The organism is Salmonella sp. SAL04202 (assembly GCF_046550775.1).
GTDB lineage: Bacteria > Pseudomonadota > Gammaproteobacteria > Enterobacterales > Enterobacteriaceae > Salmonella > Salmonella enterica.
This window is the reverse complement of sequence record NZ_JBGDXK010000005.1, coordinates 1-57,671: the sequence shown is the minus strand read 5'-3', so window position 1 is coordinate 57,671 and position 57,671 is coordinate 1. Positions and strand designations below refer to the sequence as shown.

Sequence of the window (57,671 nt, the reverse complement as noted above, 5' to 3'; positions counted from 1 at the left end):
GCGGTTTACAGCATTGACGGCGGGTTTGAGGCCTGGCATCGCCGTTTCCCTGCCAATGTCGCGAATGGCGCGTAATCCCATAAAGATGCAGCCTCCGACGAGAAGGGTATATATACTGTCTTCTTTTGTATGGACTAAGCGACAGCAATAATGTTGATGATTACTTCCTTTGCGAATCCTCGCGTGGCGCAGGCATTTGTTGATTACATGGCCACCCAGGGCGTCATTCTTACTATTCAGCAACATAATCAAAGCGATATCTGGCTGGCAGATGAATCGCAGGCCGAACGTGTGCGGGTCGAGCTGGCGCGGTTTATAGAAAATCCCGGCGATCCGCGTTATCTGGCGGCTAGCTGGCAGTCCGGGCAGACTAACAGCGGGCTACGCTACCGCCGTTTTCCCTTTCTCGCCACGCTGCGTGAACGAGCCGGCCCTGTTACCTGGATCGTGATGCTCGCCTGCGTGCTGGTCTATATCGCGATGAGTCTCATCGGCGATCAGACGGTGATGGTGTGGCTGGCGTGGCCGTTCGATCCGGTTTTAAAATTTGAATTCTGGCGCTACTTCACCCATATCTTTATGCACTTCTCACTGATGCATATTCTTTTTAACCTGCTGTGGTGGTGGTATCTCGGCGGGGCGGTAGAGAAGCGCCTGGGCAGCGGTAAATTAATCGTCATTACGGTGATAAGCGCGCTGCTAAGCGGCTATGTACAGCAGAAATTTAGCGGCCCGTGGTTTGGCGGGCTGTCTGGAGTCGTCTATGCGCTGATGGGGTACGTGTGGCTGCGCGGAGAGCGCGATCCGCAAAGCGGAATTTACCTCCAGCGCGGCTTAATTATTTTTGCATTATTGTGGATAGTCGCTGGTTGGTTTGACTGGTTTGGCATGTCTATGGCGAACGGCGCGCACATCGCCGGGCTTATCGTCGGTTTAGCGATGGCCTTTGTTGATACGCTGAATGCGCGAAAACGAACGTGAGGCGTATCCGGCCTGTGGTCGAGATATTTTTCCAGGCCGGGTAGGGCGAATGCCGCTATCCGGCGCAAGGTTGGTTACTTTCAGAGATTATTCATGAAACAAACACAACGGCATGACGCGATCATTGAACTGGTGAAAAAACAGGGGTACGTCAGTACGGAAGAGCTGGTGGAGCATTTTTCTGTCAGCCCGCAAACCATTCGTCGGGATCTTAACGATCTGGCGGAACAGAATATGATTTTGCGCCACCACGGCGGCGCGGCGTTGCCCTCCAGCTCGGTGAACACGCCGTGGCACGATCGTAAGGCGACGCAAACGGAAGAAAAAGAGCGCATCGCTCGCAAAGTCGCGGCCCAGATCCCCAATGGTTCAACGCTGTTTATTGATATCGGCACGACGCCGGAAGCCGTAGCGCACGCCCTGTTAGGGCACAGTAATTTGCGGATCGTGACCAACAATTTGAACGTAGCGAACACGCTAATGGCGAAAGAGGATTTTCGTATTATCCTCGCCGGCGGCGAACTCCGCAGCCGCGACGGCGGCATTATTGGCGAGGCGACGCAGGATTTCATCTCCCAGTTCCGTCTCGATTTCGGTATTCTGGGGATTAGCGGCATCGACAGCGATGGTTCGCTGCTGGAGTTTGATTATCACGAGGTGCGTACCAAGCGCGCGATTATCGAAAATTCGCGCCACGTGATGCTGGTGGTGGATCACTCTAAATTTGGTCGTAACGCGATGGTAAACATGGGCAGCATTAGTATGGTCGATGCGGTCTACACCGATACCCTGCCGCCGCCGGGCGTGATGCAGGTGTTGACGGAGAACCATATCCAACTGGAGCTGTGTTAATTCTGTAAAACTTCCCACGTCAGACCAAAACGCGCCAGGTATTTACGCAGCCGGTCAGCGTCATTCACCGTGGCTTTCCCCTGACGGGAAACGTTGAATAGCTGCCGCCCGGCGTCGGAAAGGGTTTTCGCCTGGCGGCAGACGGCAACGACGTTTTCCAGTTGCATACGGTCAAACAGATCCAGCGCCGTTGCGTCAATGCCCGGCAGTCCGTCGAGCGCGGAGGGGCGATGGTCATTCCAGCTATAGCGCAAACGCGCGATTTCATCGTCTACCGTTTCGACCGTGATTCGCCCGTTGTCCGCCAGCGTCGCCATGCGGGTGACGCTGGCGGAGAGTTCGCGGAAGTTACCGCGCCAGGCGGCCTGCGGCGAGGTGGCGAAGCTCAGCCAGGCGCGGCGCGCTTCGGTATTAAAACGCACGCTGTCGCCGGTTAGCGCCGCGTGGCGCTCCAGTTCGTAGTCAAGGTTTGGCTCAATATCTTCCTGGCGCTGACGCAGGCCCGGTAGTTCGAAGGTCCAGAGATTAATGCGCGCGTACAGGTCTTCGCGGAATGTCCCCTCCGCCACCCGCTGGCGCAGGTCGCGCACCGTGCCGGCAATCAACTGGAAATCGCTGCTGACCTGCTGGTCGCTGCCGAAAGGGTAAAAGCGTTTCTCTTCAATGGCTTTCAGCAACATGGCCTGTTCATCCGCGCCCAGCTCTCCCACTTCGTCAAGAAACAACATGCCGCCGTCGGCGCTGCGCAGCAGCCCTGCACGCTCCTCTCTCGCGCCGGTAAACGCCCCCTTAACGTGGCCGAACAGCGCCGACATCGCCGTGTCGCCGCGCAGGGTGGCGCAGTTCACTTCGACAAACGGGCCGCTGAACTGGTGGCGGGCCAGTTTTAGTTCATAGATGCGACGGGCGAGAAACGACTTGCCCGCGCCGGTCGGGCCGTTGAGCAGGATTGGCGAACGGGAGCGTATCGCGACGCGCTCAATTTGCTCAATCATCCGGTTGAAACACGGGTTGCGGGTTGCAATGCCGGACTTCAGGAAGTTGAGCGTCTCCTCCCGCTCCTGGGCGAAGCGGGTGGCGATGTCATTGTAGCGGCTGAGGTCGAGGTCAATAATCGTCACGTCGCCCGTGCTATGCGGTTTATCTTTTTTGCGCGGTGGCGAGGTCTGCGCTAATCGCGCCGGTAGATAGCGCGCCTCCGCCAGCAGGAACCAGCAGATCTGCGCGACGTGGGTGCCGGTGGTGATATGAATCAGATAGTCTTCATCTTCGGGATGAAAGGTATGGCTGCGGGCGAAATCGTGCAGGCAGGCGTAAACCTCTTCGAAGTCCCACGGGTTGCGGATCGCGATTTCTACGCCGACGACTTCCGTTTCCGGCGAGACGCTGGCGATATCCTTCTTTAATCCTTCAAACAGCGAGCGAGAGCGGGCATCGTACAGCAGTTCCAGGCGGTGAACGACCAGCGTCTCCTGCTGGCACAGACACAAAGTAGGGCGCCATTTTTCCCAACGCTGACTGCCGCGTCCTGCATAGTCGAGCACCGTACCGACAAAACCAAAGGCCACCGTTTTTCGCATCTTAGATTTCCTTCTAAAAGACGAGATAATTTTATCGCTTTTTAATGGCTGCCGTGCAGGCATTTTTCTTTCATCTGAACGTTAAATAAATAAAGTATTTAAAAATCAATAAATTACAAAATAATTTATTTTCTGGCACGCTGGTTGCAATAACCATGGCATGGAGAATAACGGAAATGGGAAAAACAAATGGCTAATCCACTTTTGTTCCGTTCGCTGTTAAGGGACGTGCCGCTGGCCAACGCCAGCAATCAGCAAGGCGCAGCGGCCTTTGCCTTCACCCCGCGCCATAAACTGGCGCAAATGGTGATGACCGGCTGCATGAACGAGACTTTTTATGCCAGCGGCCAGGCGCAGCTAAATGATGTTCTGGCGACGGCGAAAGATCTCGACGATCTGTTTTTAGCGCAACTGGCGATTTATGGCCGCGAACGCGGGATGATGAAGGATATGCCCGCGCTGTTGACCGCTATTCTGGCGGCGCGTGGTTCGGCGCTGCTGCCGGTAGTATTTGCGCGGGTGATCAACAATGGCCGGATGCTGCGTAACTTTGTGCAAATTTTGCGCAGCGGCGTGACCGGGCGGCGCTCGCTGGGGACGCGGCCAAAGAAGCTGGTGCAGCGTTGGTTACAGAACGCCAGCGAAGAGCGTTTATTGCAGGCATCGGTGGGCAATGCGCCGTCGCTGGCGGATATCGTCAAAATGGTGCACCCACGGCCGCAGGCGGCGTGGCAGGAAGCCTTCTTCGCCTGGCTGATTGGTAAGCCGTGCGATAAGACGCAACTGCCGGAAAAAACGCGCGCGCTGCTGGCGTTTCGTGAAGGCGACATGGGCGCGGCCTTACCCGATGTGCCGTTTTTACTGCTGACCAACGCGCCGCTGAGTCGCGAACAGTGGGCACAGCTGGCGCAGCGGATGAGTTGGCAAACGTTGCGGATGAATTTGAATACGCTGGCGCGTCATGACGTGTTTGAGAATGCAACGCTTGCCGCCAGCGTGGCGCAGCGGCTGGCGGACAGGGCGCAGGTGCGCCAGTCCTGGGTCTATCCTTATCAGCTGTTGTCGGCGTGGAGCAATCTGCAAAGCAGCGTGCCGCAGGTTATTCGCGAGGCTTTAGCGCAGGCGATGGAGTACGCGCTGGAGAACATTCCGCCGTTTCGCGGCAATGTGGTGGTCTGCCCGGACGTGTCGGGGTCGATGAAGTCGTCGATAACCGGCTATCGCAAGGGGGCGACCAGTAAGATCCGCTGCGTGGACGTTGCCGGGCTGATCGCCGCCGCCGTGCTGCGTAATCATCCGCAGGCCCGCGTGCTGCCGTTTGAATGCGATGTGGTCGACGTGCAGCTTGATGCGCGCCAGTCGGTTATGCACAACGCGCAAAAGCTGGCGGCGGTTGGCGGCGGCGGCACCAACTGCTCCGCGCCGCTGCGTAGGTTGTTGAACGAGCGGGCGCGGGTGGATCTGGTGATTATGGTGTCGGATAACGAATCGTGGGTTGATAAATCGCGCCATGGCTCAACGGCCACCATGGAATGCTGGATAGAACTGAAAAAGCGCAACCCGCAGGCGCGCCTGGTGTGTATCGATCTGCTGCCTTACGGCACCACGCAGGCGGCGGAACGAAGCGATATTTTGAACGTCGGCGGCTTCAGCGACGAGGTGTTTACGGTGATAGATAACTTTGTTAACGGTCGCTATGGCAGCGCGCACTGGCTGGAAGAGATTGAAGCCGTGACGCTGTAAAGAGTATTCAGCGCGGCGCGAATGCTGGCCGGGATTACATCTTTCCCGATGCGTATCATCCCGGCTATGAATTTGTCGCGCAACGCTGAAGGCACGAATGCTGGTGGATCTACACCTTGTATGGCCAGACGCAGGTTCGAACCCTGCCGGGGCTTAGCCCTGTAGCTCAACGGTAGAGCGGGTGATTCACCTTAACTTGTCGTGCCACCCTATTTTGGCGAATGCCTGTGGATCTACATTTGTTGCGGGTTCGAGACCCGTCAGAGCCCGGCTCTGTAGCTCAATGGTAGAGCGGTGTATTCACATAAACTTGTCGCCACCCTAATGATTAAAACGAGAAAAAAATGATGAATTACGAATTGATGACCACCCAGAACGCACCGGTAAAAATGTGGACCAAAGGCGTACCGGTAGAAGACGATGCCCGTCAGCAGCTGATCAATACGGCGAAAATGCCGTTTATTTTCAAACATATTGCCGTTATGCCGGATGTGCATTTGGGGAAAGGATCGACCATCGGTAGCGTGATCCCGACGAAAGGGGCGATTATTCCGGCGGCGGTGGGCGTGGATATCGGTTGTGGAATGAACGCGCTGCGTACCAGCTTAACGGCGGCCGATCTGCCGGAAAATCTGGCAGAACTGCGTAACGCCATAGAGGCCGCTGTGCCTCACGGGCGTACCACCGGACGCGGGCGTCGCGATGTGGGCGCATGGGGAAACCCGCCCGCCAACGTTGATGAAAAATGGGCGCAACTGGAAGCGGGATATCAGTGGTTAACGCAAAAATATCCGCGCTTTTTGAATACCAATAGCTATAAGCACCTGGGAACGTTGGGAACCGGTAACCACTTTATTGAGATCTGTCTGGATGAAACCGATCGGGTTTGGATCATGCTGCACTCCGGTTCGCGCGGGATCGGTAACGCCATCGGCACCTATTTTATCGGCCTGGCGCAGCAAGAAATGCAGGAGCAGTTAGAAACGCTGCCGTCCCGCGATCTGGCGTATTTTAATGAAGGAAGCGAATATTTTGATGATTACCTGAAAGCGGTACACTGGGCGCAGCAATTCGCCAGCCTGAACCGCGAGGCGATGATGGAAAACGCGCTGGCGGCGCTCCAGCGCTGCGTGGAAAAACCGATCGCCCTCGATATGGACGAGATCAACTGCCACCATAACTATGTGCAAAAAGAGCAGCACTTTGGCGAAGAGATCTATGTGACGCGTAAAGGGGCGGTTTCGGCGCGGCGCGGTGAGTTCGGTATCATTCCCGGTTCGATGGGGGCGAAAAGCTTTATCGTGCGCGGGCTGGGTAACGAAGAGTCGTTCTGTTCGTGCAGCCACGGCGCCGGGCGTGTGATGAGCCGAACGAAAGCGAAGAAACTGTTTAGCGTTGACGATCAGATTCGCGCCACCGCGCATGTCGAATGCCGTAAAGATGCAGACGTGATCGACGAGATCCCAATGGCGTATAAAGACATTGATGCGGTGATGGCGGCGCAGTCTGACCTGGTGGAAATCATGTACACCCTGCGGCAGGTGGTGTGCGTTAAAGGATAGAAAATGGCAAGGATCATCGCGCTGGATGGCGCACAGGGAGAGGGCGGCGGGCAGATTTTGCGCTCGGCGCTGAGTTTATCAATGATAACCGGCCAGCCGTTTGAAATGAGCGGCATCCGCGCCGGGCGCGCCAAACCGGGGCTGTTACGCCAGCATTTAACGGCGGTGCGGGCGGCAACGGAAATCTGCGGCGCGCAGGTGAGCGGCGACGAGCTGGGCTCGCAACAGTTGCGTTTTACGCCGGGGCCGATTCGCGGCGGCGAGTACCGTTTCGCGATTGGTAGCGCGGGCAGTTGTATGCTGGTGCTGCAAACCGTCCTGCCCGCGCTGTGGTTTGCCGACGGTTCATCTCGCGTGGAGGTTCACGGCGGGACGCATAATCAGGCCGCGCCCAGCGCCGATTTTATTTGCCGCGTCTGGGAGCCTCTGTTGGCGAGGATGGGTATCAACCAGCGCACCACGCTGATAAAACACGGCTTTTATCCGGCAGGCGGCGGCGCGGCGGCAACGGTCGTCGAACCGGCAGCGTCTTTACGCGGTCTGACGCTGATATCGCGCGGCGAGACGCTGCGCACCACCGCTGAAGCTTTGCTGGCGGCGGTTCCTTACCACGTTGGCGAACGTGAAGTCGCAACGCTGGAAGCCCACTTCCCGCAGGCGGAGAAAAACGTCGTTGCGCTGGAAGGCGGCTGCGGGCCGGGCAACGCGCTGTCGCTGATGATTCAAAGCGAACAACTGACCGAACTGTTCGCCGCGTTCGGCGTTAAAGGCACCAGCGCGGAAGCGGTAGCTAACCAGGTTGCGCATGAAGCGCGGCGCTATCTCGCAAGCCCGGCGGCGGTGGGAGAGCATCTGGCCGACCAGCTGATTTTACCGCTGGCGCTGGCGGGCGAAGGCGCGTTTACCGTGGCACGGGCTTCCGCTCACTTGCTTACCAATATTGTGGTGGTGGAACGGTTTTTGCCGGTAACGTTCAACCTGGAGGAGGCGAGGGGGATGGTGCAGGTTATGGTAAGTAAAAAGGATAGCGGATCATGACATACCACGCTGATTTCCTTGATGCTGAACAATGCGTTGCTGACGCCATCCCGGAGAGGGATGTTAATCCCTTTTCCGGCCCTTCAACGATGCGGCGAAGAGTGCTGGTGAGTCAGGACGGCGAGCCGGTTATCGTGCTGTGTCTTTTTGTCGCGCTGGAAGAGGGGCGCTGGATCGTTGAGCAGTGCTTCAGCGGCATCATGAATAATGATAAGACTATTGCGATATTATACGGTCAGCACGTTCACTTATTTGATACGGATTCACATCAGGTTAAGAGCCTGTTTCTTGATGATTATGTTGGCCATATTTATTCAATACCCGATGTTTGGGATCATAAGGCCTCGCTGAGCGAGAATTTCCTGGTCACAACCTTTCAGTATACGTTTCTTATCAACGTGAGTTCCGGCATTATCTGGCGATCGGAACCGTGTGGTATTGATGGCGTCATTATTCACGATATCCGGGAGGGTATTATTTATGGCAGTGGCGAATGGGACCCGCCGGATGGATGGGCGCCATTTAACCTGCGGCTGAGCGACGGCCATCGGGCCTGAAGCCAACTCAACGTCTGGATTTACGTTTATGCTCCCGGCCTACAAAACCAGCAATATCAATATGATTTAAAATGACTCTGCAGGCCTGATAAGCGAAGCGTTATCAGGCACACGTTAAACCCCGTACCCCATCATCTTCAGCAACTGCTGCGCGTGCTGTACCGCGTCCTGACGGTGCGCGACGCCGAGTTTCTGGTAGAGGTTGCGGATATGCGTCTTAATGGTGGTTGCGGCTACCGCCAGTTCGCCGGCAATCTGTTCGTTGCTGTAACCGGAATAGATAAGCCCTAACACCTGCCATTCACGCTGGGTGAGCGGGCTGGTGCGAATAAGCTCCGGGACATCCGGATGGTTAAGCAGGCGCTCGACGAAGCCTTCGTCAAAATGGGCGAATTTATGCCGGTGATGTTGGTTAATCTCTCGCAGGATGCGCTGCGCGCGATGCTGCTCCATCTCCGGCAGCGTATTGAGTTGAATCAGCTGACGCAATTGTTGCGCCATGGCTTCGCCTTCAATCACAAAATGGCTGATAAATCCGGTCCGGTTGGCGAGCTGTAAGGCATCAAGCAATACGCGCTGGGCGTCGTTTTTCCGCCCGGATTGCCAGTAAAGCTGATTGAGTAACAGCAGATTGCGGTTTAAATCGCTCATTAAGCGCAGGCTACGGGCATTCTCATTTAACTCTTCCAGCACGATTTCCGCAGGCTCGAATTCGCCCAGCAGGATCTGCGCGCGGGCGATATTCCGCCATTGCCCTTGCAGAAAATGGTTATTGGCAAACGCCGGTTTTGGCGTATGGCGTAACCAGTTGGCGGCGGATTTTTTGTCGCCGGTTAACTGCCAGTAAATGACACGCACCTTATCGGCGTTAGAGATCCAGTCGCAGTGATAACGACCATTGCCTAATAAATTTTCCAGTCGGTTAAGCTGACTACGGGCATTATCCAGATCGCCGCGCGCCAGCGAGCACTGCACCAGTAACGTCAGGCACTGCAACTGTTGTTGCGGCTGGAAGGTGGACAGCACAGCGATACCGCTGCGCGCCGAGGCCTCCGCTTCGTCAAGGCGCGCCCACGCCCACAGCAATTGCGCGCGGATACGTACCAGAAACTCATGCATCGGCAGTTGTTCCAGATGTTGCTCTTTGATCAACTGGAAGGCTCTCTCCTGCGTTTCCCATGCGGCCTGCAGGAATCCCTGGGCGAACTGAATTTCGCTTTGTTGAATTAAGCTCCACAGCGCGTAATGCCAGACGTCATGATGGCGTGCCATTTGTTCGGTTTGCTGCATCAGCGATAAAGACTGGCTAAGATCGCCTTTACAGTGCAGCACTTCGCCGTGAACGGAGGTCGCGACAATGCGGCTATAAAACCAGGCGAGAGGAAGCTCATCCAGCGCCAGTTTCGCCAGCCGCTCTGCCTCTTCCGGATTGCCGTCGTTGATGGCGACCTGGGCGCGCAGCGCGTTAAATTCAGCATGTAGCGTGCCGTCCATGACCCCTTTGATCTCTTGCTCGGCGCGCGCCAGCAGCGTATTCACTTCGCTGTAGCGGTGTTGGCTTTGCATCAGCCAGGCCTGTAACAACACCAGCCGCGGATTTTCCAGCAGGCTTTCCCACGGCAGCGCTTTTAATGACTCTTCCAGCAGCGCCAGTTCACTGTGATTAAACAGCCCCCACGCATGGTTAAGCAGGATATCGCGCAGCATTTGCGCGTCACCCGCGGCCAGCGCATGATGAATAGCTTCGCTGGGAAAACCCTGTTCCATCCAGCTTTCCGCGGCCGCACGGTGGATCTCCGGCAGTTCCGCCGCCAGTTCCCACTGGCAACGCTGGCGCAGAAAGCTACCAAACAACGGGTGATAGCTAAACCATTCGCCCGTGTCGTCCATGCGTTGCAGGAATAACCCCTGGCGCTCAATCTCCTCCAGCCGCATCTGGCCGTTTTCTTCGCCGGTCACGCGCACGATCAACGCGTCATTCATTGAGCGTAAGATCGCGCTTTTAAGTAAGAAATGTCGGGTGCTGACATCCACGTTATCGAGTACTTCGTCCACCAGATAATCAGAAAGGTGGCTGGCATTAATCCCGGCAAGACGGCGGGCGGAGTGATGCGCAGAGGTATGGTTCTGGCGCGCGGAGAGGGCGATCAACTGTAGCGCAGTGGCCCAACCGGCCACATCATCGCACATGCGGCTGCTCTCAGCGGCTTCAATGGGCGACGAAAGACGACGGTCAAAAAATTGCTTTGCTTCCTGATGGTTAAAAGCCAACTGCTGGCTGCCGATTTCCAACAGCTGATCGCGCACGCGCAGGTTAGCGATGCCCAGTTGCGGCAAATTACGCGATAACACCACCAGGGTGAAATTTTCCGGCTGATGCCGTAAGAAAAAGCGCATCGCGTCGTGAATCACCGGATTGGTAATCAAATGGTAGTCGTCAATCACCAGATAAAGCGGGCGATGCCACTGCGCCAGTTCAATAAAGAGCTGTGCGAAGAGAGACGTCAGGCTGGCGTACTGACGTTTTTGCGCCATCGCTTCGCTGGTAGAGCAGTGTCCGCCGGTGGCCTGTTGGATAGCGGCGATTAAGTAACTGGCGAATCGCTCTTGCTGGTTATCGCCTTCGTCGAGAGAGTACCAGCCTAATTCATTTTTGCCCGCCGCCCACTGTGAGACAAGCGTGGTTTTCCCATAGCCAGCAGGACTGGTTACCAGGGCGAGCCTGAAATTGTTCGCGCCGGAAAGTTTAGCCAACAGCCGCTCACGAACCACGGTATGGTCGAGACGAACCGGACGACTTAATTTAGACGGAATCAACATAGCAATCACTTCACTGTGGGAAATGGGGGGAACTGCGATTTTTTTTGCGCTTCGTAATTAATAGATATAAGGTCGGCCAGAAAGCATTTTAATGCAAGCTAAGCAGACTTTTTATGTGTCTGAATTTGCACTCTGTCACAATTCTAAATAACGGTATTAAAAAAGTATTCGGCTCGGTTGAAACGAGCGTCAGAGCTGGGCTGAGGTCATATTTCCGTTATTGTAAATAATGTCCTGGACATCATCCGGATTTAACACAATGGCGATACCAGGCGTTTAATTAATTATGTTTAGTGAGTGAATCTCCCGCCGCTGAATATTTCAGGTAAGAAACTATTTCGGCGTTCATATAATCTTTCGAAAATACCCCTTCGCGATTTACTGTTATTTCTGTTTATTCATTTGATTATGCGTAACACTGGGTGTCGTTGACAGGAATCGGCGCGTTTATACAGGGGTAAGTGGCGGCGATCACACTTTTATGCTCATCCCCGCTCCTCCTCCCTCCCTAATCATTGCCGGGAGGAGGAAGGTCAACATCGAGCCTGGCAAACTAGCGATAACGTTGTTTTATTACCCGAGGACGGATTTCCTATGTCACAGCCAACCTTCAATAAAGATCAATTCCAGGCCGCCCTGACGCGTCAGTGGCAGCGTTTCGGTTTACTGTCGGCGTCTGACATGACGCCTCGTCAGTGGTGGCAGGCCGTTAGCGGCGCGCTGGCGGAATTACTGAGCGCGCAACCGGTAGCGCAGCCGACGAAAGGCCAGCGTCATGTGAACTACATTTCGATGGAATTTTTGATTGGCCGCCTGACGGGAAATAACCTGTTAAATCTGGGGTGGTACCAGGACGTTAGCGATGTGCTGAAAGCGCACGATATTAATCTGACCGATCTGCTGGAAGAGGAAGTCGATCCGGCGCTCGGCAACGGTGGTCTGGGACGTCTGGCCGCCTGCTTCCTCGATTCGATGGCCACCGTCGGGCAGTCCGCTACGGGCTATGGTCTGAACTACCAGTATGGGCTGTTCCGTCAGTCATTTGTTGAAGGCAAGCAGATGGAGGCGCCTGATGACTGGCATCGCGGCAGCTATCCGTGGTTCCGCCACAACGAGGCGCTGGACGTCCAGGTTGGGATCGGCGGTAAAGTCACCAAAGAAGGGCGCTGGGAGCCCGGTTTTGTGATTACAGGCCAGGCCTGGGATCTGCCGGTGTTAGGCTATCGTAACGGCGTCGCGCAACCGCTGCGTTTGTGGAAGGCGACCCACGCGCATCCGTTTGATCTGACCAAATTCAACGACGGCGCTTTCCTGCGGGCGGAACAGCAGGGTATCGATGCGGAAAAACTGACGAAGGTGCTTTATCCCAACGATAACCACACGGCGGGTAAAAAACTGCGTCTGATGCAGCAATACTTCCAGTGCGCCTGCTCGGTAGCGGATATTCTGCGTCGCCATCATCTGGCCGGACGCAAACTGCATGAGCTGGCGGATTACGAGGTCATTCAGTTGAACGATACTCACCCGACCATCGCCATTCCGGAACTGCTGCGCGTGCTGATTGACGAGCACCAGCTGAGCTGGGATGACGCCTGGGCTATCACCAGCAAAACCTTCGCCTACACCAACCACACCCTGATGCCAGAAGCGCTGGAGTGCTGGGACGAGAGGTTAATCAAAGCGCTGTTGCCGCGTCATATGCAGATTATCAAGCAGATTAACGACCGCTTTAAGACGCTGGTCGATAACACCTGGCCTGGCGATAAGCAGGTATGGGCAAAACTGGCGGTGGTGCACGACCGTCAGGTACGCATGGCCAATATGTGCGTGGTCAGCGGCTTTGCGGTCAACGGTGTGGCGGCGCTGCACTCCGATCTGGTGGTGAAAGATCTGTTCCCGGAATATCACCAGCTTTGGCCGAACAAATTCCACAATGTCACCAACGGCATTACGCCGCGTCGCTGGATCAAACAGTGCAATCCGCAGCTTGCGGCGTTGCTGGATAAAACGCTGAAAAAAGAGTGGGCTAACGATCTCGACCAGTTGATCAACCTCGAAAAATACGCTGACGACGCCAAATTCCGTCAGCAATATCGCGACATCAAACGGGCGAACAAAGAGCGCCTGGTGAAATTTATCCAGGCCCGTACCGGGATTGAGATTTCAAGCAACGCGATTTTTGATATTCAAATCAAACGCCTGCACGAGTACAAGCGTCAGCATCTGAATCTGTTGCATATTCTGGCGCTGTACAAAGAGATCCGCGAAAACCCGCAGGCCGACCGCGTACCGCGCGTATTCCTGTTTGGCGCGAAGGCGGCGCCGGGCTATTACCTGGCGAAGAACATCATTTTTGCTATCAATAAGGTTGCGGAGGCCATTAATAACGACCCGGCGGTGGGTGATAAGCTGAAGGTGGTTTTCCTGCCGGATTACTGCGTCTCGGCGGCGGAAATGCTCATTCCGGCGGCGGATATTTCCGAGCAAATTTCCACCGCCGGGAAAGAGGCGTCCGGCACCGGCAACATGAAACTGGCGCTGAACGGGGCGTTGACAGTGGGAACGCTGGACGGCGCTAACGTTGAAATCGCTGAGAAGGTGGGTGAAGAGAATATCTTTATCTTTGGCCATACTGTGGAAGAGGTCAAGGCGCTCAAAGCCAAAGGCTACGATCCGGTGAAATGGCGTAAAAAAGACAAAGTGCTGGATGCGGTGCTAAAAGAGCTGGAAAGCGGTCAATACAGCGATGGCGATAAACATGCCTTTGACCAGATGCTGCATAGCCTCGGCAAACAGGGGGGCGATCCGTACCTGGTCATGGCGGACTTCGCCGCTTATGTCGAGGCGCAAAAGCAGGTGGATGCGCTGTATCGCGACCAGGAAGCGTGGACGCGCGCCGCGATCCTCAATACCGCGCGCTGCGGTATGTTCAGTTCCGATCGCTCTATTCGCGATTATCAGGCCCGTATCTGGCAGGCAAAACGCTAAGGGAGCGCGATGGAAAATAAACGTCTCGATAGTGCCGCGCTGGCGGCGGGGATCAGCCCCAGTTACATCAATGCTCATGGCAAACCGCAGTCTATTGGCGCTGAAACCAAGAGGCGTTTGCTGGCGGCGATGCACGGCACGACAACAGGACCACAGGCGGTCGTGCCGAATGTGAAGGTTTATACCGCGGGTAAAAAAATGGCGTTGCCGGTAGAGGGGCACGGTGAGTTTGCCTGGCTGCTGACTACGGAAGAGGGCGTGCATTACAAAGGGCGCGTGACGGGCGGTAAAAAACTTAACCTTCCGGCTACATTGCCGGAGGGCTACCACACCCTGACGTTGACCCAGGATGAACAGCGTACGCATTGCCGGATTATCGTCGCCCCGCCGCGATGCTATGAGCCGCAGGCGCTGCTGGAGGGGAAAAAACTGTGGGGGGCCTGCGTCCAGCTTTATACTCTGCGTTCAGAAAAAAACTGGGGTATTGGCGATTTCGGCGATTTGAAGTCGATGCTGGTCGATGTGGCGACACGCGGCGGCGCGTTTATCGGCCTGAATCCGATCCACGCGCTTTATCCGGCGAATCCGGAGAGCGCCAGTCCCTACAGCCCCTCGTCTCGTCGCTGGCTGAACGTGATATATATCGACGTCAACGCCGTCGAAGATTTCCGCCTGAGCGAAGAGGCGCAGGCATGGTGGCAAATGCCTGCCACACAGCAAAAGCTGCGACAGGCGCGCGATGCGCAATGGGTGGATTACGCTACCGTTACCGCGCTGAAAATCACGGCGCTGCGGATGGCGTGGACGCGGTTTGCCGCTCGCGACGATGCGCAAATGGCGGAGTTTCGTCACTTTATCGCCCGCGAAGGCGAGAGCCTTTACTGGCAGGCGGCATTCGACGCGCTGCATGCGTATCAGGTAAAAGAGGATGAGCAGCGCTGGGGCTGGCCAGCCTGGCCGGAGGCGTACCAGTCGGTAGAGTCTTCCGCTGTAAAACAATTCTGTGAAGCGCACCGCGAAGAGGTGGAGTTTTATCTCTGGCTTCAGTGGCTGGCCTGGCGCCAATTCGCCGCCTGCTGGGATACCTGCCAGAGTTTTAAACTACCGATTGGTCTGTACCGCGATCTGGCGGTTGGCGTAGCGGAAGGCGGCGCGGAAACCTGGTGCGACCGGGAGCTGTACTGCCTGAAAGCATCTGTCGGCGCGCCGCCGGATATCCTCGGCCCGCTCGGTCAGAACTGGGGGCTGCCGCCAATGGACCCGCATATCATTGTCGCCCGGGCGTATGAGCCCTTTATCGACCTGCTGCGCGCTAATATGCAAAACTGCGGCGCGTTGCGCATTGACCATGTCATGTCGTTGCTGCGTCTGTGGTGGATACCGTATGGCGAAACAGCGGATCAGGGGGCTTACGTCCATTATCCGGTAGATGATTTGCTTTCTATTCTGGCGCTGGAGAGCCAACGTCACCGCTGTATGGTGATAGGCGAAGATCTGGGGACGGTGCCAGTTGAGATTGTCGGCAAGCTGCGCGATAGCGGGGTCTATTCTTATAAAGTGCTGTGGTTTGAAAATGACCTTGAGAAAAACTTCCGCGCGCCAGGCGCGTATCCGCAACAATCGATGGCTGTCGCCTCGACGCACGATCTCCCCACGCTGCGCGGCTATTGGGAATGCGGTGACCTGACGTTGGGTAAAGCTCTGGGGCTTTATCCGGATGAAGTGATTCTGCGCGGGCTGTATGAGGATCGCGAGCGGGCGAAACAGGGGCTATTGGACGCGCTGCATAAATATGGCTGTCTACCAAAACGCGCCGGGCATAAGGCATCGTTAATGTCTATGACGCCAACGCTAAATCGCGGGCTTCAGCGCTACATCGCCGACAGTAACAGCGGTCTGTTGGGGCTTCAGCCGGAGGACTGGCTGGATATGGCCGATCCGGTTAACGTACCGGGCACCAGCGATCAGTATAAAAACTGGCGGCGGAAATTGTCTGCATCTCTTGAGGCCATGTTTGCCGATGAGGGCGTAAACAAGCTGATTAAGGATTTGGATAAGCGCCGAAAAGCGGCCGCGAAGAAGAAGTAATAAAGCCGGGGATTTCCCCGGCTTTATGATGGTGAGAGTACGTAGGTCTGATAAGCGCAGCGCCATCAGGCAATCCTGGCGCACATTGCTACCTTATCCGGCCTACAAGCCGCCTCGCTTAAACCACCATACCCAGTAGCAGACAGCCGATCAGGCCGCAGACGGAGATGATCGTTTCCAGCATCGACCAGGATTTAATGGTCTCGCCGATAGTCAAATTGAAATACTCTTTGAACAGCCAGAAGCCCGGGTCGTTGACGTGAGAGAAAATCACGCTCCCGGAACCGACCGCGATAACCATCAGTTCAGGGCTAACGCCGGTAGTGGCGATCAGCGGCGCCGCAATGCCGCCTGCGGTAATCGCCGCGACAGTCGCAGAGCCCAGCGCGATACGCAGCACCGCCGCGATAGACCACGCCATCAACAGCGGAGAGACATTGGTTTCATGCATCATTGAAGCGATGTATTTATCCACGCCGCTATCGACCAGCACCTGCTTGAACGCGCCGCCGCCGCCGATGATCAGCAGCATCATGGCGATAATTTTGATGGAAGAGACCAGCGTATCGTTAATCTGATCCATTGAACGCCCGCGGTTCAGGCCAAAGGTGAACATCGCAATCAGTACGGCAATTAACGTAGCCATTACCGGGTCGCCCAGGAACTCGGCAACGGGCAGGAAAGCGTGGCCTTTTGGCAGAATCATCTCGGCAACCGCACGCATCGCCATCAGAATCACCGGAACCAGCGACGTCCAGACGCTGACGCCAAAGCCCGGCATCTCTTCTTCCGTAAAAGTTTTCGCGCTGTACAGGCCTTCCGGGATCGGCTTATCGATACCTTTCAGGAAACGGGCGTAAACCGGTCCGGCAAGGATCACGGTCGGGATTGCCAGAATCGTACCAAACAGCAGCGTCTTACCCATATCGGCATGGAAAATCGTGGCGATCGCGGTTGGACCCGGGTGCGGCGGCAGGAAGCCGTGTGTGACGGAGAGCGCCGCGGCCATCGGCACGCCGACGTACAGTAACGGGATATTCGCCGCTGCGGCAATGGTGAATACCAGCGGCAGCATCAGAACGAAGCCCACTTCATAGAACAGAGCGAAGCCGACGGTAAAGCCGGTTAACACTACGGCCCACTGAATATGCTTTTTACCAAATTTCGCGATCAGGGTAGTGGCGATACGTTGAGCGCCGCCGCAGTCGGCAAGCATTTTGCCCAGCATGGCGCCGAACCCCATAATCAGGGCCAGACTGCCAAGCGTACCGCCGACACCGGCTTTGATGGAGCCGATGACTTTATCCAGCGGCATTCCCTGCATCAACCCGACAGCGAGCGCTACCAGGACAAGGGCGATAAATCCGTTCATTTTGAAGCGGATCATCAGAAGAAGTAACAAGATAACACCGATAGCAACGATGACTAATGGCATGATTTACCTGGCCTTTACTTTGTTATGGGTAACGTCATTGTTTCGACGACAAATTCCTGTTGTTCCCGACGGGAACAGAGTCGCAATAGCACCAATACTGATTACCGTTGAAACGAATGAGCGTAGTCAGATGTTATATGGATGTTAGGTGCCCATAAGAATGATACGGGTAACATATGGGTGTTGAAAATGACCCTGGCAGGCAAAATTTAAATTATGAGACACAGGTCATGTTATCGGCGAAAGAAGAAGGGCCATTGTTATGAGATGTGGTTGATAGCGCCGGATGGCGGCGTAGACGCCTTATTCGGCCTACGGTGGGGCAGATAAGGCCCGACAGGCGCAAGCGCCATCGGGCATGGATGCGGGGAAAATCTTAGTAGTATGAGTGCTCGCCGCGCTGGTGTTCGGTCAGATCGCGAACCCCTTTCAGTTCCGGGAATTCATTCAGCAACTGTTTCTCGATTCCTTCTTTCAGCGTGACGTCAACCATCGAGCAACCGTTACAACCGCCGCCAAATTGCAGAATTGCATAGCCTTCATCGGTAATTTCCATCAGCGAGACGCGACCGCCGTGGCCCGCCAACTGCGGGTTAATCTGCGATTGCAGAGCATATTCCACGCGCTCCATCAGCGGCGCGTCATCGGCCACTTTGCGCATCTTCGCGTTTGGCGCTTTCAATGTAAGTTGAGAACCTAGCTGGTCGGTCACGAAATCAATTTCCGCGTCTTCCAGATAGGGCGCGCTCAGTTCATCGACATAAGCGGTCAACAGGTCAAATTTCAGTGCAGTATCGGTGGCTTCTACGGCGTCGGGCGGACAATAAGAAACACCGCACTCTGCGTTAGGAGTGCCGGGATTAATGACAAATACGCGGATTTGCGTCCCTTCTTCCTGATTTGCCAGCAGTTTGGCAAAGTGCGCTTGTGCAGCATCGGAAATACGGATCATAGTAATGGCCTAATAGTTGACTATTTTAGTTGGTTATAATACGCCCATCATCGAGGCTCTACAAGGTTCGACACAGGCACCATACCTGGACAGTCGCTGCGCCGTTGCGCAAAAGCAGTTGCGCGATTTCCGCGACGGTACTTCCGGTAGTGACGACATCATCCACAATAACCATATGGAGACCCTGTACCGGCAATTCAAGGCGAAACGCGTTTTTCAAATTGCGTTTACGTAACCTGGCGCTGAGATGATGTTGTGTTGCGGTCGCCCGTACCCGCGTGATGGTCTGGCTGTCCCATGCGCAGCCAAGCCAGCGCGCTAACGGTTGACATAACAGATCGCTTTGGTTAAATCCCCGCCGCCAGTGTCGGCGCGACCAGAGCGGAACGCTGACGATTCTGTCGGGAAGCTGCAAGCCAGTGCTGCGGCGCGCCATGAGGACTTCCTGCAACAGTAGACGCGCCAGTGCGGCGGCAATTTCGCTGCGGCGGGTAAATTTAAGCTGATGCACCAGTAAACTCAAGGGCGGTGTATAGTCACTGACGCTCACCAGACGCTGCCAGGGCGGAGGTTTTTGCAGGCAGCGACCGCAGGGGAGCGAAGGATGCGCGGCAGGTAATCCGCATTGCGGACACAGGCTGACGCGCTGACGAACAGCGCGCGCGCATACGGAACAAATCCCCCAGTGGCTTAACGCCAACGGCATTCGGCATAGCCAGCATAATCCCGGTACTGTTAGCATAGGTGCATCCTTGTTAGACAAAAGAGAACAGTAACTGATGAATGACATCTGGTGGCAGACCTACGGCGAGGGAAATTGTCATCTTGTGCTGCTGCACGGATGGGGATTGAACGCGGAGGTATGGCATTGCATTCGCGAGGAACTCGGCTCGCATTTTACGCTGCATCTGGTCGACTTGCCGGGCTATGGTCGCAGCTCGGGGTTTGGCGCCATGACGCTTGAAGAGATGACGGCGCAGGTAGCGAAAAACGCGCCGGACCAGGCTATCTGGCTTGGCTGGAGCCTGGGTGGCCTGGTGGCGAGTCAGATGGCGCTCACCCACCCTGAACGCGTCCAGGCGCTGGTGACTGTCGCCTCTTCGCCATGCTTTAGCACGCGTGAGGGGTGGCCGGGAATAAAACCAGAAATCCTCGGCGGATTCCAGCAGCAGCTTAGCGACGATTTTCAGCGCACGGTGGAGCGTTTTCTGGCGCTGCAAACGTTAGGGACGGAGACGGCGCGTCAGGATGCCCGCACCTTAAAAAGCGTGGTGCTGGCGCAGCCTATGCCGGATGTAGAGGTGCTCAATGGCGGACTGGAAATCTTAAAAACGGTCGATCTACGAGAAGCGCTTAAAAATGTGAACATGCCGTTTTTGCGTTTGTATGGTTATCTGGACGGTCTGGTGCCGCGTAAAATCGTGCCTTTGCTCGATACGTTATGGCCGCACAGTACATCACAGATAATGGCGAAGGCGGCCCATGCGCCGTTTATCTCGCATCCGGCGGCGTTTTGTCAGGCGCTGATGACGCTAAAATCATCGCTGTAACCAGGGCGTTGCCGGGCCCGGACCATTCTGCCAGATTAATGGCTTTCAGACGCCAGATCGGCAGGCGCCAGCCCGGTAACCCTAAGCACGGTATCGCGATCGAAACCATCGTTTAGCATGGAGCGGGCAATGCGCAATGCGGCGAGCCGTTGGCCTTCCTGTTTGCCTTGTTGTAGCCCTTTCTGTAACCCGTTACGATGTCCTTCCTGACGTAATCTGTCTGCGATAGTCATGATCTTCTCCTTATGCTGTGGGATACGCATAGCCACCTGGCGGATAAACGTATTGAAGCGCGCGGCGTCGCCAGTGTGCATCATGTAATTAAACAGACTTTGAAGCTGGGTGTCATTAGCGTATCCCTTAACCAGCAGGGCGACCAGCTGTTCGACAAGCCCCATCAGATCACGCTGGCGGATGTGTTTTTGTATGAGTTCCAGCAGCGCGACCCGTCGGTGCCGCATAATCTCGTCGTCCGGCACGACCGTAATATCGACCAGAGGAAAGGCGGTGGCGTATAGCTTACGCGCCATCACCGGGTCGGCAAATTCATCCAGCCAGCATAATGAGAACGGATACGGGCTGCGGTTTCCGTGATAAAACAGCATTGGCACCACTAACGGCAACGTCTTATGCCCGGCCTCCAGGTGCCGTTGCATTGCAGCCATTGCGTAACGCATCAGCCGAAATGCCATATGCGCGTCCGGCGTACTCTGATGTTCAATAACCACGTAAATGTAACCTTCACCTTCACTTGTTTCCAGCGACCAAAGAATATCGGAATAATGGGGGCGTAAATCCTCTTCAATAAAGCTACCGGACTCCAGCCGTAACGTATTCAGATTACAGATTTGACGTAATGTCGTCGGGAGATGAATTTCCAAAAAATCCCGTGCAGTATCGGGGTGGCATAGAAACTGTTTGAATACCGCGTCATGCGGCGTGGATGTTGTTGAGGTCGCCATATCGATCCGTCATCGGTGAAGTTCAATGGCGTGACACTACGCGCAGACCGGGCTGATTGCAGTAGAGGATTAGTGCGCTTGCGAGGTGCGTGGGGAGATAAATGCGCACGGCGGTAACGCTTTCATCTTTGTGGAAGGCATGACGCAAAATTGCCCGGCAGCGTGACGCGTACCGGGCAACATAACGCGGGATAAAGGCCGGATAAGACGCGTTACGTCGCTACCCGGCGAAGGCTAACGCAAGGTCCACCATTCGCGCAGGCAGGCTTTACCTTCCGGACAACTTTTACAGCTGCCTGAAAGGCAGCCGTCCGGTTCTTCCGGGATACGTACCGCTTTACCCATGATCTCCAGTTGATTCAGCATGGCGTCGATCATGGGCTGCGGAGCGTGCAGCGTATGGCTGATCTGCGTTGCCTCCATACGCCCCCGTAGCGCCAGTAGATCGCGAACCTGTATCAATGAAGCCATTTTTTACATCCCTTAGTGACAATTGCCCGCAGTGCCCGAACAACAGGAACTTACGTTTTTGCGGGTTGCCAGCAGTTCAATGTCTACACGGCTGCGGGCGCGGCGTAACAGGCTTAACACCACAACGTTAAAGACGATCACTGCCAGAATACAGATCAGGCTGTACGTCGGGTGCTGACTGAAGCTGGTAACCTGGTAGAACAGCGTGGCGAGCGAATAGGCGATATTCAGCCCCCACAGGATGGAGAAGCCCATCCAGCCGCGGCTGGACTCGCGGGCGATAGCGCCCATTACCGAGATACACGGTACGTAAAGCAGGACGAAAATCAGGTAACTGTACGCCGCCGCGGCGCTGCCGAATTTTTGATCCATCACGCCCATCGCGCCGGTCGCCATTTCGCCGTCGCCTTTACTCGCTTCGATCGGGTTAGCCAGTACGCTCAGGCTAAAGGTGTCTTTCAGGCTTTGCCAGGTATCGTCAACCGCGCCCAGCAGTTCATCGCCGAGGTGGAAGTCGGCAGGATTAAACGCTTCGTCCTGAATATTTTCGGCGGTGTAGAGCGTGTTCAGCGTACCGACGACAACTTCTTTCGCCATGGCGCCCGTAAACAGACCCACGGTCGCTTGCCAGTTATCCTCATGGACGCCGATCGGTTTAAAGACTGGTGTGATGACCCGGCTTACAGAGGCGAGGGCGGAGTCATTAATGTTATCGACGATTTTGCCGCTCAGCGAGAAACTGTTAAACGCGCTCAGGAAAATACTCACGATGATAATGACTTTACCGGCGCGTAGTACAAAACCTTTCAGGCGTTGCCAGGTCTGGATGATCAGGCTCTTGATATGCGGTACGTGGTAAACCGGCAGCTCCATCACAAACGGAGAGGCTTCGCCGCGCATAATGGTATGTTTCAGCATCAGGCCGGTTAATACCGCCATGACAATACCCAGCACGTATAGCGAGAAGACCGCCAGCGCGCCGTTTTGCCCGAAGAAGGCGGCGGCAAAGACGGCGAAAATCGCCAGGCGCGCGCCACAGGACATAAACGGCGCCATCATGATGGTCATCAGGCGTTCGCGCGGAGCGTCAAGCGTGCGGGCGCCCATCACGGAAGGTACGTTACAGCCGAAGCCGACAATCAGTGGCACGAAGGATTTACCCGGTAGTCCCAGCGCCTGCATCAGGCGATCCATGACGAAGGCCGCGCGCGCCATATAACCGGAGTCTTCAAGGAAGGAGAGGAACAGGTACATCATCCCGATTTGCGGCACCAGCGGCAGGACGGTATTGATCCCGCCGCCAAGACCTTGCGCCAGGAAGATGGTTAACCAATCCGGGAAGTGCAGCGTGTAGCCAATCCATTGAATGCCATGAATAAAGATGGCGACGGAACCGGCATCAAACAGGGGTTGCAACGCGCCGCCGATGTTAATGGCGAGCAGGAACATCAGGTACATCACGAACAAAAAAATCGGTAAGCCGAGGAAGCGGTTCAGGATAATTTTATCGACCGCCCTGGTGAAGCGGCTGGGTTCGGCTGTCAGGGTATTGCTGACCACGTCGCAAATAGCGGCGATACACTGATAACGGGCGTCGGCGATATGCAGCGCCGGGTCGTCCATTTCATCCTTCAGACGGGCCAGGGAGGTGTCCAGGTTTTGCGCCGCCTCGCCTGCGTAAGCCCGGCTGTAGATATCGCCCTCCAGCATTTGCAGACCCAGCCAGCGGCGCTGTTGTAAAGGCATCTCCTGGGCCATCGCGTCGGCCAGGAAACCTGCTTCGCGCAGCAGCGGCTGGGCATAATGCACCAGTTCGACGTTGTCGTTAGCGTTGTGACGGTCAATGGCCAGTTTCAGCGCCTCGATACCGCGGCCGCGAGTCGATACCAGCGGTACGACAGGGCAACCCAGACGCGTGGACAGAGCGTCGACATCAATACGAACCTGCTGTTTTTCGGCGATATCCAGCATGTTGAGCGCGACAATACAGGGGATACCCAGCTCCAGCAGTTGCAGCGTCAAATAGAGGTTGCGCTCCAGATTGGAGGCGTCCACAACGTTTATCAACAGGTCGGCGTCGCCGCTCAGGATGTAGTGGCAGGCGATCTGTTCGTCGAGAGAGGTTTGTGACGAGATGGTCGTCAGAGAATAGGTGCCGGGTAAATCTACCAGCGTGACCTGGTGGTCAGTTGTCGCGAACTGGCCCTCTTTACGCTCGACGGTGACGCCCGCCCAGTTCCCCACGCGCTGACGCGCGCCGGTGAGTTGGTTAAATAAGGTGGTCTTGCCGGAATTAGGATTACCAATTAAACCAATGGTTAATTTTTTCATTTTTATAGACTCACTGTATTAACAGGAAACCGCTTCCACTTCTATTAACGCCAAATCCTTTTTACGCAAAACCAGACTCACGCGTCGTGTTTCGATATGGATCGGATCGCCTAAGGGCGCGACGCGGACGACATTAAATGAAGAGCCGGGCAACATGCCGAGCGAAAGCAGTTTTTGACGATACGCCGGGCTGATTTCACGCGCAAAGCCGGTGATTTTCCACGCAGTGTCAGGAGTGAATTGCATACGACCTACTTGTTTCTTACTAACTGGATGTATACCTCATGCGGCGCTCAGGGGGGCGGCAGGAGACCCGATGTTTAGCCAACGAAGGAAAGAGTAAATAATCAACAACACAATGATAATGAGAATGGTTTCTATCTTCAACGATTAAAATGTGACGGAATGTACAAATAAGCGATAATTTGCGCCGATGTTGATATGGCTCAACATTTATTTGTCTTTTTGCAAATACCCCTAATGTGCAAATATTCACCGTTTTTAATGTTTAATTAAGGTTTCATCTGTTAATAAAGTGATAATTAATAGTGCGGATAGCAGAAGGAAATTAATTAACAGATTCTAATGGGTAAGATTTAATTGTTAATTAAAAAAGAAAGGGTTGGACGTATTGCAAAATCGCAGGCCGGATAAGAAGTAACCCGGCCTGCGTATTACCCGATTAGCGTTTTTTCCCCATTGCCGCTGCCAGCGCGTCCATCATGGCGCTGTTACCGGCTGGCTGGGCGTCACGACCGCGCGGTTTCGCCGCTTTTGACGCCGGGCGGTTGCCCTGAGCGCGATCGGCGCCGCCGCCGCGGCGAGCGGCGGTTTCGCCGGGCTGTTCGTCCAGACGCATCGTCAGCGCAATACGCTTACGTTGCAGATCCACTTCCAGCACTTTCACCTTCACGATGTCGCCCGCTTTTACCACGGTGTGTGGATCGTCGACGAACTTAGTCGACAGGGAAGAGATGTGGACCAGGCCATCCTGATGAACGCCGATATCGACAAACGCGCCGAAGTTAGTGACGTTAGTGACCGCCCCTTCCAGAATCATCCCCGGCAGCAGGTCGTTCATGGTTTCGACGCCATCGGCGAATTGCGCGGTTTTAAATTCAGGACGCGGGTCGCGGCCCGGTTTTTCCAGCTCTTTGATGATATCGCTCACGGTCGGCACGCCGAATTTATCGTCGGTAAAATCAGCGGCCTTGAGGTGACGCAATTCGTTGCTGTTGCCCATCAGATCTTTTAGCGCTTGCTGCGTCGCCGCCAGAATGCGTTCGACAACCGGATAGGCTTCCGGGTGGACGGTGGAGGCATCCAGCGGGTTATCGCCGTGGTTAATACGCAGGAAGCCCGCGCACTGCTCAAACGCTTTCGGCCCCAGACGGCTCACCTTCAACAGTTGCTGGCGATTCTGGAACTGACCGTTCTCATCACGCCAGGCGACGATGTTTTGCGCCATCATGCGCGTTAGGCCCGCGACGCGGGTCAGCAGCGGCACGGAGGCGGTATTCAAATCGACGCCGACGGCGTTTACGCAGTCTTCGACCACCGCATCCAGCTTACGCGCCAGCTGCGTCTGGCTGACATCGTGTTGATATTGGCCGACGCCGATCGATTTCGGATCGATTTTCACCAGTTCCGCCAGCGGATCCTGTAGACGACGCGCGATAGAGACCGCGCCGCGCAGGGAGACGTCGAGATCCGGAAACTCCTGCGCCGCCAGCTCAGAAGCGGAATACACGGACGCCCCCGCTTCGCTGACGATCACTTTCTGCGCCGTCACGTTCGGGAACTGTTTCTGTACGTCGAGATAGAAGCGTTCGGTTTCACGCGAGGCCGTACCGTTGCCAATCGCGACCAGTTCGACGTGGTATTTTTCGCACAGCGCGGCGATCACGGTAGCCGCTTTGGCCGCCTGACCGGTATGCGGATAAATGGTATCCGTCGCCACCAGCTTGCCGGTGCCGTCAACGACAGCGACTTTTACGCCGGTACGCAGGCCAGGATCAAGGCCCATCGTGGCGCGCAGGCCTGCGGGGGCTGCCATCAGCAGGTCGTGCAGGTTACGGGCAAACACGTTAATCGCTTCATCTTCCGCACGTTCGCGCACGGTGCCCATCAGTTCGGTTTCGAGGTGCATTAAGACTTTGATACGCCACGTCCAGCTCACTACGCCTTTGCGCCAGCTATCCGCCGGGGCGTTATTTAGCCGCAGGCCGAGATGGTCCATGATGATTTGCTCGCAGTAGCTTTCTTTCGGCGGCTCATCAAACTGTGGGTCGGCATTGAGCGAAAGTTGCAGAATGCCTTCGTTACGACCACGGAACATGGCCAGCGCACGGTGAGACGGGACGTTAGCAATGGGCTCATGATGGTCGAAATAGTCGCGGAATTTTGCCCCTTCTTCCTCTTTGCCGCTCACGACTGTGGCGACCAGATGGGCGTTCTTCCACAGGTAATCACGCACTTTCGCCAGCAATGCGGCGTCTTCGGCAAAGCGCTCCATCAAAATGTAGCGTGCGCCGTCGAGCGCGGCTTTCGTGTCCGCCACGCCTTTGTCGCCATCAATGTACTTTGCCGCTTCCACGTCAGGATCGTGGGACGGCTCGTTCCAGAGCAGATCGGCCAGCGGCTCAAGGCCGGCTTCAATGGCGATTTGTCCACGGGTGCGGCGTTTAGGTTTATAGGGCAGGTAGAGGTCTTCGAGCTCGGTCTTACTTAACGTAGCGTTGATGGCGCCAGCCAGCTCATCGGTCAGTTTGCCTTGTTCGGAAATGGACTTGAGGATGGCCTGACGCCTGTCTTCCAGCTCACGCAGATAGCCCAGACGCGTTTCCAGGTTACGCAACTGCGTGTCATCCAGACCGCCGGTGATTTCTTTACGATAACGTGCGATAAACGGCACGGTGTTCCCTTCGTCAAGCAGGCGAACGGCAGCTTCAACCTGTCCGGCATTTGCCTGGATTTCACCCGCAATAATGCGGCAGAAAGAATCATTCATCATGGGTTAGCTTCGTCTTCAGGATAAAAATCAGGGGATAGTTATACGGATTGGCTGGCAAAAATGCCAGCCATCAGCGGGGGCTTAGGATTCTTCTTGTCTTATTTGACGTATTCGATCGCATTGACGTACCAGTTTGCTTCGCCGACAGGGGTGTTGACCACCGCCAGATCGCCCACTTCTTTTTTCAGTAGCGCCCGCGCCATCGGCGAGTCGATAGAGATGTAATCCTTACGTCCGAAAATTTCATCGTAGCCGACAATGCGGAACTTCAGCGTATCGCCGTCATCATTTTCAATTTCCACCCAGGCGCCGAAGAAGACTTTGCCCTCCTGCTGCGGGGAATAATCCACGATTTTGAGATTTTCCATGCATTTGGTCAGATATCTGACGCGTCTGTCGATCTCACGCAGGCGCTTTTTATTATACTGATAGTCGGCATTCTCGCTGCGGTCGCCCAGACTCGCAGCCCAGGTCACTTTTTTGGTGACCTCCGGGCGCTCTTCACGCCAGAGATAATTGAGCTCTTGTTTGAGTGTTTCGTACCCTTCGCGGGTGATCAGGGGCGTTTTCATCTCGTTGATTTACCTTTGCTGTCGATATTGCGCACACGGGGTATAACGTGATCGTCCCGACAGAATAAATAATGGGGTTGCCGATTAATTGTATATTTAAGCTGCTGTTAAATATGCTTTGTAACAATTTAGCCTGAAATTCATACCAGAATTTGCTGGTGACTCACGTGAGCTTTTTTAAGAATACACACTTACATTTGTTGCGAACCTTTGGGAGTACAGACAATGCAAGAGAATTATAAGATTCTGGTGGTTGATGACGATATGCGTCTGCGGGCGCTACTGGAACGTTATCTGACCGAGCAGGGCTTCCAGGTTCGAAGCGTCGCTAACGCCGAGCAGATGGATCGTCTGCTGACCCGTGAATCTTTCCATCTCATGGTACTGGATTTAATGCTGCCAGGTGAAGATGGTCTGTCGATTTGTCGTCGCCTGCGTAGTCAAAGTAATCCAATGCCGATCATTATGGTCACGGCGAAGGGTGAAGAAGTTGACCGTATCGTCGGGCTGGAAATCGGCGCCGATGACTACATTCCTAAACCGTTTAACCCGCGCGAGCTGTTGGCGCGTATTCGCGCCGTGCTACGTCGTCAGGCAAACGAACTGCCCGGCGCGCCGTCGCAGGAAGAGGCCGTTATCGCGTTCGGTAAGTTTAAACTGAACCTCGGTACGCGCGAGATGTTCCGTGAAGATGAACCGATGCCGCTGACCAGCGGGGAGTTTGCGGTACTGAAAGCGTTAGTCAGCCATCCGCGCGAGCCGCTCTCTCGCGACAAGCTGATGAATCTGGCCCGTGGTCGCGAGTATTCCGCGATGGAACGCTCCATCGACGTCCAGATCTCCCGCCTGCGCCGTATGGTGGAAGAAGATCCGGCGCATCCGCGTTATATTCAGACCGTCTGGGGCCTGGGCTACGTCTTCGTACCGGACGGTTCTAAAGCATGAGGCGAATGCGCTTCTCGCCGCGAAGTTCATTTGCCCGCACGCTGTTGCTCATCGTCACCTTGCTGTTCGTCAGCCTGGTGACGACCTACCTGGTGGTGCTGAACTTCGCGATTTTGCCGAGCCTCCAGCAGTTTAATAAGGTTCTGGCTTACGAAGTCCGTATGCTGATGACCGATAAGCTGCAACTGGAGGACGGCACGCAGTTAGTCGTGCCGCCTGCGTTTCGTCGGGAAATCTATCGCGAGCTGGGGATCTCTCTCTACACCAACGAAGCCGCCGAAGAGGCCGGGCTGCGTTGGGCGCAACACTACGAATTCTTAAGCCACCAGATGGCGCAGCAATTAGGCGGCCCGACGGAAGTGCGCGTTGAGGTCAACAAAAGCTCACCCGTCGTGTGGCTCAAAACCTGGCTGTCGCCCAATATCTGGGTGCGCGTGCCGCTGACCGAGATTCATCAGGGAGATTTTTCTCCGCTTTTCCGTTACACGCTGGCGATCATGCTCCTGGCGATAGGCGGCGCGTGGCTGTTTATTCGTATACAGAATCGACCGTTAGTGGATCTTGAACATGCCGCTTTGCAGGTAGGGAAGGGAATTATTCCGCCGCCGCTGCGTGAATATGGCGCCTCTGAGGTGCGCTCTGTGACCCGGGCGTTTAACCATATGGCAGCCGGCGTGAAGCAATTGGCCGATGACCGTACGCTATTGATGGCGGGCGTCAGCCACGACTTGCGCACGCCGCTGACCCGTATTCGTCTGGCGACGGAGATGATGGGCGAGGAAGACGGTTATCTCGCGGAGTCGATCAATAAAGACATCGAAGAGTGTAACGCCATTATCGAACAGTTTATTGACTATCTGCGTACCGGTCAGGAAATGCCAATGGAGATGGCGGATCTCAATTCCGTGCTGGGCGAGGTGATTGCGGCGGAAAGCGGCTATGAGCGTGAGATTAACACTGCGCTTCAGGCAGGCAGTATCCAGGTGAAAATGCACCCGCTCTCAATTAAGCGCGCGGTGGCGAATATGGTGGTCAATGCTGCCCGCTATGGCAACGGCTGGATTAAGGTCAGCAGCGGCACCGAGTCGCATCGCGCCTGGTTCCAGGTAGAAGATGACGGGCCGGGCATTAAGCCGGAGCAGCGTAAACATCTGTTCCAGCCTTTTGTGCGTGGCGACAGCGCCCGTAGCACCAGTGGCACAGGGCTGGGGCTGGCGATTGTGCAGCGCATTATCGATAACCATAACGGGATGCTGGAGATTGGCACCAGCGAGCGTGGCGGATTGTCAATTCGCGCCTGGCTACCGGTTCCTGTGGCTCGCGTCCAGGGGACGACAAAAGAGGCATAAGAAAGGGAGGTATTACCCTCCCTTTCTTCTCAACGCCGGATGACGCCGTTCAAAGCCGCCATCCGGCCTGTTCCTTACAGCTTCGGTCCGGCGCTAACCAGCGCTTCGCCTGCCGGGGTATCCGTATACTTCTCGAAGTTCTCAATGAACAGTTTCGCCAGCGCGGTGGCTTTTTCCTGCCATTGTTCCGGCGACGCGTAGGTGTTACGCGGGTCGAGAATGTGGGTATCCACGCCTGGCAGTTCAGTCGGGATCGCCAGATCGAACAGCGGCAGACGGAAGGTTTCCGCGTTATCAAGAGAACCGTTCAGAATGGCGTCGATAATTGCGCGCGTATCTTTGATGGAGATACGTTTGCCGGTGCCATTCCAGCCGGTGTTAACCAGATAAGCCTGCGCGCCTGCTGCCTGCATACGTTTCACCAGCACCTCAGCATACTGCGTCGGGTGCAGCGTCAGGAACGCGGCGCCGAAGCAGGCGGAGAAGGTGGGGGTCGGTTCGGTGACGCCGCGTTCGGTGCCGGCCAGTTTAGCGGTGAAACCCGACAGGAAGTGGTACTGCGTCTGGTTAGCGGTTAAACGGGAAACCGGCGGCAACACGCCGAAAGCATCCGCCGTCAGGAAGATAACCTTGGTGGCGTGACCTGCTTTGGATACGGGCTTAACGATGTTATCGATATGATAGATCGGGTAAGAGACGCGGGTGTTTTCGGTTTTGGAACCATCATCGAAATCTACGGTGCCGTCTTCGCGCACGGTGACGTTTTCCAGTAGCGCATCACGGCGAATCGCATGATAAATTTCTGGCTCCGCTTCTTTCGACAGTTTGATGGTTTTGGCGTAGCAGCCGCCTTCAAAGTTGAACACGCCGTCGTCATCCCAACCGTGCTCATCATCGCCAATCAGACGACGTTTCGGGTCGGTGGACAGAGTGGTTTTTCCGGTACCGGAAAGGCCGAAGAAGACCGCGACATCGCCTTTTTCACCCACGTTGGCGGAACAGTGCATTGAGGCGATACCTTTGAGCGGCAGCAGGTAGTTCATTACCGAGAACATTCCTTTTTTCATTTCGCCGCCGTACCAGGTGCCGCCAATAAGCTGAATACGTTCAGTCAGGTTGAACGCCACGAAGTTTTCCGAGTTCAGCCCTTGCTCTTTCCACTGCGGGTTGGTGCACTTCGCGCCGTTCATGACAATAAAGTCAGGTTTGAAGCCTACCAGCTCTTCGTCCGTTGGGCGAATGAACATATTTTTAACGAAGTGGGCCTGCCAGGCGACTTCCGTAATAAAGCGCACGGAAAGACGCGTATCGGCATTTGCGCCGCAGAACGCATCAACAATGAATAAGCGTTTACCGGAAAGCTGATGCGTCACCAGACCTTTCAGGTGTTGCCAGGTTTCCTGGGAAAGCGGCTTATTATCGTTTTTACCTTTACCCTTATCGGACCACCACAGCGTATCACGCGTGGTGTCGTCGCGAACAATATACTTATCCTTAGGCGAACGACCGGTAAAAATACCGGTATCAACGGCAACAGCGCCCAGGTTAGTTAACACGCCACGCTCATAGCCTTCCAGACCAGGATTAAGTTCTTCCTGATAAAGGGTGTCGTAGCTGGGATTGTAAACGATATCCTGGACGTCGTTGATACCATAAGCCTTGAGATCTTGCGGGGTTAAATTGTTAACGCGCATATCACTGCTCCTTAGCCAATATATATTACCGAAAATAGTAAGGTTTTTTGAGGTTGGTTAACCGCGACAAGGCTCATAGATTTACGTATCTGGACAAAATCACGATTGACGAAAAACACTGTGACTCCTGTCACGCAGCGGCGGTTATTATGGCAGGAAACCTACTTTTGTTGTGGAAAATGTTCTGAAAACGTTAAAAGGAAGTGTTTTTGACCGACATAATGTGACTGTAATCGCATTCATGTAAGAAAGTTACGTAACACCAACATGAACAATATCGATTCACCTCTCTGCGTTTTTTTCTGAATTATGCATGACGACGCCTGGCGGTGAACAGATGGTGCAATAATGCGGCTTTCTCATCATTCTGGATAACGACATGGAAAGTGTAGCGCTTTCACGTACTACTCGCTGGGGTATGTTGCTCACCGGTTTGCTGCAGGGCGTTTTGTGCTACCTGCTGATGGCCTGGCTGGTACCACAAAATAGCGACTGGCTGTTCTATGGTATGCCTGCGACGATAGCGTTGTCGTCAATGCTATTGCTTACCGTGGTCTCTTTTAAACAGCGCGCGCTGTGGGGCTGGCTGGGGCTGACCTTTGTGGTCGTGCTGGCAATGAGCGGCTGGCTGAAATGGCAGGTTGAGACGGTGGAGAAATGGCGCCTGGCCGAGCTCCTCTGGCTGTATGGTCTCCGGCTTGTGTTGATGGCGATGCTGGTCTTACCCTGGATGCAATATCAGCTACATTCGCAAACCGGTTCGGCGCGTTATCCCCAGTTTTATCTGCGGTTATGGCATAACGTACTGATATTGTTTATCGTCCTGGTCGCCAACGGACTGTTCTGGCTGGTGCTTCTGCTCTGGAGCGCGCTATTCAGGCTGGTGGGCATCCGCTTTTTCAGCACCCTTTTCTTTGAAACTGAAGCCTTTATTTATGTGACCATCGGCCTGATTACGGCGCTGGCGGTCATTCTCGCCCGCACGCAGTCGCGCCTTGTGGCGGCGGTGCAAAAGCTGCTGACGCTGATCGCGACGGGTTTACTGCCGGTGGTGTCGCTGCTGGCATTGCTGTTTATTGTGACGTTACCCTTTACCGGACTGGAGGCGATTTCTGCGCGTGTTTCCGCTGCGGGGCTGCTATCCACGCTGACGCTGATGCTGCTGCTCCTCGTGGCGATTGTCAACGAACCGCAAAAGCGCGTATTACCCTATCCGCGCGTACTACGCGGCATGATTAGCGCCTCGCTGTGCGTTGCCCCGATATATATGCTGCTGGCGGGCTGGGCGTTATGGGTACGCATTCAGCAATACGGCTGGACGCCGGATCGTCTGTATGGCGCGCTGACGGCGTCTGTCTTGCTGGTATGGTCCTTCGGTTATCTGATCGGTCTGTTACGCCGCGGACGCGACCCTGGTGAGTGGCAAGGCAAGGTGATACTGAGCGTCTCTTTGTTGACGCTGGTGATATTGCTGTTGCTGGCCTCGCCTGTACTTGATGTCTGGCGTATTAGCGTCAACAGCCATATGGCGCGTTACCATAGCGGTAAAATTACTGCGGATCAGATCAGCCTGTATATGCTGGATCACAGCGGCAAACCTGGCCAGGAAGCGCTGAAATCGTTGCGGGATGACGAGGCGTTTACGCAGAACAGAAAGCGCAATCGTAAACTGATGACGTTTTTGCAGAGAAATAAGGTCTCTCCGACGGCGGACGATTTAGCGCGGGTGGTGATGATTGCGCCCGGTAGCCAGAAGCCGGATGCCGCATTTTGGGCGTTTGTCAAAGAGCAGAGTTATTCGGACGATTCCTGCCTTGAACCGGATGCCTGCGTGCTGGTGAGTCAGGATCTTAACGGCGACGGTCAGCCTGAGCAGGTGCTGTATAACTTTATTGTTGCCGAGAGCCAGGTCTACGGCTTAAAAGAGGGGAAATGGACGCAGAAAGCGTTCGCCCGACTGCCGGACGGGTTTTCTAAGACGCAACTGTTGCACGCGATTGCCGGGCATCGGTTAGACTCAGCTCCCAAAGCCTGGCGCGATATCATTGTTGATGGTCAGCGGTTGGATGTGGATTACTACAACGAGTAAGCTTTTTGCCGGATGGCGGCATAAATGCCTTATCCGGCCTACGGAGCGGGATGCTGTAGGCCAGATAAGCGCAGCGCCATCAGGCAATGATGTTGTCGACTGAAAGGCGATTAATGAACCTGTGGATCGGCAGGAGAGGCGTTGTTACGGATCTCCGCGATATCCATCGCATTGAACAGGTAATGATTGCCGCAGTAATCGCAGTGCATATCGATTTCGCCTTCTTCCGCCAGAATGCTGTCCACTTCTTCATCCGGCAATGTTTTCAGCGCGCCCGCGCAACGTTCGCGTGAACAGGTGCATTTGAATTCAACATCTTGCGGATCGTAGAGCGTGACTTCTTCTTCGTGATACAAACGCCACAGCACGTCATTTGCCGGTAACGTCAGCAGCTCTTCGCTTTTAATGGTTTCCGTCAACATAGCCAGATGGTCGAAATCCTCCGCCTGCGCGTTCTGTGCCGGCATCACCTGGAGCAACATTCCACCTGCCGCCGGTTTACCGTCGACATCGCCGGTACGGATAAACAGGCGCGTCGGCAACTGCTCGGAGCGCAGGAAGTAATCTTCCAGGCACGCCGCCAGAGTATCGCCTTCCAGACCCACCACGCCCTGATAGCGCTCACCCTCTTCCGGCGTAATGGTGATCACCAGATAGCCGTTGCCAACCAGCGTTTTGAGATCCGCATTGTCAGGGATGTCGCCCTGAACGCGAGCCACGCCGCGCATCTGCTGCTGATTATTGCCATTGATCACCGCCAGGCTTAATGGCCCGTCGCCCTGGAGCTGTACCGTAATGTCACCGGCAAACTTCAGCGTTGCGGTCAGCAGGCTAGTGGCGACCAGCAGTTCGGCCAGCACGGTTTTCACCGGCTGCGGGTAGGTATGATTGTCGAGGATCTGTTGCAAGGTTTCCGAAACGGTCACCAGCTCGCCGCGAACGGCAAAGTTTTCAAACAGATAACGATGTAATTGGTCATGTTGCGGCATAATCATCTCTCTTGCGGGTGACAGTTATTCGCTGTCGCCGTGTTTAAATCGTAACAGGTCGCGGCGCTCTTTCTTGTCCGGTCGCCTGTCCGGATGCGGCATGGTCAGGGCGTTAAGCTTGCGTGCCTGCGCCATTTTTTCGCGTTTTTCCACGCTTTCCGCCGTCTCTTCATACAGAGCGACGGCTTCGCTGGCCGGACGGCGCTGTTCGGTGATGGCTTTAACGATCACCGTCCGTTCGTCATTTCCCTGACGCAGGGTAAGGGTTGCGTTCAGCTCGACGATTTTGCTCGGCTTACTGCGCTGGCCGTTGTAATGCACCTTACCGCCTTCAATCATCTCGCGGGCCATCGCGCGGGTTTTATAAAAACGCGCGGCCCACAGCCATTTATCCAGTCTGACCTCAACGGAGGACTTTTCTTTCATGGCGTCTCCTTCACATCAGCGAGGGGATCAGACGGCGGTAGTCGTTCAGGGACGGATGGCGCGTATAGTGCTTTTCCGCCAGGCCGGAATCGGGATTCGTCACGCCAAGACAGTAGCGAATACCAAACCGGGCGGCGGCGTCGAGAATCGGTTCGCTGTCATCGATAAACAGCGTTTTCTCTGCGCTTATTCCCGTTTCCTCAGTGACAGCGCGCCATAACCGCTGATCCTCTTTGGGATAACCAAATGTGTGGGTGGAAAGTAATAAATCAAGGTGTGAGGCCAGACCGGTATGCTCCAGCTTCACCGCCAGGTTATGTGGATGCGCATTGGTGAGCAGAATCCGACGTTTTCCTCTGGCTTTTAACGCATTCAGAAACGGTACGGTATCGTCGCGCAAAACGGCGCGCGGCCCTTGCGCCGTCGTCATGGCGCAAATATCCAGACCCAGACGCTCGCTCCAGTAATCCAGACAGTACCAGTTTAGCGTATGCTGTACGGCATGATACTGCTGACGAATATATTCCTGCGCGTCCTGCGGCGAAATACCCTGCTGCGCGCCGTAGGTTTCCGGTACCAGCTTTTGCCAGAAATAGTTATCGAACGCGAGATCGAGCAGCGTGCCGTCCATATCCAGCAAAACGGTATCCACGTTTTGCCAGTCAATATCAATATGCATGGGGAACTCCAGGGTAACGCAATTTGCGCGACAGGGTAGCATACCCTGTCGCACGGCGGCGCTATCAGATGAGATTTTCCGGAGAGACGGTTAACCTGGGATTGAGGCAGCTTTCATAGTATTCCTGGATGTCCGCCATACGGGTACGGTGGCGTTGATAACGTCTGAACGCCTGAATGCCGTTGTAGACCGCGCTCACTATCATTGCCAGCATCAGCAGCGTGGTGCCGAGGTAACGCCACCAGCCGGATTTATCGGGGATACGATGCAGGCTGATATGCTGCGTACCGTTGGCATCGGTATACACGCTGGTGACAATGCCCTCGGCGCTAAATGGCGTCTGCATGAGCGTTTGCGCCAGACGCTGGAAGGCGCTCCACTGTTCCTGCGCGGGATAGTCATACAGCGGCGTTGACGGCCAGGCCTGATCAACCAGTTCGCTGCCTTCATCGCTGGCAATCAGGAATCCGCCGGGAGCGGGACTATTCAGCGACTGGGCGGCACGCGCGGTCTCGCGAGAAATAAACGGCGCCGTTGAGGTCGTGACCAGATTTTCCAGCGACTCTGCGCTTACGGGGCGTAGCAGCACGTTGACGCCGTCCAGTTTGCCAGCGTTCGCGCGTTTCACCAGCGCGTTCCAGTCCTTACTGTTACCGAGATTAACCAGCGCATTTTTCAGGCGCACGCACTCGTCTTCCGCCGCGCACAAATCAGCGGTTTTCAGAACAATATCGCCAAAGTCATCTAATAATACCATGCCCGATTTTTGGATTGCGGAGCGTAAAGATGCGCTGACGCGCGAGTCGTCTTCGGGTTTTGGATGGAGCTGACGATTTACCGCCTGGCTTAGCGCCATCGCTTTATTCACCAGGTCTGATTCCGGCAGCGGTAGCGCAGGCGCGTCATTCCAGATGATTTGCGAGCAATCGAACGGCATAAACGGTGAGTTAGACTGGCCGCTCCAGGTTGCGCCGGAATGAATATTACACATTCCTTTACCGCTCAGGTGCAGCGTATCGCCCACCCGCACGCCAGCTTTTTCAAGCTGTTTTACCGTTGTCGCTTCAATGGTTTGCGCGCCTTTCATCCACGATAGCGTGAACTTAATTGGCATATCCAGCGGGATCCAGAACAGCAGCATAAACAACACCAGCAGCGAACCGATAGCAATAACAGTGCTGCGTAACCAGTGCTGCAACGGAAAGTTTTTCACTTCATCATGCAGGGATAAAAACCGGCCCTGGCGCGCGACATGGCGATCAAGGTAAATATCAATATCCGTTTGTTGCCCAAGATCCTGCGTAATGTAGGGTTGCCAGTGGGCAGGGTAAATAAGGTCGATGATGCCCAGGGATATATTGTTAATCTGCTCCTGATTATTCTCCCCAAACAGTCCCCAGCGGCGGGGCGTTCCCCGCAGACAGTGAATTTCCCGCAGCGCGCTTTTCGACGGCGGCGCAAAAAGCCCCCAAAGTCCGGCTGCCAGCAGCAGGATCGCGCCGCCTATCATCCACGGTACAAAAACGTCTGGCGTTATCAGGCAGAAAAAGAATAACAAAAAGGAGGCGACGATTAACAACGCTTCGCGCAAGCCAGCCGGGCGGCTGAGCGCATATTCTTCGTGGGTCTCCTGACGGATATTCAACAGCTCAATCTGCTCGCTCTCTTCGCCGCGAATCGACGCCTGCGTAGAGGCGGTATTCTGTAGCGCGTAGCCGCGCGACTCCTGCATATACTCTTGCAGCGTATGGCCGTTTAAAGAGATCACCAGCGGCAGCGTATCCGTGAGGATCAGCTCAACGTTGTTTTCATCATTGATGTACTGTTCCCAGAAAGGCGGCAGATGGACTTCGACGGAGTCGAGGTAGTAGCGCCATTTATTAGGATCGTCAGTGGTAATGCCGTAGCGGGTGATGGAGTGGGTCAGTATCACGACACTGTTGCTTTCCGCGTTCAGCGTCAGCGAGATGGGCGCAGCACTGGCGCCTGTCGGCCCCGGAACTTGCTGGATCTGGCTAAGGTTATCGAGATAGTTTTCTACCGCGCTGCGCTCTTCGGGCAACAGTTTACGCGTTTGCGCGTCCTGAAAGGCGCTGATCCACGGTAAACTCCCTCGTCTGGACTTTACCCGGAACCGCCATATTGCCAGTAGAGAGCAGGCCAGCAAAGCAGCTATAAAAATCAGAATGGTGCTCATGCTTTCCCCATCTTACTAAGTCTGTCAGGCGTGGTCAGTCGCACCCTGTCCAATAAACATTTTTCTGTGGTTGGCTATCGGCAAGCGTGGAGTTGAACTTGAGCATTGTAAAGCGCATCCCAGTGAAGGCAAATCATAGCAATACCACCAAAAACGGAATATCAGCAAATTCCTGGAGTTATTTCAACCTATTGACTTTTAATTTGAAATAAGAATTAATTTTTATTACGTTACATAAATGTAAATAAACGGCAATTCGCATTGCCGAAACCGTGCGGTATGTCGCACAATGACCACAGATTACACTGCAAAGATTCTCACAATGAGCAAATCATTACAAAAACCCACCATTCTGAAAGTGGAAACCGTCGCACAATCCCGACTGTTTAACGTAGAAAGCGTGGATCTGGAGTTCAGCAACGGCGTGCGTCGCGTGTATGAACGTATGCGACCATCAACCCGTGAGGCGGTAATGATTGTGCCGATCGTTGATGAGCATCTGATTCTTATTCGTGAGTATGCGGTGGGAACCGAATCCTATGAGCTGGGCTTCTCGAAAGGATTGATCGACCCGGGCGAGACCGTTTTTGAAGCGGCGAACCGGGAGCTCAAAGAAGAGGTCGGGTTTGGCGCGCATAACCTGACCTTCTTAAAAAAACTCAGCATGGCGCCCTCTTATTTTTCCAGCAAAATGAATATCGTGGTGGCGGAAGATCTCTATCCGGAGTCGCTGGAAGGCGACGAGCCTGAGCCATTGCCGCAGGTACGCTGGCCGCTGGCGCATTTAATGGATCTGCTGGAAGACCCCGATTTTAACGAGGCCCGCAACGTCAGCGCGCTGTTTCTGGTACGCGAGTGGTTGAAAGCGCAGGGCCGAATTGCCTGATGGCGCGGCGTTGATCAAGCCAACGGAAAGTTCGTCTCCCCGTTCGCCGTCATCCGCTAAACACAATAAAAAAGGCGCCGGAGCGCCTTTTTTGATCAGAACAGTTCGTGTGTTTCACCATTATCAATAATGGTGGTTCCCACCTCGTGTACTGCCTGTTGTGTCGGCTGCGTGCCTTCGATGAAATACTCTTCACGGCTGTTACCGCCGCTCGCCAGTTGTCCGGTACTGCGGTCGATATTCACCGTGACGATGCCCGGCGGCGGCGTTAGCGGCTGTTCCGGCACGCCTTCCAGCACGGCTTTCATATAGGCGTCCCATGCAGGTTGCGCGCTCTTCGCGCCGCCCTCATAGCCGGAGATTTGATCTTTGATCGCGCCGGAAGCGGTGGTGCGGCCTAAATCACGGCGGTGATCGTCAAAGCCGATCCATACGGAAGTGACGACGCCAGGACCATAGCCGGAGAACCATGCGTCTTTCGAGCTGTTGGTCGTACCGGTTTTGCCGCCGATATCGCGACGTTTAAGGTCGCGCGCCGCACGCCATCCGGTACCCATCCAGCCGGGTTCGCCGAAGATATTGGTGTTCAGCGCGCTTTTGATCAGAAACGCCAGCGGCGTATTGATCACATGCGGCGCGTACTCCTGCGTGCCGTTTTGCGCAACCAGCGCCTGGTTTGCCTGTTCCAGCTCAGGCATCGGTACGGCGCTGTTTTGCTGCTCTTGCGAAACCGCGACCTCTTCCACATTGGTGTTTTCCAGCACGTCGGATTTCTGCGTATTGCCGTAAATGACCGGGATATCGCACTCCGGGCAGGCGATTTTCGGTTTCGCTTCGAAGATCACGCCGCCCTGATCGTTCTCAATCTTGCTGATGAAATACGGGTCGATCAGGAAACCGCCGTTCGCCATCACCGCATAACCGCGCGCAACCTGCATCGGCGTGAAGGAGGCGGAGCCCAGCGCCAGCGATTCGGTATGCACGATATTCTGCGCCGGGAAGCCGAAGCGTTGCAGATACTCCGCCGCATAGTCGACGCCCATGGCGCGCATGGCGCGTACCATCACCACGTTTTTCGACTGCCCCAGCCCCTGGCGTAAACGAATCGGTCCGGCGTACTGCGGCGGGGAGTTTTTCGGACGCCAGTCTGAACCTGCCCCGGCGTCCCAGCGGGAAATCGGCACATCGTTGAGCATACTGGCGAGCGTCAGCCCTTTATCCATTGCGGCGGTGTAGAGGAACGGTTTGATGTTCGACCCCACCTGACGCAAAGCTTGCGTCGCGCGGTTAAATTTACTCTGATTAAAATCGAAACCGCCGACCAGCGCCAGTACCGCGCCAGTTTGCGGGTTAAGCGAAACCAGCGCGGAGTTCACTTCCGGTACCTGCGCCAGCCACCAGTCGTTATCCACCTGACGAACCCAGATTTGCTGACCTGTCTGGACGACATCGGTAACTTTACGCGGCGTCGGCCCCTGCTGTGTATCCGAGCGGTAAGGCCGCGCCCAACGCATTCCTTCCATATGTAGCGAAACGAACGTACCGTCGGCAAGCGCAGCGGTCGCCTCTTGCGGATTAGCGCTGGTGACCACGGCGGGAAGCAGCGGTCCGTAGGTTGGCAACGCTTTCAACGTATCGGTAATTTTTTTACTGTCCCACGCCGTTTCGCCCACTTTCCATAGCACATTCGCCGGGCCGCGATAACCGTGGCGCATGTCATAGTCCAGCACGTTATTACGCACCGCCTGTTGCGCGGCCTGCTGCACTTTGCGGGTGATGGTCGTGTAAATACGATAACCATCTTCGTAGGCGCTTTCGCCATAACGGTTATACATTTCCTGGCGCACCATTTCCGACAGATAAGGCGCGGAGAAGGCGATTTCCGGCGCGTGATAATTTGCGTCGATAGGTTCGCTACGTGCCTGATCGTACTGCGCCTGAGTGATATATCCCTCGCTTAACATTCGCGAAAGCACTACGTTACGGCGCGCTATCGCCCGATCCATCGAGTAGAGCGGGTTAAAGGTAGAAGGCGCTTTAGGTAGTCCGGCGATAACCGCCATTTCGCTTAGACTAAGCTGGTCGACCGTCTTACCAAAGTAGACCTGTGCCGCCGCGCCAACGCCATAGGCGCGGTAGCCGAGATAGATCTTGTTCAGATAGAGTTCGAGGATCTCATTTTTATTCAGCAACTGCTCAATACGAATCGCCAGAAACGCTTCCTTGATCTTGCGCATCAGCGTGCGTTCGGGGCTAAGGAAGAAGTTTCGCGCCAGTTGCTGGGTAATGGTACTTGCTCCCTGCGATGCGTGACCGGAGAAGAGCGCGACGCTGGCCGCACGGAAAATACCTACCGGGTCAATGCCGTGATGCTCATAAAAGCGGCTATCTTCGGTGGCGATAAAGGCGTTGATCATTTCCGGCGGAATTTGATCGAGCGTAACGGGAATACGACGTTTTTCGCCATATTGCGCGATAAGTTCGCCATCCGCGCTGTAAACCTGCATCGGAATTTGCAAACGCACATCTTTCAATGTCGCGACGTCAGGTAGCTGCGGCTCAATATAGCGATAAAGGCCATAAATCGAGCCTGCTCCCAGCAGGATGCAACATACTGCAAGGATCAATAAATACTTTACGAACTTCACTGGAGATTTCCCATTTAGTGTCATTTGGGCAGTTTATAAACAAACGCGCGGTAGTATAAAGGCAAGCCAGACGCATTGATATACCCGTTAACGCGACGGGTGATAAGGAGATCGACCGTTATGGCTTTTAAAACCTGGCAAATAGGATTGCATATTCAGCAGCATGAAGCGCTGGCCATCGCCGTTATTCGCGGCGCATCGGGCTGGTCCCTGCAACGTTGGTGGCGACTGCCGCTGATGAACGCCTCCACGGCAGAGGGTACGATTCCTGACCCGCAATCGCTGGCTCACGTACTGCGACCCTGGAGCCGTGAGCTGCCGCTACGTCACCGTATTTATCTCTCTTTTCCCGCAAATCGGACATTGCAACGCGCTTTTCCACATCCGCCGATGCGTCTGCGGGAACGTGAGCAAGTCGCATGGCTTTCACAAACGATGGCGCGTGAGCTGGATATGGATCCGGACTTATTGCGTTTCGACTTTCAGGACGATGCGCTGAGCCCCGCGTTCAACGTTACCGCCGTGCAAAGCAAAGAAATTTCAGAGCTGTTAACGCTGGCGCAAACGCTCAATGTGCGCATCGCTGCTGTAACGCCCGATGCCTGCGCGTTACAGCGCTTGCTGCCGTTTATACCTTCGGGGCGGCAATGTCTGGTCTGGCGCGATGAGAGCCAGTGGCTGTGGGCGACGCGCTATGCGTGGGGACGTAAATCGGCGCGAGAGGCGATGACGCTGCATGACCTTGCCGCGACGTTATCCGTCGTGCCGGAACATATTTCGTTATGCGCCGAAGGCGAATTCGACCCCTGGCGCGCCGTAACCGTCCGCCAACCGCCGGTTCCGCCGGACGGTTATCGCTTTGCGATTGCGCTGGGTTTAGCCATAGGGGAGATACGCTGATGGCGCATTCTGTCAATTTGCTCCCCTGGCGGCGCCAACATTACGTAGCGCGTCTGCGGCTGTGGTGCGTGGTATGGGGCGCGTCCCTGCTGCTGATAGCAAGCCTCGCGACGATCGCCCGGTTGGTTTTTTGGCAGGAGGGGAGGATTAATGAACTGCTACTGACGGCGGAAAACGGACACACGACGGCGCTTGCGGCGAACATACCGCAGTTGCAGCAGCGTCAGCGGCAGCAACAGGCGCGATTACAACGTCAGGCGCAGCGTGAACTGACGCAAGCCTGGCAATCTATCTTGACTGACCTTGCCAACCTGTTGCCAGAGCAGGCATGGCTGACAAGCCTCAATTATCAGCAAGAGACGCTAGAGCTGGAAGGGCTGGCGAGAACGTTTGACGCCCTGCTCACGCTTGAGACATCGCTTCGTCACTATGTCAGTTTTCCGCTAAACCGCACGGGCGCCACGCGGCAGGATGCGCAAGGGCGCTGGCAGTTCCATTATCAGTTAACGAGGAGCGCCGCCCGTGAACGCGCTCTTTGATATCTGGTACGGGATGTCGCGCCGTGGTCGGGTTTTTGGTTGGTGTGCAGGCGTGCTGTGCCTGACGCTGACGGTTGCGTTATCTGTGGGCTATCCCGGCTGGAAAACGCTGGATACGCAACAAACGCGGTTAAGCCAGCAGCGCGAGGCCGCCCGGCAACAGTGGCGTCATCTGCGCCGTCTGAGCGTCGCGGCTGAACCGCTTTTCGGGGGCACCGTGGAAAATCCGCGTCCTTTTTCGCCGTTAGATTTCCAGGCGCCTCCCCTGCGTTTGCTGCACTGGCAGCCATCGGCGCAGGGGGGAGAAATGGCGCTGAAAACGTCCTGGGATGCGGTGCCGTCGCTGTTTGTCCGGTTGGCCGAAAGCGAGATGAGCGTAAGTCGGTTTTCATTGCGTAAAGAGGGGGCGGAATTATTGATGATGCTGCAACTGGAGCGCCTGGCGAATGAAGGTTAGCCGCGGTGTATTGCTCTGTTTTTGTTTGCTGACGTTGACGGGAATGCGCGATCCCTTCCGCCCGCCGGAAGATCGCTGCCGGATAGCGGAACTCTCGCAGTGGCGGTATCAGGGCGCGGTGCGTAAAGGCGAGCGATGGACAGGCATTCTTAAAGACAGCCAGCAAAAATGGCGGCGAGTGGAAGAAGGGCAGACGCTGGAAAACGGTTGGACGATTGTCCACCTGACGGCGGAAGCCTTAACGTTAACGACCGGTAAAAATTGTGCGCCGCCGCAGTGGCGGTGGCTACGTCAGGGAGCGGACAATGAAGCGATGGATAGCCATAATACTGATAGCCTTGATGCCCGCCGCGCAGGCGGGAAAAGCGGCGAAAGTGACGCTGGTGGTTGACGACGTCCCTGTGGTGCAGGTTTTGCAGGCTTTAGCCGAGCAGGAGCGGCAGAATCTGGTGGTGTCGCCGGACGTCAGCGGGACATTATCGCTACATCTGACGGATGTGCCGTGGAAACAGGCGCTACAGACGGTGGTCAATAGCGCGGGGCTGGTGCTGCGTCAGGAGGGGAATATTCTCCATGTTCATTCACAGGCCTGGCAGAAAGAACACAGTGCGCGGCAGGATGCCGAGCGGTTAAGGCTTCAGGCTAATTTACCGCTGGAAAATCGCAGCATTAGCCTGCAATACGCCGATGCCGGCGAACTGGCGAAAGCGGGCGAGAAACTCCTGAGCGCGAAGGGAACCATCATGGTAGATAAGCGCACCAACCGCCTGCTGTTGCGCGATAACCGCGCGGCCCTGGCGGAGCTGGAAAAATGGGTATCGCAAATGGATCTGCCGGTGGCGCAGGTGGAGCTGGCGGCGCATATCGTCACCATTAACGAAAAGAGTCTACGGGAACTGGGCGTAAAGTGGACGCTGGCTGACGCGACGCAAGCGGGCGCGGTGGGTGACGTGACGACGCTTTCCAGTGATTTATCCGTCGCCGCCGCCACCTCACGCGTCGGGTTTAACATCGGGCGCATTAACGGACGCTTGCTGGATCTGGAGCTGTCAGCGCTGGAGCAAAAGCAGCAGTTGGATATTATCGCCAGCCCCCGGCTGCTGGCTTCGCATCTGCAGCCAGCCAGTATCAAGCAAGGCAGCGAAATTCCTTATCAGGTTTCCAGCGGCGAAAGCGGCGCGACCTCCGTGGAATTTAAAGAAGCGGTGCTGGGAATGGAGGTGACGCCCACCGTTTTGCAGAAAGGGCGCATCCGCCTGAAGTTACATATCAGCCAGAATGTCCCCGGTCAGGTACTACAACAGGCTGACGGCGAAGTGCTGGCGATAGATAAACAGGAAATTGAAACGCAGGTAGAGGTAAAAAGCGGCGAGACGCTGGCGCTGGGCGGTATTTTTTCGCGAAAAAATAAATCGGGTAGCGATAGCGTGCCACTGTTGGGGGATATTCCCTGGCTTGGTCAGCTCTTCCGCCATGACGGCAAAGAGGACGAGCGACGCGAATTAGTGGTGTTTATCACCCCCAGACTGGTGGCGACAGAATAATTTATGCATAAAAAAGCGCTGTTTTTGCACTGAACGCATCTGCGGGATTTGACGTGCGGATGTATTTAGCATACAAGGAGTACCGATTTGAGAGTCGTGCTTTTCGTTGCTTACGCATTGATTAATGCGCTTTGCCTTGCCGAAGGTGTGCATAAGACCGATGATAAACGGCTGAATGTCCGCTGATGCAGACGTATTGGTTCTGCGGATTGCGCACAATTGTTTGAAAGTAGAGCAATTTGTAGGCCGGATATGTTGTTCTGGCCGCCATCCGGCAACGCTAACTCGGGTTTTGCAACAATCAGGCTTGGTGATTTATTCAGTTGCCAAACCCGCTTGAGTATTGAGATAATTTTCAGTCTGACTCTCGCAATATCTTATGAGGTTTCAGTTCATGTCCTGCTGCGCTGGGTGTCTGTGAAGCGGGTTTACCATTAACGAATAGTCTTAGTAGTACCGAAAAAATGGCAGAGAAACGCAATATCTTTCTGGTTGGGCCTATGGGTGCCGGAAAAAGCACTATTGGGCGCCAGTTAGCTCAACAACTCAATATGGAATTTTACGATTCTGATCAAGAGATTGAGAAACGAACCGGAGCTGATGTGGGCTGGGTCTTCGATGTTGAAGGTGAAGACGGCTTCCGTAATCGTGAAGAAAAAGTTATCAACGAATTGACGGAAAAACAGGGTATTGTGCTGGCAACCGGCGGTGGCTCTGTAAAATCGCGTGAAACGCGTAACCGTCTCTCCGCGCGTGGCGTCGTGGTCTACCTTGAAACGACCATCGAAAAACAACTGGCGCGCACGCAGCGTGATAAAAAACGCCCGCTGTTGCAGGTTGAAGCACCGCCTCGCGAAGTTCTGGAAGCGCTGGCTAACGAACGCAATCCGCTGTACGAAGAGATTGCCGACGTCACCATTCGCACCGACGATCAAAGCGCTAAGGTTGTGGCAAACCAGATTATTCATATGCTGGAAAGCAACTAATTCAAGCAGAATACGCTGGGTAAGCGGGCACAAGTAACTAAGGTGGATGTCGCGTCATGGAGAGGATTACAGTCACTCTCGGGGAACGTAGTTACCCGATCACCATCGCGGCTGGTTTGTTTAACGAACCAGCTTCATTCTTGCCGCTGAAATCAGGCGATCAGGTCATGTTAGTGACCAACGAAACCCTGGCGCCGCTTTATCTGGACAAGGTTCGCGGCGTACTCGAACGGGCGGGCGTTAACGTAGACAGCGTGATTCTTCCTGACGGCGAGCAGTATAAGAGCCTGACGGTGCTGGATACGGTGTTTACGGCGTTACTGAAAAAACCGCATGGTCGTGATACCACGCTGGTCGCGCTTGGCGGCGGCGTGATTGGCGATCTTACCGGTTTTGCGGCGGCCAGCTACCAGCGAGGCGTTCGTTTCATTCAGGTGCCAACTACCTTACTGTCGCAGGTTGATTCTTCCGTGGGCGGGAAGACCGCCGTCAACCATCCCCTTGGCAAAAACATGATTGGCGCGTTTTACCAACCCGCTTCTGTGGTTGTCGATCTTGATTGCCTGAAAACGCTTCCCGCACGCGAACTGGCATCGGGACTGGCAGAGGTGATCAAATACGGCATTATACTCGACGCGGACTTCTTCACCTGGCTTGAGGATAATCTGGATGCGCTGTTGCGTCTGGACGGCCCGGCGATGGCGTACTGTATTCGTCGTTGTTGCGAGCTGAAAGCCGAAGTTGTTGCCGCCGACGAGCGTGAAGCGGGCTTACGTGCTTTACTGAATCTTGGACATACCTTTGGCCACGCCATTGAAGCGGAAATGGGATATGGCAATTGGTTACATGGTGAAGCCGTTGCCGCAGGTATAGTGATGGCTGCGCGCGCATCCGAGCGTTTGGGGCAGTTCAGTTCTGCTGATACGCAGCGCATCATCGCTCTACTCGAACGGGCCGGGTTGCCAGTCAATGGCCCTTGCGAGATGTCCGCGCAGGACTATTTGCCGCACATGCTGCGAGATAAAAAAGTGTTAGCGGGGGAGCTGCGTTTAGTGCTTCCGCTGGCCATAGGGAAAAGTGAAGTGCGCGGCGGAGTGTCGCACGAAGTCGTTCTTAGCGCGATTGCTGACTGTCAGCAGGCGTAACAACAAGAAAGGTCAGACTGATATTGCGTAGATGTCAGTCTTTTAGCTTCAGGTTATGTGCAATGTCGTAAGCATTAACCTTTGAGTGGGGTGTTAAATGGATGAATTCAAACCAGAAGACGAGCTGAAACCCGATCCCAGCGATCGTCGTACTGGTCGTTCTCGTCAATCTTCAGAACGCGATAATGAGCCGCAGATCAACTTTGATGACGTTGATCTGGACGCCGACGATCGCCGTCCGACGCGTACGCGTAAAGCGCGTAGTGAAGAGCCTGAAGTTGAAGAAGAGTACGAATCCGATGAAGACGATACGGTGGACGAGGAGCGTGTTGAACGCCGTCCACGTAAGCGTAAAAAAGCGGCCCATAAGCCAGCCTCTCGTCAGTACATGATGATGGGCGTTGGCGTACTGGTGCTGCTGCTGTTGATTATCGGTATCGGCTCCGCGCTGAAAGCCCCCTCAACGTCTTCCAGCGAGCCGTCGGCCTCTGGCGAAAAGAGTATCGATCTTTCCGGTAACGCCGCCGATCAGGCAAATGCGACCCAGCCTGCGCCGGGCGCCACCTCCGCAGAACAAACCGCGGGCAATACGTCGCAGGATATTTCGTTGCCGCCGATTTCTTCAACGCCGACGCAGGGACAGTCACCTGTGGTCGCTGACGGTCAGCAGCGCGTGGAAGTACAGGGCGATCTGAATAATGCGCTGACGCAGAATCCAGAGCAGATGAACAATGTTGCGGTGAACTCTACGTTGCCGACAGAGCCTGCAACCGTCGCGCCAGTTCGCAATGGCAGCACGACGCGTCAGGCGGCGGTTAGCGAACCTACCGAGCGTCATACCACGCGTCCGGAACGTAAACAGGCCGTCATTGAACCTAAGAAACCGCAGACCACGGCGAAAACCACGACTGCGGAACCGAAGAAACCGGTCGCGCCAGTGAAACGCACGGAACCGGCAGCGCCAGCCGCGACGCCGAAAGCGACCACCACGACAGCTGCGCCGACAGCGACGGCAAGCGCTGCGCCGGTACAAACCGCGAAGCCAGCGCAAGCCTCGACGACGCCTGTCGCAGGCGGCGGGAAAAGCGCCGGCAACGTTGGCGCGTTAAAGAGCGCGCCATCCAGCCACTACACATTGCAGCTCAGTAGTTCTTCAAATTACGACAACCTGAACGGTTGGGCGAAGAAAGAGAACCTGAAAAATTATGTGGTATACGAGACGACACGTAATGGACAACCGTGGTATGTGCTGGTAACGGGGATGTATGCTTCGAAAGAAGATGCTAAACGTGCGGTGTCCACCTTACCTGCCGATGTGCAGGCGAAAAACCCGTGGGCAAAACCGTTGCATCAGGTTCAGGCCGATCTGAAATAATCCAGGCTGTGTCCTGCAATTGCCTGTGAGTGTCGCTGACAGCTATTTTTGTTCAGGACAGGCGCGAGGGGCGCATTTGCTACCGTCAAATGCGCCGTAAAGCAACGCGGCACAGCCTAAAGCGCAGGATGCTGTCGGAGCTTTCTCCACAGCCGGAGAAGGTGTAATTAGTTAGTCAGCATGAAAAAAAATCGCGCTTTTTTGAAGTGGGCAGGGGGAAAATACCCTCTGCTTGATGATATCAAACGACATTTGCCAAAAGGCGAGTGCCTTGTCGAACCTTTTGTGGGTGCCGGATCGGTGTTTCTTAACACCGACTTTTCTCGTTATATCCTCGCCGATATCAACAGCGACCTTATTAGCCTCTATAACATCGTGAAGTTACGTACTGACGAGTATGTACAGGCTTCGCGCGAGCTGTTTATGCCTGAAACTAACCAGGCTGAGGTCTATTACCAACTCCGTGAGGAGTTCAACACCTGCCAGGATCCCTTTCGTCGGGCGGTACTGTTTTTATATCTGAACCGCTACGGTTATAACGGACTCTGTCGCTATAACTTACGCGGGGAATTTAATGTACCGTTTGGTCGTTATAAAAGACCTTACTTCCCGGAAGCGGAGTTGTACCACTTTGCAGAAAAAGCGCAGAATGCGTTCTTTTACTGTGAGTCATACGCAGACAGTATGGCGCGTGCGGACAAGTCGTCGGTGGTCTATTGCGATCCGCCTTATGCGCCGCTGTCCGCCACGGCTAACTTCACAGCGTATCACACCAATAGTTTTAGCCTGACGCAACAAGCGCATCTGGCGGAAATCGCTGAGAATCTGGTCAGTAACCGGATACCGGTGCTCATTTCCAACCATGATACGGCGCTCACACGCGAGTGGTATCAACTCGCAAAATTGCATGTCGTCAAAGTTAGACGCAGTATAAGCAGCAACGGCGGCACACGTAAAAAGGTGGACGAACTGCTGGCTCTGTACCAACCAGGAGTCGCAACGCCTGCAAGAAAATAATTCTCAAGGAGAAGCGGATGAAACAGTATTTGATTGCCCCCTCAATTCTGTCGGCTGATTTTGCTCGCCTGGGTGAAGACACCGCCAAAGCGCTGGCTGCCGGTGCTGATGTTGTACACTTTGACGTCATGGATAATCACTATGTGCCGAACCTGACTATCGGCCCGATGGTGCTGAAATCCCTGCGTCAGTACGGTATTACCGCGCCAATTGATGTCCACCTGATGGTCAAGCCAGTCGACCGTATCGTGCCCGACTTTGCCGCCGCTGGCGCGAGCATCATTACTTTTCACCCGGAAGCCTCCGAACATGTTGACCGCACGCTACAGTTGATTAAAGAACACGGCTGTAAAGCGGGGCTGGTATTCAACCCGGCAACGTCGCTCAGTTATCTCGATTACGTCATGGACAAACTGGATGTGATCCTGCTGATGTCCGTGAACCCAGGCTTCGGCGGCCAGTCTTTTATTCCGCAGACGCTGGATAAACTGCGCGAAGTGCGTCGCCGCATTGATGCGTCCGGTTACGACATTCGCCTGGAAGTGGACGGCGGCGTGAAGGTGAACAATATCGGCGAGATCGCCGCAGCTGGTGCGGACATGTTTGTTGCGGGGTCGGCAATTTTCGATAAACCCGACTACAAAAAAGTGATTGATGAAATGCGCAGTGAGCTGGCAAAGGTAAGTCATGGATAAGTTGCAGAATATTCGGGGCGTCGCCTTTGATCTTGACGGTACGCTGGTGGATAGCGCGCCGGGTCTTGCCGCGGCGGTGGATATGGCGCTGTATGCGCTGGAACTGCCGGTCGCGGGCGAGGAGCGCGTAATTACCTGGATTGGTAACGGCGCAGACGTATTGATGGAACGCGCGCTGACCTGGGCTCGCGAGGAGCGCGCCACGCTGCGTAAGACGATGGGGAAACCGCCCGTTGATGAAGATATTCCTGCCGAGGAACAGGTACGCATTCTGCGTAAACTGTTCGACAGGTATTATGGCGAAGTGGCGGAAGAGGGCACCTTTTTATTTCCGCATGTCGCCGACACGCTGAGTGCGCTGCACGCCAGCGGATTGTCATTAGGTCTGGTGACCAACAAACCGACGCCGTTCGTCGCGCCGTTGCTGGAATCGCTTGATATCGCCAAATACTTTAGTGTGGTTATCGGCGGCGATGATGTGCAAAATAAGAAGCCGCATCCGGAGCCGCTGTTGCTGGTGGCAAGCCGGCTGGGCATGATGCCGGAGCAGATGCTTTTTGTCGGCGATTCGCGTAATGATATTCAGGCTGCAAAAGCGGCGGGCTGCCCTTCGGTTGGCCTGACATACGGCTACAATTATGGCGAAGCGATCGCTCTTAGCGAGCCGGACGTCATTTATGACAGTTTTAACGATCTTTTGCCCGCACTTGGGCTTCCGCATAGCGATAACCAGGAAATAAAAAATGACTAAGCCCATCGTTTTTAGTGGCGCACAGCCCTCAGGTGAATTGACCATTGGCAACTATATGGGGGCATTGCGTCAGTGGGTAAACATGCAGGATGACTATCATTGCATCTACTGCATCGTAGACCAACATGCTATTACCGTGCGTCAGGACGCGCAGCAGCTACGTAAAGCGACGCTGGATACGCTGGCGCTGTACCTGGCATGTGGTATTGATCCTGAAAAGAGCACTATTTTCGTTCAGTCCCATGTGCCGGAACATGCGCAGCTTGGCTGGGCGCTGAACTGCTATACCTATTTCGGCGAGCTGAGCCGTATGACGCAGTTTAAAGATAAATCTGCGCGCTATGCGGAAAACATTAACGCCGGCTTGTTTGATTACCCGGTGCTGATGGCGGCAGACATTCTGTTGTACCAAACCAATCTGGTGCCGGTAGGCGAAGATCAGAAGCAGCATCTGGAACTGAGCCGCGATATCGCCCAGCGTTTCAACGGGCTGTATGGCGATATTTTCAAAGTACCGGAACCGTTTATTCCAAAATCCGGCGCGCGTGTGATGTCGCTGCTGGAGCCGACAAAGAAAATGTCCAAATCGGACGATAACCGTAATAACGTGATCGGCCTGCTGGAAGATCCGAAATCGGTAGTGAAGAAAATCAAACGTGCGGTCACTGACTCCGACGAGCCGCCGGTAGTGCGTTATGATGTGAAAGAGAAAGCGGGTGTCTCTAACCTGCTGGATATTCTTTCCGCCGTGACCGGTCAGAGCATTCCTGAACTGGAAAAACAGTTTGAAGGTAAAATGTATGGCCATTTGAAAGGCGAAGTGGCGGAGGCGGTTTCCGGAATGTTGTCTGAGTTGCAGGAGCGCTATCACCGTTTCCGCAACGACGAAGCGTTCTTGCAGAAGGTGATGAAAGACGGGGCGGAAAAAGCCAGCGCACGTGCGGCCGAAACGCTGAAAGCCGTTTACGAAGCCATTGGCTTTGTGGCGAAACCGTAAGGGTTATTGCTTGCCCGATGGCGCGAGCTTATCGGGCCTACAAACGAGCGTAAGTTGGACAAGGCATCTGCGCCGTACCGTTTATCAGACCTGTAAAAAAACCGGGAAAATCCCGGTTTTTTTGTATCTGCGCAGTCGTTTCTATTATTGATCGGCAGCCGGGCCGCAACCGCCAATAATTTTAGAAATAGAAATTGCAGGGTGCAGCAAATAATCGTAGCTGCAGTTATTTTTTTTGTTTTCGATATGACCAGTACAAGCAGTGAGCGTCGCCAGAACCCCTGCCACAACGGCAATTTTTACAAATTTAAACATTTCAAAATCCTTGTTGATAAAACGAGCACTACTGGTGGAATAAATATAAGATCTATTTAGCGTATAGTACGATAGCAATTATTAAACTATACAGGTAGTCCAAATAAGGACTTTATCTTTACCAGGGGATATGATTTAAAAAGGCCGCTTAATAATAAGCGGCCTTTATTAGTGTTATATAATGTCGTTTATTTAACGAAATGTTTTCTTAACGTTAAGCATAAAGCCTTTATCGCTGATACCGTCTTCCTTCCACTGGTAGGCATCCAGATGTAGCGCGGTATCATTGCTGCTGTATTTCACGCCGATGGTTGCCAGACCATTAACGCCGCCGCCTTTTTGACCGTCATCCACGCCGAACGATTGACCCGCTGCACCCTGTAATGACGCTGTACGCTGGCTCTTGCTGTAGCTCAGGTTCGGGCCGCCTTCCAGGGTAGCTGTGGCGCTCCAGCCGTCTTTCCCGGCGTAATCCAGCTTCAGGCCGACAATAGAGTCTACCGCCGTTTCGTTGCCAGAGTTCATCGACAGGTTAAAATCTCCGGCGCTGCGCTCTTTGTAGCCATCCTCCATGGTGTGACGGAATTTCACTCCGGCATACGGCGTGACTTTCAGCGTATCACTCATCATGGTGAAAGTTTTCGCCCCTTCACTGCGAAACTCAAGGTACTGCTGACGCATGTCGGAGTCGGCAATTTTGTTGACATCGCCATAGGCGACAGAACGGCTGCTGTCGAGGTTGTGCACGTCATAACGCAGGCTGTTGTTCCACGCCAGACCTTCATCAAACGCCATGCTGTGCTTCAGGCCAAAGAACTGGCTGTAGCCGCCGGTCAGGCCGTTATCGCCTGCGGTTTTCGAACCGTCGCCATCCAGACGCGCAATACCGTACTCCAGCGTCAGATTCTGGCTGGCGGTGAGATCCAACGTCTGGCGTAATGCCAGCATATCGTACTGGGTGTCGTTGCCCAGCTCCGCGCGCGGGTCGCCTTTCGCCACCACGTTGAACGCCAGGCCATCTTTGATCTGCGGCGCGGCGTCGGCCAGCATGGTAAAGCGGTTGCTGAGTACACGCGCTTCACGGAATACCGTGGTGGCTTGAGCACCGCTCACCTGCTTGAGTGCGCTGTTCAGCTCAGCGGTAGTCCCCACGTTAAGGCTGGTGTACAGCTCGTTGTTGGTGTAACCGGCGTCCAGCGCCTGCGCCACGTCGCTTACCGAGCTGTCGGTCGCCACATCGGCATAGGCGTTTTTGGTCATGGTGACGTCAACGTTACCGTCGGCATCCTGGCTACCCTGGGCGTTCCAGACGACGGAAGTGGACTGAATCGCGCCTGCGTCGGACAGGTTGCTGCCCTCAACCACGTTGTCAAAGCTGACGGTGGTGTCGGCGGTGCCTGCGGTGAACCCGGTGTTAATTTCCACACCGTTCATGCTGGCGTTGCTGACCATCAATTTACCGGCGCTGCCATCAGCGCTGGTGCCAACCACGTAGCCCGACAGGTTGTTGGTGGCAGATGAATCTGCACTGTCGCTGGTGGTAACGGTCGTCGTGCCATCGGTAATGGTGGGTTCCGTGGGGGCAGTGAAGTCAACATAATGCACTTCCGTACCGTCGCCGTTTTCGCCGCTGCCTTCAATGGTTTTACCGTCCTGTTTGATAAAGCCGGAACCGGTCACGCTGTCATCAATGTAGACCGTGCCGTTGTTGACGATATGGCCGTTGCTGCCCAACTGGCTGAAGGCGTAGGAGTCGCTGGCGTAAATATTGATGGTGCCATTGTTCTCGATCACTGCATCGGATTTTGCATCTGATTCCAACTGCATCCCGACCATTCCGGTTTGCGTGGTGCCGACTGTACCCACATTGATAGTGCCGTTATTGACCATCTTCGCGCTGCCATGCGCCGACATCGCCACATTGCCGGTTTTATCAATGTTGATGGTGCCGTCGTTAATCGCCTTGCTGCCGCCGTTATTTTTCGCCGTGGTGATCTGCCCGTTAATAACACCGGTGCTGCCGTTATACAGGGTGTGCCCGCTCCCGCCGGTGGCGATATCGGCATCGCTATTCACCGTTCCCCAGTTATTGAAGGCGCCAGCCCACAGGCCGTCGTTTATTAGCGTTACAACGCCGCCTTCGAGGTTATTAAACGTACCGCCTTTATCAACAGAACCATTGTTGATAATCCCTGCGTTATTAACGGTTGCGGCACCGGTAAAGTTCAGCTTATCGATTTCGCCGCCTGAGTAGTTATTCAGTACCGTACTGCCCGATGCGCCGACCCAGGCCGATACTGTGCCTATGTTATTCATGGTGCTGGCCCACTGCTCAACCGCGTTCATGGAGCCGCTGTTGTTGATAATGGAACCCGCTACCGTGGTACCCGTTTTCCCGGTCACGGTGCCGGTATTGTTGAACACGCCGCCGTCTACGGAAACGGCAGCCGTTGTTCCCTCGTTGGTATAGACGCCGCCTTTGTCGATGCCGACGCTGCTGATGCTGCCGGTGGACTCGTTGGTGACATCACCGTAATTTCTGACGGTGACCTTGCCGCCGCTGACGATGCCTGCGTTGGTGACGTGTACGGTCTGCGTTGCGATCGGATTGGTGATGATGGTTTCACCGGTCAGCGTTTCACCCTCGGCGGTAATCTCATCACCATCTCTAAAGGAAAGGGATACATTGCTATCGGTTGGGTTGTACTCGTCACTGTTCTGGCAAGCGCTGTCATAGCAAACGGTGCCGTAGTTAACTACGGTGCTACTGCTGTCGGTCAGGAAGGGCTGGCCGTAATCGGCATCAATATTGATGATGCCGGTGGTGTCGTTGATGACGGTGCCGCCATTGAGCGCCGCCATCCCGACCAGCTCGTTTGCCTGGCCGGTCACGCCGTCATCGGCGGTCAGGGTGATTGTGCCCTGGTTAATGGCGGTGCCGTCCTTGAGCGCCATCATGCCGAACCCGGCGTTATTAACGGTAATGTTGCCGGTGTTGATTGCGGTGGCGTCGCCTTCGCCACTGTTGGTGGAGCCGACCACCATCCCCGAACTGGTGAGATAAAGCTGCGACGGTTTCCAGTAATTTGTGTCGGTGATGTTGTTTTCATCATCCAGCGTCGGGACAAAGCCGTCCAGATAGATATCGCCTGCGTTTGACGCTGTTCCTTTGCTGGCAGCGACGCCATATACGCCCGCGCCCTGCAAATGGATAGTGGCGCCCTCATCGTTAACGACATCGCCATAATCCGAAGCCATCATGGCGTAAAAGGTGTGGGTGTACCATTCCAGTGGGTATGTGCCAATACCGCCATTGCCCTGCGGCGTCTGGTTAGAAATGATGGTGATATCGCCGCCGGCTTTGTTATGAACAGCCGCTCCCTCGCCACTAGCCCTTGTGATGGCTGCACGATCCTCACTGCTGTTGCTACTGGTCGCGTAGACAAAAATATCTCCGCTGTTGCTGACTTCCGCGCCGTTATCTGCGCGAATGACGGAATACACGCCATGGCTTGTAATATCGCCTTTATTTTCAATTGATGTGCCTTCGCCATCAGCCATCAGCAACGCGTTGTAGGTGTAATAGCCTGTGGGTATATAACTGACATTAACGTCAACAACTGAGTCATCACCCAGAATCAGGGAGCCGCCGTTGTTGACCCGCGCCAGTACAACGTGACCCCCCACTACCGTGTTGGTATCAATGGTAGAATGACCGTTTAGCGTAACGGTACTGTTACCGCTGACGCTGATGCCGGTAATGTCTGCAGAGGTTCCATCAAATGGATCCTCGCTGTGGGTGATATTAATACCGCCGTCAATCTCAACGTCGTTATCATCACCTGTTACGCTCAGGCCAACAACGTCCAGGTATTGTCCGCCGGTGGCGGACAGATCGTTGTCATCAATATTCAGCGCGCCATTAAGGGTAACGGTATTGCCGTTACCACCGACGACAACGCCGGTTAACGGGGGAGCCCCGGCAGCCAGATCATCCTGCCCGTAGTCGGCGCTGATATTTACGTTGCCGGTGATATCAACGGTGTTGCTGTCGCCGCTCACGTTCACGCCTGTCGCTGAGCTAAACACGCCTTCGCTGTCCTGGACTGAGACAACGTTAATATCGCCATCCAGCGTAACCTGCGACATATCGCCGCTCACCAGCGCGCCAGTGCCGTTAAGGCTGACGTCAATATCCCCTTTGTTTTTGAAGGTGTTTTTTTCGCCTGCAACCACAAAACCTATGGAGTCTGCATCACGTACGGTGGCGTTGCCGGTATTTTTTGCTTCATTTCCGGTACCGTAGGTGATGATGCCCATCGCGCCGTCGGTGACCAGCAGATCGCCCGCCTGGGTCAGGCTGCCGTTGTCGCCATTGATAATCACGGCGGCAGAGCCCGCGCCATCCACCGCGATATCACCGGTATTGGTGGTATGGGCGTCGTCGCCGTCAATTCGCGTACCGACGGCGCCGTCAGAGATAGTTTGATTACCTTCGTTGATAACGAGCGCGTTGTCGCCATCGATATACAGCGCCGTGGCGTCTGCGCCGCTGACGGTGGTGCTCCCGGCGTTATCGATAACCACGTCGTCGCCGGTAATGTGGGCGCCTGTGCCGCCGTCGGTGATGGTCATATCACCGTCGTTGTTGACGCGGGCGTTATTGCCGTTAATGACGGTGCCGGTGGAGCCTGCGCCGCTGATGTTAGAGGTACCGGTATTCTTAATCGTGGCGTTGTCACCGTCGATGATGATGGCGGTGCCGCCGCCGCTCACGGCAATGTCACCGGCGAAATTGGTGGTGGTGCCGTTGCCGGAAATCAGCGCGCCGGTGGCGTTGTCCACCGTGGAGTGGCCCGAAATGGTGTTAGTGGTGCCGTCACCGGAAATAACCATGCCGGTGGCGCCGTCGGTCACACTGGAGTCCCCGGTGAGCGTGTTGACGGTTCGATCGCCGGAAATAATCACGCCGGTGCGATCCTGGCCGCTGATATCCATGCCGCGATCGGAATTATGCGCCTGGTCATCGCCGCTGATAACCGTGGTGTTATCGTCGGCAATAATCAGATAGCCACGGCTGTCGTACTTCCAGTAGAGACCGTTTTCCTGGGTGCCTTCAATCACGGCGGCATTGGCGTCGGTCACGTCCCAGCCGGTGACGTTCAGCGTTTTGCCGTCTGCGGTGGTGAGCTGCCACTGGTTGTCCTGTTCTGAATAATTCCACACGGCACCCTCGAGAACGCTGCCGTTATCCAGTTTGAAGCTATCGAAGGTCAGGGTGTCTTTGCCTTTATCTATGGTGACGCCGTTGCTGAAGGTAATAACAGAGTCATCTGGGGGCGTGTCGTCGTCATCGCCGCTATCATCGGGCGGGGTTACATCGTCATCGCCGCTATCATCGGGCGGGGTTACATCGTCATCGCCGCTATCATCGGGCGGGGTCACATCGTCATCGCCGCTATCGTCAGGCGGGGTTACATCGTCATCGCCGCTATCGTCAGGCGGGGTTACATCGTCATCGCCGCTATCGTCAGGCGGGGTTACATCGTCATC

Annotated in this window: 45 protein-coding genes (1 of these 45 running past the window's edge); 26 read left to right on the top strand and 19 right to left on the bottom strand. The window is 55.0% G+C overall.

What is annotated here, in order from left to right; translation table 11 throughout:
* The 3 genes from glpE to ACLJQJ_RS18345 form a co-directional block, all read left to right on the top strand.
* On the top strand, window positions 1-75 hold the final stretch of the coding sequence (glpE, locus tag ACLJQJ_RS18355; RefSeq protein ID WP_000434524.1) for a thiosulfate sulfurtransferase GlpE. 252 nt of this gene lie to the left of the window's left edge; only the last 75 of its 327 coding nucleotides appear in the window; the start codon falls outside the window, past its left edge; it ends in the stop codon at window positions 73-75.
* Between the two features lie 75 nt (window positions 76-150).
* Window positions 151-981: a rhomboid family intramembrane serine protease GlpG gene (gene glpG / locus ACLJQJ_RS18350; protein ID WP_000928701.1), complete on the top strand. Its 831-nt coding sequence runs from the start codon at window positions 151-153 to the stop codon at window positions 979-981.
* Window positions 982-1,074: 93 nt separating this feature from the next.
* Window positions 1,075-1,833, top strand: a complete 759-nt coding sequence (locus ACLJQJ_RS18345; RefSeq protein WP_052939266.1) for a DeoR/GlpR family transcriptional regulator — start codon at window positions 1,075-1,077, stop codon at window positions 1,831-1,833.
* On the opposite strand, the gene rtcR is transcribed toward ACLJQJ_RS18345, so the two are convergent.
* Window positions 1,830-3,413: an RNA repair transcriptional activator RtcR gene (gene rtcR, locus ACLJQJ_RS18340; RefSeq protein WP_023224175.1), complete on the bottom strand. Its 1,584-nt coding sequence runs from the start codon at window positions 3,411-3,413 to the stop codon at window positions 1,830-1,832. The genes ACLJQJ_RS18345 and rtcR overlap by 4 nt on opposite strands.
* A gap of 189 nt (window positions 3,414-3,602) precedes the next feature.
* On the opposite strand from rtcR, the gene ACLJQJ_RS18335 reads away from it, so the two are divergent.
* The 4 genes from ACLJQJ_RS18335 to ACLJQJ_RS18320 all read left to right on the top strand — a co-directional run bounded on the left by ACLJQJ_RS18335 (window position 3,603) and on the right by ACLJQJ_RS18320 (window position 8,313).
* A complete protein-coding gene (locus ACLJQJ_RS18335; RefSeq protein WP_063808793.1) occupies window positions 3,603-5,156 on the top strand; it encodes a vWA domain-containing protein in 1,554 nt (517 codons plus the stop codon).
* A 347-nt stretch (window positions 5,157-5,503) separates the two neighbouring features.
* On the top strand, window positions 5,504-6,718 hold the full coding sequence (gene rtcB / locus ACLJQJ_RS18330) for an RNA-splicing ligase RtcB (RefSeq protein WP_001105526.1): 1,215 nt from the start codon (window positions 5,504-5,506) through the stop codon (window positions 6,716-6,718).
* A gap of 3 nt (window positions 6,719-6,721) precedes the next feature.
* Complete coding sequence (gene rtcA, locus ACLJQJ_RS18325; protein ID WP_063808794.1) at window positions 6,722-7,756, top strand: RNA 3'-terminal phosphate cyclase; 1,035 nt, start codon at window positions 6,722-6,724, stop codon at window positions 7,754-7,756.
* A complete protein-coding gene (locus ACLJQJ_RS18320) occupies window positions 7,753-8,313 on the top strand; it encodes a hypothetical protein (protein WP_063808795.1) in 561 nt (186 codons plus the stop codon). Before rtcA ends, ACLJQJ_RS18320 begins: the two co-directional genes overlap by 4 nt.
* A gap of 114 nt (window positions 8,314-8,427) precedes the next feature.
* Here ACLJQJ_RS18320 and malT read toward each other — a convergent pair whose 3' ends face one another.
* The gene (gene malT, locus ACLJQJ_RS18315) at window positions 8,428-11,133 is read right to left on the bottom strand and encodes an HTH-type transcriptional regulator MalT (RefSeq protein WP_000907030.1); all 2,706 of its coding nucleotides are present in this window, start codon (window positions 11,131-11,133) and stop codon (window positions 8,428-8,430) included.
* 594 nt (window positions 11,134-11,727) lie between these two features.
* Here malT and malP point away from each other — a divergent pair.
* Complete coding sequence (gene malP / locus ACLJQJ_RS18310) at window positions 11,728-14,121, top strand: maltodextrin phosphorylase (RefSeq protein WP_061424134.1); 2,394 nt, start codon at window positions 11,728-11,730, stop codon at window positions 14,119-14,121.
* 9 nt (window positions 14,122-14,130) lie between these two features.
* Window positions 14,131-16,209, top strand: coding sequence for a 4-alpha-glucanotransferase (gene malQ, locus ACLJQJ_RS18305; protein ID WP_063808796.1), 2,079 nt, complete (start codon window positions 14,131-14,133; stop codon window positions 16,207-16,209).
* Between the two features lie 118 nt (window positions 16,210-16,327).
* Here malQ and gntT read toward each other — a convergent pair whose 3' ends face one another.
* The 3 genes from gntT to gntX all read right to left on the bottom strand — a co-directional run bounded on the left by gntT (window position 16,328) and on the right by gntX (window position 19,338).
* The gene (gntT, locus tag ACLJQJ_RS18300; RefSeq protein ID WP_001131741.1) at window positions 16,328-17,644 is read right to left on the bottom strand and encodes a gluconate transporter; all 1,317 of its coding nucleotides are present in this window, start codon (window positions 17,642-17,644) and stop codon (window positions 16,328-16,330) included.
* A 376-nt stretch (window positions 17,645-18,020) separates the two neighbouring features.
* Window positions 18,021-18,596: a Fe-S biogenesis protein NfuA gene (gene nfuA, locus ACLJQJ_RS18295; protein ID WP_000619387.1), complete on the bottom strand. Its 576-nt coding sequence runs from the start codon at window positions 18,594-18,596 to the stop codon at window positions 18,021-18,023.
* 58 nt (window positions 18,597-18,654) lie between these two features.
* Entirely contained in the window at window positions 18,655-19,338 is a 684-nt protein-coding gene (gntX, locus tag ACLJQJ_RS18290; protein WP_000958733.1) for a DNA utilization protein GntX, read from the bottom strand.
* Window positions 19,339-19,375: 37 nt separating this feature from the next.
* Here gntX and bioH point away from each other — a divergent pair, with 37 nt between their 5' ends.
* Window positions 19,376-20,146, top strand: a complete 771-nt coding sequence (gene bioH / locus ACLJQJ_RS18285) for a pimeloyl-ACP methyl ester esterase BioH (RefSeq protein ID WP_063808797.1) — start codon at window positions 19,376-19,378, stop codon at window positions 20,144-20,146.
* A gap of 35 nt (window positions 20,147-20,181) precedes the next feature.
* Here bioH and ACLJQJ_RS18280 read toward each other — a convergent pair whose 3' ends face one another.
* The 6 genes from ACLJQJ_RS18280 to greB form a co-directional block, all read right to left on the bottom strand.
* Window positions 20,182-21,108 (bottom strand): Rpn family recombination-promoting nuclease/putative transposase, encoded by a 927-nt coding sequence (locus ACLJQJ_RS18280; protein WP_000235954.1) that lies wholly within the window; start codon window positions 21,106-21,108, stop codon window positions 20,182-20,184.
* A gap of 234 nt (window positions 21,109-21,342) precedes the next feature.
* Entirely contained in the window at window positions 21,343-21,579 is a 237-nt protein-coding gene (gene feoC, locus ACLJQJ_RS18275) for a [Fe-S]-dependent transcriptional repressor FeoC (RefSeq protein WP_000157590.1), read from the bottom strand.
* Window positions 21,580-21,591: 12 nt separating this feature from the next.
* The gene (gene feoB, locus ACLJQJ_RS18270; protein WP_000736983.1) at window positions 21,592-23,910 is read right to left on the bottom strand and encodes a Fe(2+) transporter permease subunit FeoB; all 2,319 of its coding nucleotides are present in this window, start codon (window positions 23,908-23,910) and stop codon (window positions 21,592-21,594) included.
* Between the two features lie 18 nt (window positions 23,911-23,928).
* A complete protein-coding gene (gene feoA / locus ACLJQJ_RS18265; protein WP_001160955.1) occupies window positions 23,929-24,156 on the bottom strand; it encodes a ferrous iron transporter A in 228 nt (75 codons plus the stop codon).
* Between the two features lie 436 nt (window positions 24,157-24,592).
* A complete protein-coding gene (locus ACLJQJ_RS18260) occupies window positions 24,593-26,923 on the bottom strand; it encodes a Tex family protein (protein WP_000980662.1) in 2,331 nt (776 codons plus the stop codon).
* A 98-nt stretch (window positions 26,924-27,021) separates the two neighbouring features.
* A complete protein-coding gene (gene greB, locus ACLJQJ_RS18255; protein WP_000856695.1) occupies window positions 27,022-27,495 on the bottom strand; it encodes a transcription elongation factor GreB in 474 nt (157 codons plus the stop codon).
* Window positions 27,496-27,720: 225 nt separating this feature from the next.
* On the opposite strand from greB, the gene ompR reads away from it, so the two are divergent.
* Both ompR and envZ read left to right on the top strand, forming a co-directional pair.
* Window positions 27,721-28,440 carry a two-component system response regulator OmpR gene (gene ompR, locus ACLJQJ_RS18250; RefSeq protein ID WP_001157751.1) on the top strand — a complete coding sequence of 240 codons (720 nt, stop codon included), beginning with the start codon at window positions 27,721-27,723 and terminating at the stop codon, window positions 28,438-28,440.
* Window positions 28,437-29,789, top strand: a complete 1,353-nt coding sequence (gene envZ / locus ACLJQJ_RS18245) for a two-component system sensor histidine kinase EnvZ (RefSeq protein WP_001253818.1) — start codon at window positions 28,437-28,439, stop codon at window positions 29,787-29,789. The genes ompR and envZ overlap by 4 nt, the downstream gene beginning before the upstream one ends.
* A gap of 74 nt (window positions 29,790-29,863) precedes the next feature.
* On the opposite strand, the gene pckA is transcribed toward envZ, so the two are convergent.
* Complete coding sequence (gene pckA, locus ACLJQJ_RS18240; protein ID WP_001265689.1) at window positions 29,864-31,483, bottom strand: phosphoenolpyruvate carboxykinase (ATP); 1,620 nt, start codon at window positions 31,481-31,483, stop codon at window positions 29,864-29,866.
* A gap of 379 nt (window positions 31,484-31,862) precedes the next feature.
* On the opposite strand from pckA, the gene ACLJQJ_RS18235 reads away from it, so the two are divergent.
* Window positions 31,863-33,572 (top strand): DUF4153 domain-containing protein, encoded by a 1,710-nt coding sequence (locus ACLJQJ_RS18235; RefSeq protein WP_063808798.1) that lies wholly within the window; start codon window positions 31,863-31,865, stop codon window positions 33,570-33,572.
* Window positions 33,573-33,682: 110 nt separating this feature from the next.
* On the opposite strand, the gene hslO is transcribed toward ACLJQJ_RS18235, so the two are convergent.
* The 4 genes from hslO to igaA all read right to left on the bottom strand — a co-directional run bounded on the left by hslO (window position 33,683) and on the right by igaA (window position 37,863).
* A complete protein-coding gene (gene hslO / locus ACLJQJ_RS18230; RefSeq protein ID WP_001135571.1) occupies window positions 33,683-34,561 on the bottom strand; it encodes an Hsp33 family molecular chaperone HslO in 879 nt (292 codons plus the stop codon).
* A gap of 24 nt (window positions 34,562-34,585) precedes the next feature.
* Complete coding sequence (gene hslR / locus ACLJQJ_RS18225) at window positions 34,586-34,987, bottom strand: ribosome-associated heat shock protein Hsp15 (RefSeq protein ID WP_000660723.1); 402 nt, start codon at window positions 34,985-34,987, stop codon at window positions 34,586-34,588.
* 10 nt (window positions 34,988-34,997) lie between these two features.
* Window positions 34,998-35,666: a GMP/IMP nucleotidase gene (yrfG, locus tag ACLJQJ_RS18220; protein ID WP_045342397.1), complete on the bottom strand. Its 669-nt coding sequence runs from the start codon at window positions 35,664-35,666 to the stop codon at window positions 34,998-35,000.
* Window positions 35,667-35,730: 64 nt separating this feature from the next.
* Entirely contained in the window at window positions 35,731-37,863 is a 2,133-nt protein-coding gene (gene igaA, locus ACLJQJ_RS18215; protein ID WP_000104092.1) for an intracellular growth attenuator protein IgaA, read from the bottom strand.
* 322 nt (window positions 37,864-38,185) lie between these two features.
* On the opposite strand from igaA, the gene nudE reads away from it, so the two are divergent.
* Window positions 38,186-38,749, top strand: coding sequence for an ADP compounds hydrolase NudE (gene nudE / locus ACLJQJ_RS18210; protein ID WP_000045725.1), 564 nt, complete (start codon window positions 38,186-38,188; stop codon window positions 38,747-38,749).
* A 95-nt stretch (window positions 38,750-38,844) separates the two neighbouring features.
* Here nudE and mrcA read toward each other — a convergent pair whose 3' ends face one another.
* Window positions 38,845-41,397: a peptidoglycan glycosyltransferase/peptidoglycan DD-transpeptidase MrcA gene (mrcA, locus tag ACLJQJ_RS18205; RefSeq protein ID WP_023237398.1), complete on the bottom strand. Its 2,553-nt coding sequence runs from the start codon at window positions 41,395-41,397 to the stop codon at window positions 38,845-38,847.
* Between the two features lie 120 nt (window positions 41,398-41,517).
* Between mrcA and ACLJQJ_RS18200 the strand changes: the two genes are divergently transcribed.
* The 12 genes from ACLJQJ_RS18200 to trpS all read left to right on the top strand — a co-directional run bounded on the left by ACLJQJ_RS18200 (window position 41,518) and on the right by trpS (window position 51,803).
* Window positions 41,518-42,297, top strand: coding sequence for a hypothetical protein (locus ACLJQJ_RS18200; RefSeq protein ID WP_023249691.1), 780 nt, complete (start codon window positions 41,518-41,520; stop codon window positions 42,295-42,297).
* A complete protein-coding gene (locus tag ACLJQJ_RS18195; RefSeq protein WP_000951382.1) occupies window positions 42,297-42,836 on the top strand; it encodes a PilN domain-containing protein in 540 nt (179 codons plus the stop codon). Before ACLJQJ_RS18200 ends, ACLJQJ_RS18195 begins: the two co-directional genes overlap by 1 nt.
* Entirely contained in the window at window positions 42,820-43,293 is a 474-nt protein-coding gene (locus ACLJQJ_RS18190) for a hypothetical protein (protein WP_063808799.1), read from the top strand. Before ACLJQJ_RS18195 ends, ACLJQJ_RS18190 begins: the two co-directional genes overlap by 17 nt.
* Entirely contained in the window at window positions 43,283-43,684 is a 402-nt protein-coding gene (locus ACLJQJ_RS18185; RefSeq protein ID WP_000868831.1) for a HofP DNA utilization family protein, read from the top strand. Before ACLJQJ_RS18190 ends, ACLJQJ_RS18185 begins: the two co-directional genes overlap by 11 nt.
* The gene (gene hofQ / locus ACLJQJ_RS18180) at window positions 43,599-44,837 is read left to right on the top strand and encodes a DNA uptake porin HofQ (protein ID WP_017441586.1); all 1,239 of its coding nucleotides are present in this window, start codon (window positions 43,599-43,601) and stop codon (window positions 44,835-44,837) included. The genes ACLJQJ_RS18185 and hofQ overlap by 86 nt, the downstream gene beginning before the upstream one ends.
* Window positions 44,838-45,301: 464 nt before the next feature.
* Window positions 45,302-45,823 (top strand): shikimate kinase AroK, encoded by a 522-nt coding sequence (aroK, locus tag ACLJQJ_RS18175; protein ID WP_000818621.1) that lies wholly within the window; start codon window positions 45,302-45,304, stop codon window positions 45,821-45,823.
* Window positions 45,824-45,879: 56 nt separating this feature from the next.
* Window positions 45,880-46,968 (top strand): 3-dehydroquinate synthase, encoded by a 1,089-nt coding sequence (gene aroB / locus ACLJQJ_RS18170; protein WP_000439820.1) that lies wholly within the window; start codon window positions 45,880-45,882, stop codon window positions 46,966-46,968.
* Between the two features lie 97 nt (window positions 46,969-47,065).
* Window positions 47,066-48,343 (top strand): cell division protein DamX, encoded by a 1,278-nt coding sequence (gene damX, locus ACLJQJ_RS18165; protein WP_000343147.1) that lies wholly within the window; start codon window positions 47,066-47,068, stop codon window positions 48,341-48,343.
* A gap of 180 nt (window positions 48,344-48,523) precedes the next feature.
* A complete protein-coding gene (gene dam, locus ACLJQJ_RS18160; protein ID WP_000742132.1) occupies window positions 48,524-49,360 on the top strand; it encodes an adenine-specific DNA-methyltransferase in 837 nt (278 codons plus the stop codon).
* Window positions 49,361-49,377: 17 nt separating this feature from the next.
* Window positions 49,378-50,055, top strand: coding sequence for a ribulose-phosphate 3-epimerase (gene rpe / locus ACLJQJ_RS18155; protein WP_000816286.1), 678 nt, complete (start codon window positions 49,378-49,380; stop codon window positions 50,053-50,055).
* Window positions 50,048-50,806, top strand: coding sequence for a phosphoglycolate phosphatase (gene gph, locus ACLJQJ_RS18150; RefSeq protein WP_001650886.1), 759 nt, complete (start codon window positions 50,048-50,050; stop codon window positions 50,804-50,806). Before rpe ends, gph begins: the two co-directional genes overlap by 8 nt.
* The gene (gene trpS, locus ACLJQJ_RS18145) at window positions 50,799-51,803 is read left to right on the top strand and encodes a tryptophan--tRNA ligase (protein ID WP_000165562.1); all 1,005 of its coding nucleotides are present in this window, start codon (window positions 50,799-50,801) and stop codon (window positions 51,801-51,803) included. Before gph ends, trpS begins: the two co-directional genes overlap by 8 nt.
* A 144-nt stretch (window positions 51,804-51,947) precedes the next feature.
* Here trpS and ACLJQJ_RS18140 read toward each other — a convergent pair whose 3' ends face one another.
* Window positions 51,948-52,118, bottom strand: a complete 171-nt coding sequence (locus tag ACLJQJ_RS18140) for a YhfL family protein (RefSeq protein ID WP_000472323.1) — start codon at window positions 52,116-52,118, stop codon at window positions 51,948-51,950.
* A 192-nt stretch (window positions 52,119-52,310) separates the two neighbouring features.
* The coding region (locus tag ACLJQJ_RS18135) for an autotransporter adhesin BigA (protein ID WP_240861396.1) at window positions 52,311-57,671 on the bottom strand (5,361 nt) is incomplete at its 5' end.

What these genes read in the sequence shown, in the direction of transcription:
- glpG (WP_000928701.1), top strand. Translation starts at nt 151, where the DNA reads ATGTTGATGATTACTTCCTTTGCGAATCCTCGCGTGGCGCAGGCATTT.
- ACLJQJ_RS18345 (WP_052939266.1), top strand. Translation starts at nt 1,075, where the DNA reads ATGAAACAAACACAACGGCATGACGCGATCATTGAACTGGTGAAAAAA.
- rtcR (WP_023224175.1), bottom strand. Translation starts at nt 3,413, where the DNA reads ATGCGAAAAACGGTGGCCTTTGGTTTTGTCGGTACGGTGCTCGACTAT.
- ACLJQJ_RS18335 (WP_063808793.1), top strand. Translation starts at nt 3,603, where the DNA reads ATGGCTAATCCACTTTTGTTCCGTTCGCTGTTAAGGGACGTGCCGCTG.
- rtcB (WP_001105526.1), top strand. Translation starts at nt 5,504, where the DNA reads ATGAATTACGAATTGATGACCACCCAGAACGCACCGGTAAAAATGTGG.
- rtcA (WP_063808794.1), top strand. Translation starts at nt 6,722, where the DNA reads ATGGCAAGGATCATCGCGCTGGATGGCGCACAGGGAGAGGGCGGCGGG.
- ACLJQJ_RS18320 (WP_063808795.1), top strand. Translation starts at nt 7,753, where the DNA reads ATGACATACCACGCTGATTTCCTTGATGCTGAACAATGCGTTGCTGAC.
- malT (WP_000907030.1), bottom strand. Translation starts at nt 11,133, where the DNA reads ATGTTGATTCCGTCTAAATTAAGTCGTCCGGTTCGTCTCGACCATACC.
- malP (WP_061424134.1), top strand. Translation starts at nt 11,728, where the DNA reads ATGTCACAGCCAACCTTCAATAAAGATCAATTCCAGGCCGCCCTGACG.
- malQ (WP_063808796.1), top strand. Translation starts at nt 14,131, where the DNA reads ATGGAAAATAAACGTCTCGATAGTGCCGCGCTGGCGGCGGGGATCAGC.
- gntT (WP_001131741.1), bottom strand. Translation starts at nt 17,644, where the DNA reads ATGCCATTAGTCATCGTTGCTATCGGTGTTATCTTGTTACTTCTTCTG.
- nfuA (WP_000619387.1), bottom strand. Translation starts at nt 18,596, where the DNA reads ATGATCCGTATTTCCGATGCTGCACAAGCGCACTTTGCCAAACTGCTG.
- gntX (WP_000958733.1), bottom strand. Translation starts at nt 19,338, where the DNA reads ATGCTAACAGTACCGGGATTATGCTGGCTATGCCGAATGCCGTTGGCG.
- bioH (WP_063808797.1), top strand. Translation starts at nt 19,376, where the DNA reads ATGAATGACATCTGGTGGCAGACCTACGGCGAGGGAAATTGTCATCTT.
- ACLJQJ_RS18280 (WP_000235954.1), bottom strand. Translation starts at nt 21,108, where the DNA reads ATGGCGACCTCAACAACATCCACGCCGCATGACGCGGTATTCAAACAG.
- feoC (WP_000157590.1), bottom strand. Translation starts at nt 21,579, where the DNA reads ATGGCTTCATTGATACAGGTTCGCGATCTACTGGCGCTACGGGGGCGT.
- feoB (WP_000736983.1), bottom strand. Translation starts at nt 23,910, where the DNA reads ATGAAAAAATTAACCATTGGTTTAATTGGTAATCCTAATTCCGGCAAG.
- feoA (WP_001160955.1), bottom strand. Translation starts at nt 24,156, where the DNA reads ATGCAATTCACTCCTGACACTGCGTGGAAAATCACCGGCTTTGCGCGT.
- ACLJQJ_RS18260 (WP_000980662.1), bottom strand. Translation starts at nt 26,923, where the DNA reads ATGATGAATGATTCTTTCTGCCGCATTATTGCGGGTGAAATCCAGGCA.
- greB (WP_000856695.1), bottom strand. Translation starts at nt 27,495, where the DNA reads ATGAAAACGCCCCTGATCACCCGCGAAGGGTACGAAACACTCAAACAA.
- ompR (WP_001157751.1), top strand. Translation starts at nt 27,721, where the DNA reads ATGCAAGAGAATTATAAGATTCTGGTGGTTGATGACGATATGCGTCTG.
- envZ (WP_001253818.1), top strand. Translation starts at nt 28,437, where the DNA reads ATGAGGCGAATGCGCTTCTCGCCGCGAAGTTCATTTGCCCGCACGCTG.
- pckA (WP_001265689.1), bottom strand. Translation starts at nt 31,483, where the DNA reads ATGCGCGTTAACAATTTAACCCCGCAAGATCTCAAGGCTTATGGTATC.
- ACLJQJ_RS18235 (WP_063808798.1), top strand. Translation starts at nt 31,863, where the DNA reads ATGGAAAGTGTAGCGCTTTCACGTACTACTCGCTGGGGTATGTTGCTC.
- hslO (WP_001135571.1), bottom strand. Translation starts at nt 34,561, where the DNA reads ATGCCGCAACATGACCAATTACATCGTTATCTGTTTGAAAACTTTGCC.
- hslR (WP_000660723.1), bottom strand. Translation starts at nt 34,987, where the DNA reads ATGAAAGAAAAGTCCTCCGTTGAGGTCAGACTGGATAAATGGCTGTGG.
- yrfG (WP_045342397.1), bottom strand. Translation starts at nt 35,666, where the DNA reads ATGCATATTGATATTGACTGGCAAAACGTGGATACCGTTTTGCTGGAT.
- igaA (WP_000104092.1), bottom strand. Translation starts at nt 37,863, where the DNA reads ATGAGCACCATTCTGATTTTTATAGCTGCTTTGCTGGCCTGCTCTCTA.
- nudE (WP_000045725.1), top strand. Translation starts at nt 38,186, where the DNA reads ATGAGCAAATCATTACAAAAACCCACCATTCTGAAAGTGGAAACCGTC.
- ACLJQJ_RS18200 (WP_023249691.1), top strand. Translation starts at nt 41,518, where the DNA reads ATGGCTTTTAAAACCTGGCAAATAGGATTGCATATTCAGCAGCATGAA.
- ACLJQJ_RS18195 (WP_000951382.1), top strand. Translation starts at nt 42,297, where the DNA reads ATGGCGCATTCTGTCAATTTGCTCCCCTGGCGGCGCCAACATTACGTA.
- ACLJQJ_RS18185 (WP_000868831.1), top strand. Translation starts at nt 43,283, where the DNA reads ATGAAGGTTAGCCGCGGTGTATTGCTCTGTTTTTGTTTGCTGACGTTG.
- hofQ (WP_017441586.1), top strand. Translation starts at nt 43,599, where the DNA reads ATGAAGCGATGGATAGCCATAATACTGATAGCCTTGATGCCCGCCGCG.
- aroK (WP_000818621.1), top strand. Translation starts at nt 45,302, where the DNA reads ATGGCAGAGAAACGCAATATCTTTCTGGTTGGGCCTATGGGTGCCGGA.
- aroB (WP_000439820.1), top strand. Translation starts at nt 45,880, where the DNA reads ATGGAGAGGATTACAGTCACTCTCGGGGAACGTAGTTACCCGATCACC.
- damX (WP_000343147.1), top strand. Translation starts at nt 47,066, where the DNA reads ATGGATGAATTCAAACCAGAAGACGAGCTGAAACCCGATCCCAGCGAT.
- dam (WP_000742132.1), top strand. Translation starts at nt 48,524, where the DNA reads ATGAAAAAAAATCGCGCTTTTTTGAAGTGGGCAGGGGGAAAATACCCT.
- rpe (WP_000816286.1), top strand. Translation starts at nt 49,378, where the DNA reads ATGAAACAGTATTTGATTGCCCCCTCAATTCTGTCGGCTGATTTTGCT.
- gph (WP_001650886.1), top strand. Translation starts at nt 50,048, where the DNA reads ATGGATAAGTTGCAGAATATTCGGGGCGTCGCCTTTGATCTTGACGGT.
- trpS (WP_000165562.1), top strand. Translation starts at nt 50,799, where the DNA reads ATGACTAAGCCCATCGTTTTTAGTGGCGCACAGCCCTCAGGTGAATTG.
- ACLJQJ_RS18140 (WP_000472323.1), bottom strand. Translation starts at nt 52,118, where the DNA reads ATGTTTAAATTTGTAAAAATTGCCGTTGTGGCAGGGGTTCTGGCGACG.